The organism is Streptomyces sp. NPDC014727 (assembly GCF_043083485.1).
Classification (GTDB): domain Bacteria; phylum Actinomycetota; class Actinomycetes; order Streptomycetales; family Streptomycetaceae; genus Streptomyces.
Genome location: NZ_JBIBYR010000012.1, coordinates 228,504 through 269,031, shown reverse-complemented (window position 1 = coordinate 269,031; position 40,528 = coordinate 228,504). Strand labels below are relative to the sequence as shown.

Below are 40,528 nucleotides of genomic sequence, written 5' to 3'. Positions count from 1 at the left end.
CCATCGAAGGCGGCATCACGGCGGTCAGTTGACACAGACTCAAACTCTGTACATCAGCCCGTACATGCCTCTGCACTACAGCCCGTACGCCGACAACCGCTGCCTACCGCTCCGACCGGCACGTAGTGGCACGGTCGGTCACAGATTCAGGACCAGGCGGCAGAGAGGTCCTCGGGGGTGAGGGTGTGGACGCCGTCGGCGGTGCACCCGCTGCGGGTGACGGCGAGCAAGCGGGTGCTGTCGTCGGCGCCGGGAAGCTGGGAGCGGTGAGTGATGAGGCGGGCGAGGTCGCGGTTGTCGAACGGCTTCTTCTCCAGCCACTTGACCGAACCCACGAGAGTGATTTTCTTGGCGATGGGGGAGCGGTCGGCGCCGACGATGTCGATTTCCGGGTCGTTGGTGCGGGTCCAGTAGCCGTGTGTACGGGTGGTCGCCAGAGTGCTTCCTTGAGGATGTCGACCTCGCACTCTTCGCGGCTGGCGGGGTCGGTCACGATCAGGCGTGCGGACAGCGGGTCTGTCTCCAGGGCTTCTACGTGCCATCCGCGCTGCTCCAGTCCGGTGCGCACGACGGTCGCGATGTCCTCCATGGGATCTGGGTTCTCGGTTGCGACATCAAGGTCCTGGCTGAGCCGGTCGACCAGGCCGTGGGCCTGGACCGCGTAGCCGCCGGTGAGCGCGAGAGGGTAGGCGCCGCCTACGGCGAGCACGTCTGCAAGCAAGCGGTGGTGCAGGCCCGTGAGGTTCACGCAGCGTTCCGGGCACTGTCGGCCAGCTCGCCGAAGGCGCTCTCCCAGACCTCGCGGACATCCCGGCTGACCAGTGTGCGCAGTATGGGCCACAGGCCGACGAGAAGGTCCTGGTCGAGGTACTGGACCAGGTCGTCGTGCCGGCCCTCGGCCAGGACGATGCGGTAGTAGCTCATCCGTAGCCGGGGCCGGTCGAGGTCGAACGTGGTCAACCCCGACCAGGCAAGGTGGAGCGGCAGGTGTACCGGGCCGTGCTTGGGACCGGCAAGCTCGGAGAGCGCTGCGGGCAGGCGCCGGACGAACTTGGCACGACGGAGGTCGGAGAGGCGAGGCTGTGATGCCATGCATCGATTATCCAGGAAGAGCCGACGATGAGCCGCTCGGACCGCAGACATCACTCCTGCGAGCAGGACACCGGCCCGCTGCCCCGCCGACGGGGCCGATGACGCCGCTGCCCGCAGTGCCTATTTCGGGAGATCGGCGGTGCAACTCGGCCCCAGCACCAACGTGATGCCCACCCCCAGATCGCCCGCGGCGATCGAGAGTGTCTGGCCACTGGACTGGCTGTGGAGGAGGCGTCGATGCCGGCCGACCGGATCCGGCACCTCTGACATGCTCTCTATCGAGTTCTGCCGACTGTTCGCTGCGCGCGGTGGGGGCTGAGTCTTACAACTTTCTGGAGGGGGAGAGTGTGTCGAAAGCCGACCTTGTGGCGCTCGTCTTCGTTGCCTGAACAACGTCAATATGGGCCCTGACCATGACGGCAACGTCGCAGCGCCGAGGTAAAAGGACATTCTTGGAGCGGCTCTGCTGGGCTCGTGCGCGGGTGCGTGCACGTCGTCGTCGCGCTCACTTGGTGCGTCAGATCCGCGGCAGCTCCCTGGCGACACGTCCCGACTATCCAACGCTGGACTACTTGGAGCGCGAAGACGTCCTCTACCAGGTGTCGAGGAGGGCACTCGGCATAAAGGTGATCGTCCCTGTCTTGACATCTTTCTCAACGGGGCTGGTTCTTGCAGCAACCATTGAAAGCACCCGCCTGGCACGCCTGGCGCGACGCCCTCGCTGTCGGGGCCCTCATGACGCCCATTCTGATCACTGGCGTGATTGCTTCACTTGTCCGAACCAAGGTATGCAACGGTGGACAACCGAGGCTGTGACAGCCACGGTGCGTAGGGCCTATGAGGCACTTCTCAAGCCTCTGGAAGTGAAGGGGAAGGTTCCTCTGACAGCATCGCCCTTCAACTCCCCGCATGTCGCGGCAGTCCAAGCGTTGGAGGACTTCGCCGTTGCGCTGGAGAGATACGCCCTGCAACGTGCGCTTCCCGACGGCCGCAACCCCATGCCCCAGGTCGTGGCTCGATTTTCAGCAGCCGCTGTCCTCGTGCGCGAGCTTCGGGACGGGGTTGAACTTGATCGCATCGACGGTGCGAAGCTCTGCTCGGAGTCGAGAGAATCCTGAAAGTCCTCGCCAGCGGTCAGCTGCAAGATCTCGCGCCCGGTGACGCATCCGGCGACGAGTTGTTGCATGGCCACCGGGAGCGCAGAGCGTGGCGACAGCAGGTGTTGCGAGGATCTGCGTTCACCCTCTGTCTCGCCGGCATCGTATTTGCCCTGGCCTCATCAGCCGTCGGCGTCGCCCTGGCTACGGCCGCCGCTGTGGCTGTTATGGCTATTTGGGACAAGATTCTTCGCCTCTCCGCTGGCTCGGACGTGAATAGGTCAGCCAGCAGCTGACTGGCACTTTCAGACGGCCCTTGACTCAAAGGAGAGTCCTATCAAACCTGAAAAGAGACATGCTGCGGTGTGGGATGACCTCGTTGCCCGGAGTCTATGAGGCGGGCAGCAAATAGGGCCCCCGGTCAATGGCCGGGAGCCCTTTCAAAGAGCGGGTGACGAGAATCGAACTCGCGCTCTGAGCTTGGGAATCAACCGGCACTTGATGGCTCGCAAGGCTGCTGAACTGCGAGAACGTTCACTGAAGGTACTGTTCTGGCCGCCTTGGCGGATCCCTTGTTGACCGCTGTTCACCGCCGCTACTGGCACGTTGTGGCACGCGGCGCTGCCAGGGGGCGGAGGAGGCGAAGCCCCTGCCCAGTACCGCCGTTTCCTGGCCGGCACCCCACGCGCATACATCCAAACCCCGCCTGATTGCGTGAGCGAGCCCCGGACCGGGGCGGTCCGGGGACGCCATAGTTCCCGTAGCCATGTCTCATGCCTTCCAGTCTGCCGGTGTCCGGCGGGCGCGCACCGCCTCAGTCCTCGGTCGGCGGCTTTGCCGATTCGGCGGCGCGGCGGTACTCGGCGTTGATGCGCTGCGCCTCTTCCAACTGGTCTTCCAGGACGACGATGCGACAGGCGGCCTCGATGGACGTGCCCTGGTCGACCAGTTCGCGGGCGCGGGCGGCGATGCGCAGTTGGTAGCGGGAGTAGCGGCGGTGGCCGCCCTCCGAGCGCAGCGGGGTGATCAGACGGGCTTCGCCGATGGCGCGGAGGAAGCCCTGGGTCGTGCCGAGCATCTCGGCGGCCCGGCCCATCGTGTAGGCGGGGTAGTCGTCGTCATCAAGACGGCCGTACGAGTCGTCTGCTGTCACTTGCACCTCTCTTGTGGAACGCGTGGAGGGGCCCTGGCGCCGTACGGCACCAGGGCCCCGAAGGAACTACTACACCACCTGCCGGCCCTGATACTGCACCGGCATTCTGTATCCGCGGTCCCGACCTGGCTGCTGTCGGGAGTGCGGGGATCGCGGTTGCTTGACCGGAGACCACCTCACTATCGATGTCCTGCGGTACCCGAGCCAAAGACTCCAGCTCGGGCGATCCTGATGGCGCGGGCTCCTCCGTTCTTCCCTCGGTGATCAACTACCTACCATGGGGTACTGCGTACTGCTGGTGATGAGACCTGCTCAGCGGCCTGTGACAGCGCCACTCTTCGGTAGCCAGCCCCGTCGCCCGTCCTGCGTCTGCTCTGGCTTGGAACCCCACTGCCGAACTTCCCAGTGCGCGCGTCCGCAGCCGACGCCTTCACCGAGGTACCGCTAGTCACTTCACTGCTGGGTACTGCCTACTGCACTCACGGGTACCGCAACTAGTGACAGCGGTCCCGCTCCGGCGGCCCCTCGCTGCGGGCCACCCGGTCCGGCTGTCAGTCCCGTCGCCGTCCTGCAACAACCCTGGCTTCGAAACTCCACTGCCGCACCGTCCTGCAACTACGTGTACTACCGGCAGTTCGTCTCTGCCAGGCCTTGCTGTCTCTCTGGGTTACGAGAGAAACAATAACCACGCCACCACTCAATGTCTACTCCGACCAACAGAGATTTTCGCGTTTCCCGTGAGGAGGTAATCGACCTCGCGGGAGGCTTCGGCTGGCCCGTCGACCGGCTCGCCAGAGCGACCGCGGTCACCCGCCGGGCCTCTGAGGGGAAGATGGTGACTGCCCGTCTTGCTCGGCAGCACGACCGCTCAAGGGGACGGGACGACTCGTGAATAGGATCGGCTCTCATGTCGAAACCTGACGAGCTGCTCGTTGACGTCGCCACGCTGGTGGAGTCCGGGCACAGCAATCAGATGTCCCTGACCGTGGTCACCGGTGGCGCTGTCATCACCGGCCGACTGGCGCCCGAAGCCGTGTGGAGGCAACGGGTGTCGGAGGTCCTGTCGGACTCGTCCCGTCTGGGCGAGTTCTCCGCCATGTTCACCGCTACCACGCGGGGGGATGGGCCGCCCGCGTATCTGCACTTCCACATGGCGAGGATCCTTCAGGGCACGGTGGGGATCCCGGAGACCGGTGGGATGTACCGCGTCTCGATCGCGGATGTCAGCGCCTGGACCATGGGCGACTTCAGCTACTCCGATCACTGACGTCGCGCCGCGTAGAGAAACTCACCGGTACGCGGGAGGGCCCTACCGGCGTGTGCCGGTCGGGCCCTCTCGACTGTTCGGGTGTCAGCTCGCGCTTCCCATCGGCCAGACAGTCAGGCGGCCAGACAGTCGGACGGGCAGGCGGTCAGACGGCCACCGGGGTGCCGAGCATCGCGGAGGCGTGCTGGAGCGGGCTGAGGGCGCGGGTGGGCGCGGCGGTCTGGGGGAGGCTGCGGCAGGTGAAGCCGAGCTTGGTCATGGCCCGGAGGACTTCGTCGGCGCTGAAGTCGCGGCGATCCTGGCGGGTGATGACCTCGCCGACCTGCTTGACGGGGTAGGCGCGGCGGCCGATGGTCACGGACTCGCCGACGACCTCCTCGGGCTTGATGCCCTTCATGGAGTCCAGGACGCCGCTCTTGGTCAGTTCGAACGGGAAGCGGGCGATAACACAGCGCACGATGCCTCACAGGGAGAGGAAGGGGATTGTTCCGCGGTGGTGAGACGGTTCAGAGGACCAGGGCCAGGGCGAGGACGCCCGGGGCGCTGTCCTGCTCGTCCACGACGGACTGGGTAGCGAGCCGGCGGTGGTGCGTGGCGTGCTCGGCCATCATGGTGGCGGGCGAGGTGTGCGGCCCGCGGTCGCCGAGGATGTCGCGCAGCTGGAGCCGATCCGAGTAGGCGGGGCCGTCGCGGACGATGGTGAGCTGGGCCCGGGTGACCAGTCCGGTGCACAGGCCGTCGTTGTTGCAGACCCTCAGGTGTCCGGTCCTGGCACTGGCCATGACGGACAGGGCCACCTCGACGGTCATGTCGTCGCAGACCTGTGGCCCGGCCGTGTTCATGGCGTCGAGCGCCGTCCGGGGCACGGGGCCGGTGTTCGCCGGGTGGGGCTGTATCTGGACCGGTGTCACAACGTGCCTCCTGCAGAGATGGGTCAGCTTCCGGATCGCGCGGTGCTCAGGCCGCCGCGTCGAAGGCGGACTGTCGCCCGCTAACGCGCCGGGCAGCCGCGGCCGGGCTGCGTCGACCGCGGGAGGCCGTGCCGCGCTTGCGCCGCTCGGGTGCCGGCGCGGTGATCGTCACGGGGATGCCGGAGGGGGTCCGGGCGCCGGTGATCCGGCTGAGTGCTTCCTCGCCGGAGCGGACCTGGGTGGTCCGGGGCACGATGCCGGCGGCCGCCATGAGGCGCGTCATGTCGCGGCGCTGGTTGTTGGTGACCAGGGTGACGACACTGCCGGACTCGCCGGCCCGCGCGGTACGGCCGCCGCGGTGGAGGTAGTCCTTGTGGTCGGTCGGCGGGTCCACGTTCACGACGAGGTCGAGGTGGTCGACGTGAATGCCGCGCGCCGCGACGTTCGTCGCGACCAGGACGGTGACGTGCCCTGTCTTGAACTGGGCGAGGGTGCGGGGACGACTTTGGTGCCGCCCCGCAGCGCATTCGCCTGCCGGCCGATCGGCATCCCGCCGACGACAGTGGTCAGGCGCAGCTTCACAGCGCGGGCGTAAGGGGTGAGGGCATCGGTGACCTGCTGAGCGAGTTCCCGGGTGGGAACCAGAACCAGGGCCAGCGGCTGACGGGGCTCGGCGCGCTGCCCGGCGGTGCGGGCCAGCAGGGCCAGGCCGAAGGCGAGAGTCTTGCCGGAGCCGGTCCGGCCGCGGCCCAGGACGTCACGGCCCGCCAGAGAGTTCGGCAGCGTCGCACCCTGGATCGGAAACGGCGTGGCCACGCCCTGCGCGGTGAGCGCGGCCAGCAGGCTCCTCGGCATGTCGAGGTCGCTGAACACCTCGACTGCGGGCAGCGCCGGAGTCATCGTCTCGGGCAGGGCGAACTCTCCCTGCATCGCGGCGGGCCGCCGGCCACCCGAACGGTTCGGACCTGCCGAACGGCTCGGGGTGGACGAACCGAAGCGACTGCCCCGAATCGAACCAGCAGTGGAGTCGTACCCGTGGCCGCCGTTGCGGCGGGCACGGGAGGAACGGCTGTTCGTGCGTGTGGGGTTCATACAGAACCTTCCTTGATACGGCACGTATCAAGGAATTCCGCAGCGAAAGAGCAGCGCGGGGAATCACAGGAACGGACCGAATGGAATGCGAACGTGGCCCACGGGAAATCCGTGTCGACGTAAGCGAAAATGGGGGATGGCGTGCGCAAACGAATCCAGTGCATGGCCGGGCGCGACTCCGAGGATGCTTGCGTCCCTCAATAGTGTGTTCCCGTAGATGGAACCGCTACGGAAATGCGTGCAGTTGGGGCCCGCACCCCGAGGGATGCGGGCCCCAGCTACGAAATGTGCGCCGGCGTCAGGCGGAAACGATGTTCTCGGCCGTCGGGCCCTTCTGGCCCTGCGCGATGTCGAAGGCGACCTTCTGACCTTCCTGCAGTTCGCGGAAGCCCTGGGCGGCGATGTTCGAGAAGTGGGCAAACACGTCAGCGCCGCCACCGTCCTGCTCGATGAAGCCGAAACCCTTTTCCGCGTTGAACCACTTCACGGTGCCAGTAGCCATGTCATATCTCCTTTGGGCAGTACACCGGAATCCGTACTGTACGGATTCCGTGTCGCCGCGATGATGCCCTGCCCGGAAAATGACCGGAAATACAAAGCGCTTCCCTGCGGCATCGAGGCCGACCAGAGGCGCTTGAAGTTTTTGGGTACCAAAACTGCAACCGAGTCCGACAGTAGCACGCCGTGGAGGATTGTGTGCGTCAAATATTTCCCCGTGTGTGCTGCGGCAGAAACTCTCCCAGTAAGGGCCGTTAAATTCTGAGGCCGCCGACACAGGTATTCATTTACCTCGAGTGCAGCGTTTTTCGAAAGCAAGGAGGCCAATCGGCTGCGACGTCTGCAGTGCATCGGGACCTGCGTCTGCGGGCCGGGGCCCCCGGGGCGCCCTCCCGACAGCTCGCAGGAGACCCTGTGGCCGCGAGCCCGCCGACCTCCTCCGGTCAACCGCCCTTCTGGGAAGGCGAGTTCGTGTGGCGAGCGCAGTGGACAAGCGCCGTCGCCCCGCCCCCCGGACGGCGGGCCGTGGTGCTCTGGCTCGACTTCTGTGACGTAGGCGCGCCGAGTGACGCATCCCCTCCTGGGACGAGTCCACAGCGTCGACAAGCAAAAGTGGCGTCCGGAGGTTCAACGGTTCCGGCGGTGACGGCTGCCTTCGTCCATCGGGCCGAGGGCGGCTTGGCGAACGGCGGATGGGCTGCGGGGGCTTCGGCTCCGTAGCGGAGGTGACTGTCGGCTCAACCTGGGACAGGCCGGTGTTGGCCCGTCGCGTGTGGCGGTAGGCGCCGGTAGCCACCGTCGCCATGGTCGCCGCGTACAGGCGAGCGCGCGGAGGGCACGGAGAGGCTGAAGAGGCCTAGATAACAAAGAAGCCCCGGGCTGTTGGCCTGGGGCTTTTTCATGGAGCGGGTGACGAGAATCGAACTCGCGCTCTGAGCTTGGGAATCAACGGTGCTTGGGCTGTTGAAGAGGCTCTGACCTGGGCTTTCCCGTCGGGCGGGGTGTATGGCTACGGACTCTGGGAACCGCACTTGGCCGCTCTTGTCCGCTCTGCTGGGCACGGATGGGGCACGAGGCCGACAGTGCAGACGGGAGCCTGCAAGGGTGAGTGCTCCGGGCGGGCGGCCTGTGGGTCAGAGAGGATGACGCGGACCTGGTTGCCGCAGGGCTTGGTCATGTCGTCGCAGTCGGAGGTCAGGAGGGCGACCGGTTTCGGCTGGCGCAGAGCGACCTCGGCGACCGTGGCGTCGACGGCGTACTTGTGCCCGTGCAGCCCGGTTACCCGATCCGCTCGGCCTGGCGCTCGCCCGGCGACCCGTGCCCGCTGCCGGACCCGGGTGCCATCGTCGTGGCACCGGCGACGTTCAACACGATCAACAAGTGGGCGACCGGAATCTCGGACACCCTGGAGCTGGGCATCCTGCGCGAGTCGAACGGCTTCGGCATCCCCACCGCCGCCCTGCCTTACGTGAACGCGGCCCGGGCGGCCCATCCCACGTACGGCGAAAGCCTCTGCAGCCTGCGGGACACGAGCATCCCGCTCGGCTCCCACGAGCTCCACCGCCCCAAGGACGACGGTGCGCCGGACCGTTTCCGGTGGGAGGAAGCGCTGGACTTGCTGACACTCAAACTGTCCGCGCGGGGGTGATGAGGGGCCGCGGGCGGGCATGCCGCCCCATCGGGGTTCAGGCACGGGGAAGGTTTCGGTCGCAGACCGGGGGCGACGTGTCGGGCGTCGGCCTGACCTGTCGGGAGTGCACAGGCCCGCCCGTAAGCCGGGGCACGGCGCTGATTCAGTGGAAGAGGGCGCGGGCGGCCGTTCGGAAAGCCTCTCTCGTCATGGGCGCAAGAGCGGAGAAGTCGACCAGTCCGCCGTCGCGCAAGGCCGGGTCATGAGGGATGCGCACCACGGTCTGTACGCGATTGCCGAGCCGGCTCTCCGCCTCGGTGAGACCGGACTGCGTATCGGCTGTTCCTGCCAGGTCGGACAGGACGAGGACTGCCTCGGACACGAGCCGTGCGTGTCCGTGCTGGTCGAGCCACGTCAGCTCGGCTGCGGTATCCGCCACCTGCCCAGGGTCTCCGGAGCAGGCGACCACGAGCCGGTCGACGTCACCGAAGGTCCCGCGCAGGGATGGCCCGGGCGGCGCGAAACCACCTGCGAAGTCGATCACGAGGGTGCCCAGCCTGCGCATGCGGGAAAGGATGTCCCGGTGTTGCTGAGTTGGGGGCGGTGGTTGTCCGGCCGGAGCGTACTGGTGCACGAAGTCCGCGCCGTTGGAGTCCTTGAGCGTCACCCAGCCCCCTGTGGGCGAGAGGACCAAGTCGTCGGGGGAGATGGTCGCCGATACCCGGCGGCCGGGGAAAACCTGCCGGTACGCGGCAGTTTCGTCGGCCACCATGCGGTATCCGAGTACGTGCGCCGCGGGATTAAACGGCAGCATCAGTACGGGGGGACGCCGGGAAGCGGGTTTGCCCTCGGCGACAGCGGAGGCGAGCTGCACGGAGACGGTTGATCGTCCGCAACCGGTTCCCCCGCCGAACACCAGGGCGAGACGGCCCTGGCGGCCCGTTCTGCTGTCGATCGGCCGGATGACCGTCCCCTCGCCCGCCTTCCTGCGGCGGAGGAGACTGCGGCGAGAGACCTGCTCGGGGCGGCCCGGCAACCGGAACCACTTCGTGAGCTGCCGCCCACGCCGTCCGGGTTCATGGACATCCATGTCCTGGTCGTCCGTGGAGAGCTCGCTCCCCGGAATGACGGGGACCTCGGCTCCGAGCGGCAGCGCCGCCAGGAGCAGGAGGTGCGGATCCGGCTCGGCTCTGGAGGACAGGTCGAGACGGGCGTCATCGATGAGGGCCCTTGTGCTCGGTGGGAGCCAGCAGGAGAACGGCTGCAGGAACGCGTCCCGAGGGACGCGATCACGGAAGGCGGCCAGCATGGACTCCGCCGACATCGCTCTGTCATGCGTCGGCAGCGTCAGGAACGGGCGCAGGACAGAGGCCAGGGACGGATCCGAGATCTTGTCGGCGAGCTCGTGACCTACCGCCTGTGCATCGTCGTCCCTGGCCAGCAGGGGGGAGAAGTGGCTCCCGCCCACCGGGTGCCAGTCCGTACGAGCCCCGAGAAGTCCGAGCAGAGCGGCGAGCGCGCGCACGTCCGCACCCGTCCGGCCGGGTGCGGGGGCGGCACCAGGGTCGGCGATCCGGGAGCGGTGCCAGCCGACGAGCAGCGGTCCGTCGAGCGTGAGCAGCACGCGGTCCGCCGACAGATGGCCGTGCACGACTCCCGCATGGTGACTGTGGTCGAGGGCCGAGGCGAGCCGCTGGCCGAGTACCAGGATCAGGTCCGTGCCGAAGCTCTCGTAGACCCGAAGCCCCTGGGCCAGGACGCGCAGCGTCGGTGCGCCCTGCCCCAACCGGGTGAGCGCGCCGGTGGCGGCGGCCCAGGGGTTCCTGGCGCCCAGGTCGGCGTCGAGGAGCGAGGGGAGGCAGGGGTGATCGAACCGGGCGAGGGCGAGGGCTTCCCGGCGGATTATGGACGCGCCTCGCGTCGAGCTCGCACGGATCACAGCGGTGTGCCCGCCCTTGGCTCCGGCGTAGAGGGAGGGCCCGCCCGGTTGTTTGGCCTGCCAGGTGAGCCGGTATCCGCCGAGGGACTCGCCGTCAAGGGCGGACCAGGTGGTGTTCGTCTGCGAGTAACCCACCATCGGGAACTGGGGGTAGATGCTCCCTGGGGGGCTGAGCCGGATCTCCCGTGGCAGCGTGGGCTGTTCCGCCCACTCCTGTGCCGACAGTCCGCTCAGCCCGAGACGGTCCTGGAGCGCGGGGCTCAGCCAGGCGAAGGCGGTGCTGTCGTCGGCCAGCCGGCTCGTCCCGTCGGGGCGGCCCAGCCAGGCGGGGAAGTCCGGTGAACGGCCCACCAGTTCGGCGATGTGCTCGGATACCCGACGGGTGGAGGCGAGCACTTCGGTGGTGGGGACGGCGTCCAGAAGGATGTCCCGGGACCGGCTGGTGAACGCGAAGACGCGCTGCTGGGGCAGGACCGTGGCGGCAGGTGATCCGTGCTCGGCCTCTGCCGGACGGAGCATGCCGCTCAGAAACACCTCGGCCAGATGGGCCGTCGTGACCGGGCGTGGAAGGGAATGAACCACCAGACGCATCACCGGGATCGTCAGCGGTGACACCGCTGCCAGGTGGGCTGCCAGGCGGTAGGCCTCGGGGGAGACGGTGCGGCGGAATCGCTGCACCTGCGCGTCGGGTCGGACGCGGGGAGTCAGCCCCTCCGTGCGCGAGGAGGCCCCGGCCCCGGGCGGACGCTGTCGCTCCGCCGCGTCGGCATCCCACAGGGCGAGCACACTGCTGGAGCCTCCGGACGCGGTGACCGTGGCCCACTCGGCGAATGCCTGGGGCGACGGCGTCAGGACCGGGACGGGCATCATGGCGAACGGGGCGAGCGCCTCAGGCAGCACGGGGTCACGCACCCGCCACGTCGTGTTGGCGGCCCCTGGGCCCGGTGACTGTACCGACCAGCGCCGGGTGGGCAGTCCGGAACCTCGCCACATACGGGGCGGAAGCGTATGGAGCACCGCGGTGGGGCCGTATGCGGCCCAGCGCGACAGTACGCCTCGCATGGCACCGGTGCGCCATCCGGGCCCGGCCCCGTCGGAGATCACCAGGGTCATGGTCCGGCCCGACGGGTCGGTGAGGACCTCGGCGGACATGGTCGGCGCGTCGGGGACGAAGGGCCGGGAGCTCAGCCTGGGCGTCCGGCCGGGCCTCAGCCGCAGTCCGTAGGTGCGGATCTGGCGGAAGGCGCCGAGCTGCGCGAGCAGCGAGTTGAGCTCCGAACAGAGCTGCTGCCACAGGAGCATCGAGACACCGTCGTCGACGACCACGGTGAGGTCCAGCCAGCGGTCACGGGCGGGACGCGTCACCACGTCGAGGAGTCCCGAGTCGGCGATCTGCGTGGCGGTCTCGGCTTCGTCCAGCTTCTCGGCCGACGGATGCGGGCGGTACTGCTTCAGCGGCCGCAGCGCGCGTGCCGTCCGTAACGGGAGGGCGAGTGCGTGCGGATGAGGAATGCGTACGGGCAGCGCGGGGCTCCGGTCCTCCTCGGGCCGCTCGTTCTCCGCCGCCGTCCCGGGGTCCGGGGCATCGGATCCGCCGTCGGAGTCCTGGTCCCCCGTGATGCCGTCGTCCCGGCCGGTGCCTTCGCTCCCGCTGGTCGGGAGCGCTTCCGTGGGCGGAGCATCGGCGGCGTGAAGTTCGGCTCGCGGAGGATCGGCCTCCGGCGTGTCCGTGGGACCGGCCGTCTCCTTCGTCTGCGGCCACGCGGTCACCGGCGGGGCGCCGGGTTCCTGGGCAGCGCCGGGCGGACGGGCGTCCCCGCCCAGGAGACCGGCGGCCAGCGCCAGAGGCGCGTCGGCAGGCATCCGCTCGGCCAGCCACAGGCAGTCGACCAGCTCCTCGGCCGTGACGTCGAAACCGACGTCCCGCAGCAGGGAGAGCAGGCGGTCGGGCATGCCTACAGAGCACCCCCCAGCCTGTGCAGCACCGCTTCCAGCAGCCCTTCGGCGTCCAGATCGACCCCGCCCAGCCGCAGGAACGCAGCGTTCAGCAGCTGGTCCGTGGCCAGCTCGCCAGGTGCCCGTCTGGCGAGGAACGCCCGCACCAGGTCGTCCACCTGGGGCAGCGCGTCCGCGCCCAGATGGGCCGCCACGATTGCGCGCAGCCGTTCCTCGTCAGGATCCGGCAGGTCCAGCCGTAGGCAGCGGCGCAGGAAGGCGGGAGGGAACTCCCTCTCGCCGTTGCTCGTGATGACCACGACCGGGAACTCCTGGCAGCGCACCACACCCCTGTGGACGGTCACGGTGTCGCCACCCCGCGCACTGTGGACCTCGATGTCGTCCTCGCCGGGCGGCAGCCGGGAGAGTTCGGGGATCTCGAACTCGCCCTCCTCGAAGACCGTCAGAAGGTCGTTGGGCAGGTCGACGTCCCCCTTGTCGAGCTCGTCCACGAGCAGCACGCGGGGAAGCCCGTTCGCCACCAGCGCCGTGCCCAGCGGTCCGAGCCTGATGAAGTATCCGATGCCGGGGGCATTGCCGTCCCCCTTTTGCAGGAGGTTCGTCTCACGCAGCCTGCCCACCGCGTCGTAGTTGTACAGCGCCTCGGCGAGTGTGGACCGGCTGTTCACCGGCCACCGCAGTACGGGCCCCAGGGAGAGCTCATGGGCCACCGCATGGGCCAGCGACGACTTGCCGGTGCCCGGATGGCCGGTGACCAGCAGCGGCCTGCGCAGGTGAAGGGCGGCGTTGACGATGTCCCGCTGGGTGGGCCCGATCAGATACGGGCGCGGGTCGCTGGGGGCGGTCATCTCGCCGGACCCGGCATTGTGCCGTTCTCCGAACCGCCGCCATGGCGGCGCCGGAGGCAGCGTCACCTGGCGCGGCGGTCCTTCTCCGCGGAACAGCCGCCAGTTGCCGGGGTCCTGCGACGGAGTGCGCTCTGTTGCCGTCATGAGGTCGCGTCCTCCCAGGACGGGTCGCTCCAGTAGGGCTCGGGCGGGGTGCGGGACGCGTCGTCCCACACGAGTACGGGGGCGACCGCTTCCTCCCCGGAGCTCCCCAGCGTCCGGGCGCGGTGCGCCCGGACACGTTCGGGCAGGCTCCGGGGGTGGCCGTTGAGCATGAGTGCGGTGAGCTGGTCGATCCGGCGTGGTGAGTCGTTGCGGTCCCACAACACGACGGGTATGCCATGCGCCAGGCAGACGACCTGAAGCCTGGGGCGGTGCTCAGGCGCGCAGCCGATGGCGAGCCGGCCCGTCTGCTGGTCCTGGTGCAGGAGCTTGTACACGTGCTCCGGCTCACTGTGCTCCGGCATGAGCCGGGTGAACGCTCCTGAGGGGAAACCCACGGACCTCGTCTCCCAGGCCCTGAGCCTCTTGAGCGACTGCGTGCGCAGTTCTGGACACCGTACGACGACGGCGTACTCCACGCCGAGGACGGACGGGAAGCCGCTGTCCACGTCGCCGTCGTCCCAGCGGTCCACCGGGAGATCGAGGTCCTCCGGCTCGACCACGAACTCGACCAGAGGGGACCTGCGCACCCGTACCGCGGCGGGGACCTCCCGCAGGAGGATGTCCTGGACCAACCGGGCCACGTCCTGGGGGCCGCGCGGCTCGTCGTCCGCCAACACCTGCCGCAGGACACCGTCCTGTCCGGTGCCGGGGTCGTACCAGACAGCGCAGAGGTGACCGCCTGACGGGGACCTTGCGAGCTGCACGGTCAGACGCGGTTCGGCGGGTGTCGTACGGGCTCTTCTGACTTGGGCCCAGTCCTCCGCGTCGGTGCGCCGGGACAACAGGACCGACTCGTGCACGCCGATCCTCTCCGCCACAGCCGCGACCCACTCACGCAGCTCACCCCGTTGTCCGGGGGCCGTCAGGGCGGCGACGTACTCCACCGCCGTGAGCAGGGCGGGCACGCGGTGCGGGGTGTCGGTGGACCCACTGTCACCCCAGTAGCTCTCCAAGGCGAGTACGAGAGACCGCACGGCGTCGTCCGGTTCGCCGCGGAGCGTTTCGAGCGGCTCGTCCCAGAAGGTGGTGTTGACCAGTGCGTCGCGCGCCGCCTCTTCGAGGAGCTGGCCGGGCTCCCCGTCCAGAAGGGCCAGCAGGGAGGCGAGCTCCAGCGGTGTGAGGATGCCCGGGACCAGCGCACCGCGGCACAGCGAGAGCAGCTTCAGTGCTGTCTCACGCAGTGCGCTGGGTAGTTCGTCCGTGAGGACGGCGGCGGCGCGGGGCTGGGTCAGCACGAGCTCCACCAGTGCGGCAACCGACGCGTCGGCCCTGGAGCCGCCCGGCAGCTCGAGTGCCGAGAGGACCCGGCGCGTGTGGCGCAGGCGCTGGTCCTCGTCCGGCAGGAGGTTCAGGACCACCGTGTGGAGTTTGTGCCACAGGACCGGGGCGACCGCACCGGGCGGCCTTCCGGCGCCGCCGTGCGCCGGACCGACACGGATCTCCAGCGTGCTCAGGAACCGTTCGACGGCCTGCCACGGGGTGACGATGGCCCGGCGCAGTACGTTCTCGCCGCGGAAGGGACCGTCCGGCGGTGACATCACACCCAGCACGAGCCCGACCGACGCCTGTTCCTTTTCGCACCACAGGGGGCCTCCGCTATAGCCGGGACCGATCGCGGCACCACGCGGCGCACCGTCCACGAAACCGTGGTCGTGCTGCACCGAGCCGACGCTGCTGTCCGCGTAGGTGAACGACGAGCCGTCGCCGTACCATGCACGGACCTCCTGGCCACGGTCCATGTACTGCCAGGGTGCGGCGGCAGCGGGAGCCGCAGGCTCCGCCGCCAGCTCCAGTACGGCCAGATCGCCGCCCCAGAGAGGCTCGCCCGGAACCACGGGAATGTCGGGAGCCCCCGCGCGGTGCGCGGCTTTCCACGCCACGAGCCGTGCGGAGAGCGCGGGTCCATCAGGCACGCAGGGGAAGCGCACCCGCAGGAAGGCGTTCTCCGGGGCCCGCCGTGCGAACATGGCGCGGCCCAGCGCCTCGTTGACCACATGGGCGCATGTCAGCAGCCGCCGCTGGCCCATGTAGACGCCGCTTCCCACGACGCGGGCCGTGCCAGAGCTGAGGACCGATACGAGGGACAGCCGTGCGGCGTCGCGATCGGACGCGTCACGGTAGCCCCGTCCGCGCATCTCAGCGGTCCGTGGCGGTCTGCTGCCCCAGGTGCCAGTTCGCGGTGACGGTCAGCGTCGCCTCACCCGCCACGCCCACGACCCCCAGCTTGAGGTCGTTCCCGATCCTGACCCCGAAGCTGACCGAGATCTCGTCGGGCGAATCGGGCACGGAGGCCGCGGTGTCACGGATCTGCTGGAGGAGGGGGACCAGGGGGGACAGAACCCCCCGCAACGCGGTTCCGGCGACGGCTCCCAGCCGCGATCCCCTGGCCACCGGTACGGACGTGCCGAAGCCAGGCGCTGAGGTCTCGGCAGGGGCGGCCGCCGGGAAGACCTGAAGCGCCAGCGATGAACCGTCTTCGAACTCGAACTCCATGAATTCTGACACGGAGCAATCTTCACCCAACTGCCCAATGGTTAGGTGCGATCCGGCAAAAAAGATCCGCTGGGTCCGCATGGATCCGGGTCGGCTGGTGCTAAGTCTCGTACGGCGTATTCGAACTGGGTGTAGTGCAGGCCATCCAAGTGCTCTGCCGAGTATCGGAGCCCCTGCGCTCGGACGGCATCCCGGCGGGCCTTCTCCCTCTGCAGGTGCACACCGACGGCGCCCGTACCCGCTGCCGCGATGACCGGAAGCGCGAAGACCCACGGGTGTTCGGCCACCCAGGACGCCACCGACGCGATGAGGCTGGACGCCACCGCACCGACCAGGCCGATCATCAACAGAAACTGAAGACCGGAGCCCTTCTGCTTACGGGGTCGACTGCTCCGGCGACGCCGGACCGGACGTCGGCTCATCGTCCACTCCTCGGGCCGGGAAAGACGATCGGATACGAGACAGTTGGCGTTGGCCGCGCGGCAGGCTTGTCCCACCACCCCGGCCACGACCGCTCCCAGGATGGCAGTCTCCCGGCGGGCGCCGGCTGGGAGACGGGTAGGCCTCCTCACCACGGTTCCGTCCGACTTCACGTACTGCTCGATCACAGGCACGGCCGTGTCCCCCATCCAGTTCAGTCATGCCTCCCTGCACAACGGCCCCATGAAAACACTCACCACTGACAACACGTCACGCCATGATGGCCGTGCGTGATCATTTCGCGCCACTGTCGGGCCGCCCGGGCGGTAGGTCTACAGGTGGGCCCGACCTGTCCTTGGCGGATGCGAACTCGTCGCCCCACACTCGCGTGTGGCGCGGATCACCTGGGGCGCGTCTCGTGGTGCGGGGTGGGGGTGCGACGAGCCGACCCATGTAGTGCGTCGCGCGCCCTCTGGGCTGCGTATTCGCGCAAGATGGGGCACGCGGAGGGCACGCCGTCCGGCAAGAGGTCTAGACAACAAAGAAGCCCCGGGCCGCTGGCCTGGGGCTTTCATGTGGAGCGGGTGACGAGAATCGAACTCGCGCTCTGAGCTTGGGAAGCTCATGTTCTACCATTAAACTACACCCGCGTAACGCACCGATCGATCCGCTGCGTATCGTCACACACTGTACCCCATGCCAGGTCCCCGGCGTTCGAGCCGTGGGGCCCTTTTGCTGTGGGGGAGGGTGGATGCGGTTGCTGTGGGCGGGAGTTGGGGGCGTAGCGTGGGTGGTCGGAGTGCCGCCTGGAGTGGCGTCCTGTTCATCCCCTAATGTGGCTTTCTCGTCCAAGGCTTGTTGGGGAAGGGACTTGATGGACTCCATGGAGCGCACCGTCGTCCGCTGTGCCGAAGGGCACGTTTTCGCTACCGCTTCGTTCCCGATGCAGCAGCTCGGGTCCGGGCGGATCGGTCCCGGGCGGCTCATTCGCTGTCCTCGTTGCGCGCGGTTGCGGCATGCCGTGCCTGTGGTGTTCGAGGAGCGGTAGCGGCGGTGTCGGGCGCGCGGGGCGGTCCCGGATTGGGGCGGGCCCGCGCGTTCTGCGTATCCTCGGGGCGTGCTTCTCTCAGACAAGGACATCCGGGCCGAGATCGACGCCGGACGTGTTCGCATTGATCCGTTCGACGCATCGATGGTGCAGCCCTCCAGCATCGATGTGCGGCTCGACCGCTATTTCCGGGTGTTCGAGAACCACCGCTATCCGCATATCGACCCAGCCGTCGAGCAGGCCGATCTGACGCGCATGGTCGAGCCGGACGGGGACGAGGCGTTCATTCTGCATCCCGGTGAGTTCGTGCTCGCTTCGACGTACGAGGTCATTTCGCTTCCCGACGATCTTGCGTCGCGGCTGGAGGGGAAGAGTTCGCTGGGCCGGCTCGGTCTGGTGACGCATTCGACCGCCGGGTTCATCGACCCGGGTTTCTCCGGTCACGTGACCCTGGAGCTGTCGAATCTCGCGACGCTGCCCATAAAGCTGTGGCCGGGGATGAAGATCGGGCAGCTGTGCATGTTCCGGCTGAGCTCGCCCTCGGAGTTCCCGTACGGCTCCGAGCGGTACGGATCGCGTTATCAGGGCCAGCGCGGGCCGACCGCGTCGCGGTCGTTCATGAACTTCCACCGGACGCAGGTGTGATGCCCGATGAGTGCTGAGGTGCGGGAGAATCTGACGTACGACGGCTTCGGTCATGCCGTGCGTGAGCTGGCGCAGACCGTGGCCGACGACGGGTTCGAGCCCGATGTCGTGCTGAGCATCGCGCGGGGCGGGGTGTTCGTCGCGGGCGGGCTCGCCTATGCCCTGGACTGCAAGAACATTCATCTGGTGAATGTGGAGTTCTACACCGGCGTGGGCACCACCCTGGAAATGCCGGTCATGCTGGCGCCCGTGCCGAACGTCATCGACTTCTCGGACAAGAAAGTCCTGATCGCCGACGATGTCGCCGACACCGGGAAGACGCTGAAGCTGGTGCGCGATTTCTGTATCGATCATGTTGCGGAGGTGCGCAGCGCGGTCATCTACGAGAAGTCGCATTCGCTCGTGAAGTGCGAGTACGTGTGGAAGAAGACTGATCGCTGGATCAATTTCCCGTGGAGCGTGGAGAAGCCCGTCGTACGACGCAGCGGGCAGGTTCTCGACGCCTGACACGCGCAACTCCGCGCGTGCGTGTTGCCCGATGGACCCTGGCCCGACGGTCCGGGTACGTGTCGGTCGTAAGGACGGATGGACGGACTGAAAACCCCCGGCGCTGGTGCGCCGGGGGTTTTCTTCTTGTCCGGGTTCTGTTTGTCCGGGTTCTGTCTGTCCGCGGACGGGATCGTTTTCCCGCGGGCGGGACCGTCAGATCGTGCCCAGCTTGATGATCGACAGCAGTGCGATCAGCTGGATCGCGGAGGCGCCCAGCGCCTTCGGCCACGGCAGGTCGTGCGATTTGCTCACCATCGAGGTGAAGAGCGCGGCCGAGGCCAGCCAGGTGATCCAGCCGAGGATCTGGACCAGGGAGTTCTCGCCCCCGAGGAAGAGGGCGAATATCAGGCGGGGCGCGTCCGTGATCGACATGATCAGCATGGAGAGGCCCACGGTCGGCTGCCAGGAGCCGTCGCCCCCGAGCTGGCGGGCGAGGGTGTGCGTGACCGCGCCGAGGACCAGACCGCCGATGACGAAGCCGATGCCCGTGATGACGACGTAGGGGACCGCGGTGGAGATCGTCGCGTGGATCGCGTCGTCCCTGGCCTGGTCGAAGCCGAAGAGGGCGAGCAGGCCATACAGGAACGTGACGATGAGCGCCGGGCCCCAGACCGGGTAGTCGCGCATCTGCCAGAACGTCGGTCCCGGGCGCAGCACGATGCCGCTGAGCAGGTCCTTCCATGGCAGCCGCGGACCTGCGGGCTGGGCGGGTGCCTGGCCGGCGCGGTAGGTGTTGGCGTCGCCGTACGGGTCCTCGCCGATGCTGAACGCCTGGGTGTGGCCGGGGGAATTGGCGTACGGGTCGCCCTGCTGGGGGGACCCGTGGGGGTGGTGGGGCTGTTGGTACGGGTCGCCGAAGTACTCCGGCTCCCCGTGGCCGCCGGCGTCGTAGCCGTTGCCGTTCCCGTAGCCGCCGTTGTGGCCGCCGTGGCGCCCACCGTTGTTGTGCGGGGGCGCGGCGCCGTTGCCCCCCGTCGGCGGCCAGGGCTGCTGCCCGTACGGCGGTGGTGCCTGTGTGCCGTACGGCTGCTGCCGCGGTTGCTGTTGCCCTTGCTGCGGGGTGCGGTTGTCCCGGCCGCGTCCGATCCTGAATCCAGCCACGTCATCGAACGTACCTGGTCCGCGCGGGTGCGGTGAGAGGGCCTGGGGAACCTGTCCGCCATTGCGGCCGAGCTGTGACATCCCCTAGGGGATGCGCAGGGGGATGCCTAGGGGGGAAGCAGAAGCGGCCGGTCCTGCCCCCGAGGCAGGTCCGGCCGCTTCTGTCGCACGACAGCCCGAGCTACTTCACCGGCTCCGGCTCCGGTGCGTCCGCCGACTCCGTCTCGCCGGCCGGGTCGGCCGGAGTCTTCACGGAGTCCAGCAGCAGCTGCGACACGTCGACCACCTGGACCGACTCCTTCGCCTTGCCGTCGTTCTTCTTGCCGTTGACCGAGTCGGTCAGCATGACCAGGCAGAACGGGCAGGCGGTGGAGACGATGTCGGGGTTCAGGGACAGGGCCTCGTCGACGCGCTCGTTGTTGATGCGCTTGCCGATCCGCTCCTCCATCCACATCCGGGCACCACCGGCACCGCAGCAGAAGCCGCGCTCCTTGTGGCGGTGCATCTCCTCGTTCCTGAGGCCCGGGACCTTCGCGATGATCTCGCGCGGCGGGGTGTAGATCTTGTTGTGACGGCCCAGGTAGCAGGGGTCGTGGTACGTGATCAGGCCCTCGACCGGGGTCACCGGGGTCAGCCTGCCCTCGTCGATGAGGTGCTGGAGCAGCTGGGTGTGGTGGATGACCTCGTACTCGCCGCCGAGCTGCGGGTACTCGTTGGCGATCGTGTTGAAGCAGTGCGGGCAGGTCGCGACGATCTTCTTCGCGGCCTTCGCCTTCTTCGTCGAGTCGTCCTCGTCGTCCTCGCCGAACGCCATGTTCAGCATGGCCACGTTCTCCTGGCCGAGCTGCTGGAACAGCGGCTCGTTGCCCAGGCGGCGGGCCGAGTCACCGGTGCACTTCTCGTCGCCGCCCATGATCGCGAACTTGACGCCCGCGATGTGGAGGAGCTCCGCGAAGGCCTTCGTGGTCTTCTTGGCCCGGTCTTCGAGCGCGCCCGCGCAGCCGACCCAGTACAGGTAGTCGATCTCGGACAGGTCCTCGACGTCCTTGCCGACGATCGGGACCTCGAAGTCGACCTCCTTGGTCCACTCGACGCGCTGCTTCTTGGCCAGCCCCCAGGGGTTGCCCTTCTTCTCCAGGTTCTTGAGCATGGTGCCCGCCTCGGACGGGAACGCGGACTCGATCATCACCTGGTAGCGGCGCATGTCGACGATGTGGTCGATGTGCTCGATGTCGACCGGGCACTGCTCCACACAGGCACCGCAGGTGGTGCAGGACCACAGCACGTCCGGGTCGATGACGCCGTTCTCCTCGACCGTGCCGATCAGCGGGCGCTCGGCCTCCGCCAGGGCCGCGGCCGGTACGTCCTTCAGCTGCTCCTCGGACGCCTTCTCGTTGCCCTCCATGTCCTTGCCGCCGCCGGCCAGCAGATACGGGGCCTTGGCGTGCGCGTGGTCGCGCAGCGACATGATCAGGAGCTTCGGGGAGAGCGGCTTGCCCGTGTTCCAGGCCGGGCACTGCGACTGGCAGCGACCGCACTCCGTGCACGTGGAGAAGTCGAGGATGCCCTTCCAGGAGAACTGCTCGACCTGGGAGACACCGAAGACGTCGTCCTCGCCCGGGTCCTCGAAGTCGATCTCCTTGCCGCCGGAGGTCATGGGCTGGAGCGCGCCGAGCGCGACCGCGCCGTCCGCGTTCCGCTTGAACCAGATGTTCGGGAAGCCGAGGAAGCGGTGCCAGGCGACACCCATGTTGGTGTTCAGCGAGACCGTGATCATCCAGATCAGCGAGACGCCGATCTTGATCATCGCGACGAAGTAGATGAGGTTCTGCAGCGTGCCGAGCGCGAGGCCCTTGAAGGCGAGGACCAGCGGGTACGAGATGAAGTACGCGGCCTCGTAGCTCCCGACGTGGTGGATCGCGCCCTCGAGGCCGCGCAGGGTCAGGATCGCCAGGCCGATGACGAGGATGACGTACTCGACGAAGTACGCCTGCCACGCCTTGGAACCCGTGAAGCGGGACTTGCGGCCGGCCCGGGAGGGCAGGTTCAGCAGCCGGATGGCGATCAGCACGAGGATGCCGACCGTCGTCATCAGGCCGATGAACTCGGTGTACATCTCGAACGGCAGCCAGTTGCCGATGATCGGCAGGACCCAGTCGGCCTTGAAGAGCTGCCCGTACGCCTGGAGCAGCGTCGGCGGCAGCGTCAGGAAGCCGATGGCGACGAACCAGTGCGCGAAGCCGACGATCCCCCACCGGTTCATCCGGGTGTGGCCGAGGAACTCCTTGACCAGGGTGATCGTGCGCTGCTTCGGGTTGTCGGTGCGGCTGCCTGCCGGGACCGGCTGTCCGAGCGTGACGAACCGGTAGATCTGCGCGACGGCTCGGGCGATGAGCGCAACGCCGACCACAGTCAGCACCAGCGACACGATGATCGCGGCGAGTTGCATTTGGGGGCTCCTCGGGCCTGCGAGGGTGGGATCCAGCGTTTGCGAACACTGGGACTACTAAGCAGTAACTTAATCAGTCTGTGCTGACACTATCCACTTATTCCGCCGCGCTGTAGCCGGACCGGCGGTGATCTGTGTCGCTCAGGTGTGCCTTGCCGCGTCGGGTGAGTCCGCGGACCGCCCGGTGCAGCGGAGTGTGCACGGCTCTCGCCAGGATGGCGAGGTCGAGTCCTACCCAGTGGTGCTCGGCGTAGTGCTGGTCGAGCAGGGCGGGTTCGTCCCACGGCATGCCGGAGCGGGAGCGTACCTGCGCCAGGCCGGTGAGGCCCGGTCTCAGTTCCTGCCGCCAGTCTCTCGCGTCGGGGACGGTGGTGGTTCCCGGGGGCTCCGTGGTGGCGGTGGCTGCGGGTCCGTAGGGGGCGGCGGAGCCGGCGGCCTTGGGGGGTCCGGCCGTCCTGGCTCGGGCCTCGTCCGGCGTCAGGGGTTCCGGGCCGACCAGGGACAGCTCTCCCCTTACGACGTGCGGCAGCCGGGAGAGCAGGTCCAGCCGCAGCCGGCGGGTGCGCAGCGAGCGCAGTACGAAGAGGTGACCGCCCAGGCCGATCCGGGGTGAGCGGGTCAGTACCCCGCCGGAGGGGCGTTGTGCGGCGAGGGCGAGGGCGCCCGCGGCGAGCAGGGGGGCGGCGAGGGTCAGCAGGATCGAGCCGAGGGTCAGATCCAGTACGCGCTTGGCCGACGGCCATTCCTGCTGTCGCACGCGCATGCGGGCCGACGAGAGGGTCGACAGGAGGCCCGCCGGGAGAGCCGGCGCGCCCGCCGGGGTGCGGGCGGTCGCGTGGGCCCGCAGGTACGCCGAGATGCGGCCCGGCCCGCGGTCGGACAGGCGGCCCGGCAGGCGTGCCGCGGCGCGCGCCGGCACGCGGTCCGTGGAACGGTCCATCGGCCGGCCCTGTCTCTGTCTCTGCATCGTTCGCACCTGCCTGGGGTGGCGTGGATCGAGTGCCGGTTTTGTGTGACTCACGGCAATTTGTGACAGAACGATCCCATGACGCAATGATGGGGGCGGGTTGCCCGGCCCGTGAGGGAGCCGGTGTCGTCCGAGATCATCCGCCGCGCGTCAGGTGCATGCACGATAGTTGAGTCGACCTGACTCAAGTCTGTTGACACTGGGACGGGCGTCATGCATCCTTGAGTCAGTTCCACTCAAGTAGTCAAGCTGGAGGAATTGAAATGGCACGTGCGGTCGGCATCGACCTGGGCACGACTAACTCCGTCGTCAGCGTTCTCGAAGGCGGCGAGCCCACCGTCATCACCAACGCAGAGGGCGCCAGGACCACGCCGTCCGTCGTCGCCTTCGCGAAGAACGGCGAGGTGCTGGTCGGCGAGGTCGCCAAGCGCCAGGCAGTGACCAACGTCGACAGGACCATCCGCTCCGTCAAGCGCCACATGGGCACTGACTGGAAGATCGACCTGGACGGCAAGAGCTTCAACCCGCAGCAGATGAGCGCCTTCATCCTGCAGAAGCTGAAGCGGGACGCGGAGTCCTACCTGGGCGAGAAGGTGACTGACGCGGTCATCACCGTCCCCGCGTACTTCAACGACTCCGAGCGTCAGGCGACGAAGGAGGCCGGCGAGATCGCGGGCCTGAACGTCCTGCGCATCGTCAACGAGCCGACCGCCGCCGCGCTGGCGTACGGGCTCGACAAGGACGACCAGACGATCCTCGTCTTCGACCTCGGTGGCGGCACCTTCGACGTGTCGCTGCTGGAGATCGGCGACGGCGTCGTCGAGGTCAAGGCCACCAACGGTGACAACCACCTCGGTGGTGACGACTGGGACCAGCGCGTCGTGGACTACCTGGTGAAGCAGTTCGCCAACGGCCACGGCGTGGACCTGTCCAAGGACAAGATGGCTCTCCAGCGTCTGCGCGAGGCCGCGGAGAAGGCGAAGATCGAGCTCTCGTCCTCGACCGAGACCACGATCAACCTGCCCTACATCACGGCGTCCGCCGAGGGCCCGCTGCACCTGGACGAGAAGCTCACGCGCTCGCAGTTCCAGCAGCTGACCGCCGACCTGCTGGAGCGGTGCAAGACCCCGTTCCACAACGTGGTCAAGGACGCGGGCATCCAGCTCTCCGAGATCGACCACGTCGTGCTCGTCGGTGGCTCCACCCGCATGCCGGCCGTCGCCGAGCTCGTCAAGGAGCTGACCGGTGGCCAGGAGGCCAACAAGGGTGTGAACCCGGACGAGGTCGTCGCCATCGGCGCCTCGCTCCAGGCCGGTGTCCTCAAGGGCGAGGTCAAGGACGTCCTGCTGCTCGACGTCACCCCGCTGTCCCTCGGTATCGAGACCAAGGGCGGCATCATGACGAAGCTCATCGAGCGCAACACCACGATCCCGACCAAGCGCTCCGAGATCTTCACGACGGCCGAGGACAACCAGCCGTCCGTGCAGATCCAGGTCTACCAGGGCGAGCGCGAGATCGCGGCGTACAACAAGAAGCTCGGGATGTTCGAGCTGACCGGCCTGCCGCCCGCCCCGCGCGGTGTCCCGCAGATCGAGGTCGCGTTCGACATCGACGCGAACGGCATCATGCACGTCGCCGCCAAGGACCTCGGCACCGGCAAGGAGCAGAAGATGACCGTCACCGGCGGCTCCTCGCTGCCGAAGGACGAGGTCAACCGGATGCGTGAAGAGGCCGAGAAGTACGCCGAGGAGGACCACGCCCGCCGCGAGGCCGCCGAGTCGCGCAACCAGGGCGAGCAGCTCGTCTACCAGACGGAGAAGTTCCTCAAGGACAACGAGGACAAGGTCCCCGGTGACGTGAAGACGGAGGTGGAGACCGCGCTCACCGAGCTGAAGGAGAAGCTCAAGGGCGACGACACCGCCGAGATCCGCACGGCCACCGAGAAGGTCGCGGCCGTCTCCCAGAAGCTGGGCCAGGCGATGTACGCCAACGCCCAGGCCGAGGGCGGCCCGCAGGGCGACCAGCAGCCGGGTGCCCAGCAGGCCAAGGCCGACGACGATGTCGTCGACGCCGAGATCGTGGACGACGAGAAGGACGCGAAGGGCGGTGCGGTGTGACCGAGGAGACTCCGGGTTTCGAGGAGAAGCCCGACGTCCCCTCCGGCGCCACCCCCGGCGGAGCCGAGCCGAAGGACGCCGCTTCTTCTCCGGAGGAGGAGGCGTCCCCGGCCGAGGACGCAGCACAGACAGTCGGCCTGACGGCCCAGCTGGACCAGGTCCGCACCGCGCTCAGCGAGCGCACGGGCGACCTCCAGCGGCTCCAGGCCGAGTACCAGAACTACCGCCGCCGCGTCGAGCGGGACCGGGCCACGGTCAAGGAGATCGCCGTAGCGGGTCTCCTGTCCGAGCTCCTGCCCGTGCTCGACGACGTCGGCCGGGCCCGCGATCACGGCGAGCTCGTGGGCGGGTTCAAGTCGGTGGCCGAATCACTGGAGACGGTCGTCGCCAAGCTGGGCCTGCAGCAGTTCGGCAAGGAGGGCGAGCCCTTCGACCCGACGATCCACGAGGCCCTGATGCACTCGTACGCGCCGGATGTCACCGAGACGACCTGCGTGGCGATCCTGCAGCCGGGGTATCGGATCGGCGAACGCACCATCCGCCCCGCGCGGGTGGCGGTGGCCGAACCCCAGCCGGGTGCGGCAGCCAAGGAAGAGAAGGCAACCGACGAGGAGAGCGGTGGCACCGAGGAGGTCTGACATCCCGTCTGACCACCTCGCGGCCCACCGCCCGGCCATGCGACCGCCCACCGGGCCGGTCGCATGGCCGATCGTCCGGAAGGAGGGACGTCGATGAGCACGAAGGACTTCGTCGAGAAGGACTACTACAAGGTCCTCGGCGTCCCCAAGGACGCCACCGACGCCGAGATCAAGAAGGCGTACCGGAAGCTCGCCCGCGAGTTCCACCCGGACGCCAACAAGGGCGACGACAAGGCGGAGGAGCGCTTCAAGGAGATCTCCGAGGCGAACGACATCCTTGGCGACACCAAGAAGCGCAAGGAGTACGACGAGGCGCGCGCCCTCTTCGGCAACGGCGGCTTCAGGGCCGGACCCGGGGGCGCCGGCGGCAACTTCAACTTCGACCTGGGCGACCTCTTCGGAGGGACCCAGGGCGGGGGCTCGGGAGGCGGCGCCGGTGGCTTCGGCGGCGGCGGTCTGGGCGATGTCTTCGGCGGCCTGTTCAACCGGGGCGGCACGGGGACGCGGGTGCAGCCGCGCCGCGGCCAGGACATCGAGTCCGAGGTGACGCTCAGCTTCACCGAGGCGGTCGACGGGGCCACGGTCCCGTTGCGGATGTCCAGCCAGGCGCCCTGCAAGGCGTGCTCCGGCACCGGTGACAAGAACGGCACCCCCAGGGTCTGCCCGACCTGTCTCGGTACCGGCCAGGTGTCGCGCGGCACCGGTGGCGGATTCTCGCTCACCGATCCCTGTGTGGACTGCAAGGGCCGGGGCCTCATCGCCCAGGACCCCTGCGACGTCTGCAAGGGCAGCGGACGGGCGAAGTCCTCCCGGACCATGCAGGTCAGGATTCCGGCGGGCGTCTCGGACGGCCAGCGGATCCGGCTGCGCGGAAAGGGCGGTCCGGGCGAGCGCGGTGGACCGGCCGGCGATCTGTACGTCGTGGTCCACGTCGACGCCCACCCGGTCTTCGGCCGCAAGGGCGACAACCTCACGGTCACCGTGCCCGTCGACTTCACGGAGGCGGCGCTCGGCGGCGAGGTGAAGGTGCCCACGCTCGGCGGTCCGCCGGTCACTCTGAAACTGCCGGCCGGCACCCCCAACGGGCGCACGATGCGCGCCCGCGGCAAGGGCGCCGTACGCAAGGACGGCACCAGGGGCGACCTGCTGGTCACCGTCGAGGTGACGGTGCCCAGGGACCTCAACACCGAGGCCAGGGACGCACTGGAGGCCTACCGCAAGGCGACCGCGGGCCACGACCCGCGGGCAGAGCTGTTCCAGGCGGCGAAGGGAGCTTGAGGTGGACGGCCGACGACGCAATCCGTACGAACTGACCGATGAATCACCGGTGTACGTGATCTCGATCGCGGCCCAGCTCTCGGGCCTCCATCCGCAGACACTGCGCCAGTACGACCGTCTCGGTCTGGTCTCGCCCGACCGCACGGCCGGGCGTGGCAGGCGCTACTCGGCCCGCGACATCGAGCTGTTGCGCACCGTGCAGCAGCTGTCGCAGGACGAGGGCATCAACCTCGCCGGCATCAAGCGCATCATCGAACTGGAGAACCAGGTCGCGGCCCTCCAGCAGCGCGTCGCCGAACTCTCGGCGGCCGTGGACGGGGCGGCGGTGGCCATGCAGCAGCGCGAGGCCCAGGTGCACGCCTCGTACCGCCGCGACCTGGTGCCGTATCAGGACGTGCAGCAGACCAGCGCGTTGGTGGTCTGGCGGCCGAAGCGGCCGAAGGACTGAGCGGGTCGACGCACCCGCACGACGGACGAGGCCCGCCACCCGGTGGAGAACGGGGTGGCGGGCCTCGTCCGTGTCCGCGGGCGGCCGCACACCACGTACGTGGTCCTGGACCGGGGACACGATGTCCGTCCGTCGGCGTGAACGGCCGCTGCGGCCGGGAACGGCCATCGGACCGGTGTTCCGTGGTTCCCTCCCGGTGGTGCCCGCCCGTCAGGGGGTCACGTCCGTGCGCCGGGGGCGTGGCCGGTCTCCCCCCCCGTGCCGGTCACGACTGCCCCCGAATCACGCAAGGCGTCAGAGTGCGTCGCGATCGGTACCCTGGTCCAGGATTCCCGACTGCGCGATGAGGTAACCGAGTTGGGCGCGGCTGCCGCTGCCGAGTGCGGCATTCAGTTTGGCGATGTGCGCGCGGCAGGTGCGTACGTTCATCCCGAGGCGACGGGCGATGGAGTCGTCGACGTTTCCCTCGACGAGGAGCTGGGCGATGGAGCGCTGGACTCCGCTGATGCCCTTGGGCGCCTGTTCGTACTTGATCTCTTCGAGGAGTGGCTGCGCGCGGCTCCACAACTGCTCGAAAACCTTCACCAGATACTCGACCAGCCCGGGGTGGCGCAGTTCCAGGGCGACTTGGCGGTCGTCCTGAGCCGGGATGAAGGCGACCGTCCGGTCGAAGACGATGAGGCGCTCTATGAGTTCTTCGAGGGTCCGGATCTCGACCTTGCCTTCGGCCAGACGTTCCGCGTAGGCAAGGGTTCCAGGGCTGTGCCGGGCCGTGTGCTGGTAGAGCGTGCGGATGCTGACACCGCGGTCCACGACCGAGAGGCCTCGTTCCAGGGCCTCGCTGAGGCGGTCCTCGCTGCGCCCGCCCCCGGGTTGGACGGTGAGGACTTCGGTGCGGCACTCGGCAGTGGCGAGATCCAGTGCCGCGTTGATGCGGTTGACCCCCTCCAGCACCGTGATGGCGTGGGTCGTCGTCGGGTCCTGGGCGCTGATGTCCATGAACGGTTCGAAGGCTTCGGCCAGTTCGACGGAGTGCCGTCGGCGTTCCTGGATCTCGCGCTCTATGGGATGAAGGCGCTGCGCCAGGGCGGCGGACGGCGGGACCGGACGGAGCCAGTCGGAGTCGTCGGGGTCCGGGTGCAGGAGAGTGAAGTCCATCAGGCAGGGCGCGGAATCCACTTCGCTGCGAGCGATGCGACCGGAGCGGAGTGCGCTGGCGTAGAGATGTTTTCCGGCGTCGCACAGTTCGGTGATCGCATGAGGATGTGCCTGTTTTGTGTCTCTTGTGGTCATACCTTCACCCCCCAGGTTCCTGAACATGCAAGAACATGATGCATTGACTCGGTGGTGTTGGCGCGCCCAGGTGAGACATCGTCTTAGGTGCGGGGGAGAAGAATCCACAAGTGAGGACGAAGCTGACTATGTATAAGCGAGTGCTTCGCTCGGTGCTTGCCGCCTCGTTCGTCGCGGCTTTGGGCCTTGGAGCAGTGGGTGCCGGCGACATTGCGTGGAACGCCGAGGCGGCAGCCGTGCCGGGTGACATCGCGTGGAGCGTCGAGGCGGCGCCCGCGCCGGGTGACATCGCCTGGGGCACACCGGCCTCCGTGCCGGGTGACATCGCCTGGGGCACACCGGCCTCCGCGCCGGACGACATTGCCTGGATCGCCCCGGGCGACATCGCGTGGAACGTCGAGGCAGCGGCCGCGCCCGGTGACATCGCCTGGTCCGAACCGACTCAATCGGGCGCATGACCATCCCGCCGGACGACCGAACCTTCCGGCGCGAGATGGCCACGGCCTACCGATCAGGCTGGCATTTCATCGATCTCGTCACGGCCGTCCCCCGCCGTGGCGACTCGCTGATGGTCACTCTGTTCGGCGACCCCATCGTTGTCGCACGTGAAGAAGACGACGAAGTACGTGCCTACCGGTGCCTCCGCAAGCCGCGGGGAGCCCCGCAGCCCGTCCGCTGCGCGATCCGGTACGACATGATCTTCGTCAACCTCGACCGGCGGGACCACCAGCTGTTCGAGCCAGAGACTATCTCCGCCACCCCCCGCAGTGCCTGAGCGATCCCCCGTCGTTACACGTCGCTCAGTCACTCCCCCACACAACGGCGCCATCGTGACCTGAACACGGTGGCGCCGTTGTGCTGCCCGGAGTCCTGTGCTGCCAGGGGTTTTCGCGGTCCCCCTCACGCCCTGCCGAGCGCCCGGTCCAGGGCGATCTCCATGACGACGCGGTCCGGGTTGGGCGACGGCGTGCGCCCGTAGCGTTCCGCGTAGCGGCGTACCGCGTCGGCGACCACCTCCGGCTCCGTGCGGACCGTCGCACGGCCCTCCAGCGTCGCCCAGCGGCGCCGGTCGACCTGGCAGACCGCGACCCGGGCGCCGTCCGGACCCGCCGCCAGGACGTTGGCGACCTTCCGCCTGCCCTTGCTGGTGATGATCCGGGCCAGCCCGGCCTCGGGGTCGTACGTCACGCCCACCGGCGCCACGTGCGGCGTGCCGTCGGGACGGAGCGTGGTCAGGGTGCACAGGTGGTGCTCGCGCCAGAACGCGAGGTACTCGGGATCGGGGTTCGTCACGTCGACTGCCATGGGGACAGCGTAGGCAGCGCGGGCCGGCCCCGCGGTGGCGCGGCCCCGATCCGGCCGGTTGACTCGGGGCGGAAGCGGAAGCGGAAGCGAAAGCGGAAGCGGAAGCGGACTGCGGAGGGCCGAGGGCAGGGCAGCGGCAGGCGGGAACAGGGGCGTCGGACAGGTGTGAAGTGAGGTTGAGTGGAATAGACTCAACTTTGTACACGTTGACCTAGTCAGTGTTGTGGAGAGACCGGTCATCGCAAGGAGGAGAAAGCGCACGTGGACGCCGAGCTGACCAACAAGAGCCGTGACGCCATCAACGCGGCCACCAACAGGGCCGTGAAGGACGGGCACCCCGATCTGACCCCTGGGCATCTGCTTCTCGCGCTGCTCGCGGGCGAGGACAACGAGAACATCATCGATCTGCTCGCCTCCGTCGAGGCCGACCAGCTCGTCGTACGCAGCGAGACCGAGCGGCTGCTGGGTGCGCAGCCCAGTGTCACCGGGTCGACGGTCGCCCCGCCGCAGCCCAACCGCGAGCTGCTCGCCGTCATCGCGGACGCCGCGCAGCGCGCGAAGGAGCTCGGCGACGACTACATCTCCACCGAGCACCTGCTGATCGGCATCGCCGCCGTGGGCGGCCGGGCCGGTGAGATCCTGAGTGATCAGGGGGCCAGTGCGAAGAGGCTGCTGGACGCGTTCGAGAAGAACAGGGGAGGGCGCCGGGTGACCACACCCGACCCGGAGGGCCAGTACAAGGCCCTGGAGAAATTCGGTACGGACTTCACGGCGGCCGCGCGCGAGGGCAAGCTCGACCCGGTCGTCGGACGCGACCAGGAGATCCGCCGCGTCGTCCAGGTCCTGTCCCGCCGCACCAAGAACAACCCCGTGCTCATCGGTGAGCCCGGCGTCGGCAAGACGGCCGTCGTGGAAGGGCTCGCCCAGCGCATCGTCAAGGGCGACGTCCCCGAGTCCCTGCGCAACAAGCGCCTCGTCTCGCTCGACCTCGGCGCGATGGTCGCGGGCGCGAAGTACCGCGGCGAGTTCGAGGAACGGCTCAAGACCGTCCTCTCCGAGATCAAGGAGAGCGACGGGCAGATCATCACCTTCATCGACGAGCTGCACACGGTCGTCGGCGCGGGCGCCGGGGGCGACTCCGCCATGGACGCCGGCAACATGCTCAAGCCGATGCTGGCCCGCGGCGAGCTCCGCATGGTCGGCGCGACGACGCTCGACGAGTACCGCGAGCGGATCGAGAAGGACCCCGCCCTGGAGCGCCGCTTCCAGCAGGTGCTGGTGGCGGAGCCGAGCGTCGAGGACACCATCGCGATCCTGCGCGGTCTCAAGGGCCGTTACGAGGCCCACCACAAGGTCTCCATCGCGGACTCCGCCCTGGTGGCCGCGGCGACCCTGTCCGACCGCTACATCACCTCCCGCTTCCTCCCCGACAAGGCCATCGACCTGGTCGACGAGGCGGCGTCCCGGCTGCGCATGGAGATCGACTCCTCGCCCGTCGAGATCGACGAGCTCCAGCGCGCCGTCGACCGCCTCCACATGGAGGAGCTGGCCCTCAAGAACGAGACCGACCCCGGCTCCAGGCAGCGCCTGGAGAAGCTCCGCCGCGACCTCGCCGACAAGGAGGAGGAGCTGCGCGGCCTCACCGCGCGCTGGGAGAAGGAGAAGCAGGGCCTCAACCGCGTCGGTGAGCTGAAGGAGCGCCTCGACGAGCTGCACGGCCAGGCCGAACGCGCCCAGCGCGACGGCGACTTCGACACCGCCTCCAAGCTGCTGTACGGGGAGATCCCCGGCCTGGAGCGGGAGCTGGCGGAGGCGTCCGAGGCCGAGCAGGAGGCCGCCAAGGACACGATGGTGAAGGAGGAGGTCGGCCCGGACGACATCGCCGATGTCGTCGGCTCCTGGACCGGCATCCCGGCCGGCCGTCTGCTGGAGGGCGAGACCCAGAAGCTGCTCCGCATGGAGGACGAGCTGGGCAAGCGCCTCATCGGGCAGACCGAGGCCGTGCGTGCGGTGTCGGACGCGGTGCGCCGGACCCGCGCCGGAATCGCCGACCCCGACCGGCCCACCGGATCGTTCCTCTTCCTCGGCCCGACCGGTGTCGGCAAGACGGAGCTCGCGAAGGCGCTCGCCGACTTCCTGTTCGACGACGAGCGGGCCATGGTCCGCATCGACATGAGCGAGTACGGCGAGAAGCACAGCGTGGCGCGGCTCGTCGGTGCTCCGCCCGGATACGTCGGCTACGAGGAGGGCGGCCAGCTCACGGAGGCGGTCCGCCGCCGCCCGTACAGCGTGGTGCTGCTGGACGAGGTCGAGAAGGCGCACCCCGAGGTCTTCGACATCCTGCTCCAGGTCCTGGACGACGGCCGGCTCACCGACGGACAGGGCCGGACGGTCGACTTCCGCAACACCATCCTGGTCCTGACCTCCAACCTCGGCAGCCAGTTCCTGATGGATCCCCTGACCGAGCCCGAGGTGAAGAAGGAGCAGGTCCTGGAGGTCGTACGGGCCTCGTTCAAGCCGGAGTTCCTCAACCGGCTCGACGACCTGGTGGTCTTCTCCGCGCTGTCCGGCGACGAGCTCTCGCACATCGCGAAGCTCCAGATCGACCGGCTCGCCGGGCGCCTGGCCGAACGCCGGCTCACCCTCGACGTCACCCCGGCCGCCCTGGCCTGGCTGGCCGAGGAGGGCAATGACCCGGCGTACGGTGCCCGGCCGCTGCGCCGGCTCATCCAGACGTCGATCGGCGACCGGCTCGCGAAGGAGATCCTCGCGGGCGAGGTCAAGGACGGGGACACCGTCCGGGTGGACCGGGTCGGCGACGGCCTGCTCGTCGGGCCCGCGACTTCGGGGAAGACCTTGTAGGCGGCGCACGGCCTGTTCGATGTCGTGTCCCCAGCCGGAAGACCGCGCGTCCCGGCTGGGGACTCTTCGTCCGCCCCGCAGCGCGATCGACGAAGAATTGCGGTGATTTCGGGAGAACGGAATACCGGACGCCGCGTCATCGGTGATCCAGTGTTCAACATCGATATTGAGCCAAACGTTTCGCTTCGCGTCGGGGGGTGGGATCGCGTTGCCCTGCTCCGCCCCGGCCCGTGCCGCCCGCCTCTGACAAGGGGCGTCCGCTCGGGCACCCGAAGCGCCCGCCCAGGGGTGTGCGAGTAATCAGGACACCTCGGGTGGCCCGTCGTGACCTGCCCGCAAGGAGGATTAGAGGCCGAATTCGGCAGCCGGTAGCGTGCCCGCATGAACGAGCAGATAGGCGATGAGATAAAACCGGGGCCCAAAAACCCCAGATCTGACAATCTCTTTCACCTTGGCGAATTCCGTACCCTTTGGGCTGCTTATGCTCAGTCGATCCTGGGTGACCAGTTGGCACGCGTGGCCCTGTCATTGCTCGTGTTCGAACGCACCGACTCGCCAGGATGGACCGCGGCGACGTATGCGCTGACCACCTTGCCCGCTCTGCTGTCCGGGGTGCTCCTGTCCGGCCTGGCGGACCGATTCCCCCGGCGTACGGTCATGATCGGATGCGACCTGGTGCGGATGGTGCTGGTCGGGCTGATGGCCCTGCCCGGGACGCCGTTGCCGCTGCTGGCCGGGCTGCTGGTGCTGGCGCAACTGGCCGAGGCACCCTTCGGCGCTGCGCAGGGCGCACTGCTGCCGACCGTGCTCGGCGAGCAGAGGTACGAACGTGGCCAGCGGGTCATGCAGATCACTCACCAGGTCGGACAGCTGGTCGGCTTCGCCGGTGGAGGTGTGCTGGCCGCGTGGCTGGGCAGTCACCTCTCGCTGGGCGTGAACGCGGTGACGTTCCTTCTCTCGGCGATCCTGGTCAGGTTCGGCGTGAAGGCCCGCCCCGCGGCGAGTGCCGACGACAAGAAGACGCGGCTCGGCGCCCAGGTCGGCGATGCGGCCGTGCTGATCTGGTCGGACCGCAGGCTGCGGTCGCTGCTCGCGCTGGGGTGGCTGGCGGGGTTCGTCGTCCTGCCGGAAGGGCTGGCCGCCCCCTTCGCGGACGAGGCCGGCGGCGGCGCCTCCTCGGTGGGACTCCTGCTTGCCGCGCATCCGGCGGGAATGGTGTTGGGGGCAGCGCTTCTGGGGCGGGCCCAGGTCGGGGACGAGCGGCGGCGCCGCCTGCTCGGGCCGTTGGCGATCGGCGCGAATCTTCCGCTGCTCGTCTACTGGCTCGGCCCCGGCGTAGGCGTGGCCGTACTCCTGTTGCTGGTGTCGGGGGTGTGCTCCGCCTATCAGATCACCGCCGGGGCCACCTTCGTGCTCCTCACCCCGGCCGGCCGGCGTGGCCAGGCGCTGGGGCTCGCAAGGTCGGGGCTCATCGCCATGCAGGGGATCGGTGTCGCCCTGGGGGGCCTGGCAGCGGAGCTGTCCGGGTCGTCGGCGAACACCATCGGCGCGTCCGGACTCCTCGGAGTGCTGTGCGCGATCCCGGTCGCCGTTGCCTGGTCACGGGTGCGGGAAGCAGATGCGGGGACGATTCCCCGGAGGGCGTAGACCCCCTGGCGGCGAAACGCGGCTAGGGTCGTCGGCAGGAAACCACGTGCGATCCACAGGAGTACCCAGCGATGTCTATCGATCCGTCCTCGATTCCGAATTTCGGGGGCCAGCCCGAACCGCAGGCGGCAGGACCCGAGGGCCCCGTTGTCCCTGACCAGGACCTCGTCAAGCAGCTCCTCGAACAGATGGAGCTGAAGTACGTCGTCGACGACGAGGGCGACCTCGCGGCGCCGTGGGAGGACTTCCGCACGTACTTCATGTTCCGCGGTGAGGACGAGCAGCAGGTCTTCTCCGTCCGTACGTTCTACGACCGCCCGCACGCCGCGGACCAGCGCCCGGTCCTCCTCGACGCGATCGACGACTGGAACCGCCGCACCCTGTGGCCCAAGGTCTACACGCACACCCACGAGCCCGAGGAGGGATCCGAGGAGACCGAGGTCTCGGTCCGTCTGATCGGTGAGGCGCAGATGCTCATCGGTACGGGCGTCAGCCTGGAGCACTTCGTCTCGTCGACGGTCAGCTGGGTCCGCGCCTCGATCGAGTTCGACAAGTGGCTGCAGGAGCGTCTGGGCCTGACGCCCGCCGAGGAGAGGACGGACGGCGACGAGCCGGCCGCTCCGGACGCCTGAGTCCCGTACGGCAGCGACACCCCGGCCCGGGGCGGCGGTCTCCACGACCGCCGCCCCGGGCCGGTCCGCGTTCCGCCGGCAGGCGCAGCGGCCCACCACTTTCGTCACTGTTCCGCAACAGGCATGAACCGCCCCGCGGGGTGCCCCGTACAGCCCGGTGTGCGCGGCTCAGCGACCGCGGCGACCCGAGACGAGAGAAGGAACCGACATGGCCGGCGGCAACATCAAGATCAGCCCGGAAGAGATGCGGGAGGCGTCGGTCTGGCTGCAGAACCAGAAGGACCTGATGCAGCAGAGCCTCCACGAGGCCAACACCAAGATGGACGAGATGGTCGAGGCGGCCTACGCGACGCCGGGTTCCGAGAGCAAGTTCCGTCCGTTCTGGGAGGAGTACAAGAACGGCACCGAAAAGGCGATCGAGGGCCTGCAGGGCGTCAGCGAGTTCATCAAGCAGGTCGCCGACGCGTTCGTCGACACCGACGACCAGACGTCCGGCTCCATCGGCTGACGTGCCCTCGTGCCCGGTCCCGCCCTTCTGCGGCGGGACCGGGCGGCGTCGGCCGGAGAGGAGGAACCGATGACCCGCATCAGCGTCCCCCTTGAGGACCTGAACGAGACGGTCAAGTCACTTGAGGACATCGGAGAGCGGATCAACAACACCGCGCGGCTCAGCGACGTCGGATCGAAGGACGATGTGGGCGATTCGAAGCTCGCGGACTCCCTCGCCGACTTCGACCACGCATGGGGCAAGGGCCACGAGAAGGTGCAGGACAACGTGAAGGTCTTCTCCGAGAACACGAAGAAGATCTCCGATGCCTTCACACAGACGGACGACGAGACCGTCAAGGTGCTCGACGACTCCAAGAAGACCTGACGAGAGCCTGCCGGCAGAAGGGACATGCGTCATGACGCATCCGGTCACGGACCGGGCTACGGGGGCGCCCGCGCACTACAAGCTGCGCTACCCCGGCTCCTGGTGGCATCTGGACCTCGACCCGAGCACCCGGGACGCGTCCATCCGCCGCCGTATCGAGCACCAGGCGAAGGGGGTTCCGCAGCTCTCCCGCGAGCGGCTCGACGGCCTGATCCGCGACACCCGCCGGACCGCCCGCGAGGCCTACGCCCGGGGGGCGCTCCAGGCGGCGGGGATGGTCAGGTTCCCGGGCGGGGACGCGATGCTCAGCGCCACGTCCGTCGTGCTGCGGATGCCCGTGCCGGAGGACCAGTCGGCGGATCTGGCCGAGGTGCTGTTCGGGGCGAGCATGCAGGCCGGGGACCCGCAGAGCAGCGGGTACCCGCCGCGCGAGGTGGATCTGCTGGAGCTTCCGGGCGTCGGACCGGTCGGGCGAATCGCCTCGATCGAGGACATCGACTACAAGGGCACGCCGGTGCGTACGGCGCTGCTGCACACGCTGTTCCCGATCCCGAACCGCCGGGAATACCTGCTGGTCTCCAGCTCCACGCCCAACGTGGAGCTCAAGGACCAGTTCTTCGAGGTGTTCGACGCCATCGCGGGGACGCTGCGCTTCGTGGAAGTCAAGAACAAGGGCACGGCTGTGCCGGCCGCACAGAGCCCGCAGGGCACGGACGAGAACGGAAAGTGAGGGCGCGGCAATGGCGCGGCCAGCGGTGTCCGACTGGGAGACGGTCTTCGGGTTCTCGGACGACCCGACGCCGGGCGATGCGGAGATGCTCGCGAAGCTCGCGGGCCAGTACCGGTCCGTCGCCGACGACGCGGACCAGGCGCTCCCCATCGTCAGCGGCCTGAAGAACAGCCAGCTCGGCGAGGGCAAGGCCATGGACAAACTCCGGCACAAGCTCGGAGACCTGGCCAATCAGGTGGAGAAGCTGCACAGTTCGTACGACAAGGCGGCCCGCGCGCTGGACACGTACGCCGACCAGCTGGGGGACCATCAGCGCAAGGCCGACAACGCCCTGGTCGAGGGACGGGACGCCAAGGAGCGGCTGCAGCGGGCCACCGATGCCGCCGCCGCGGCGGGGTCCGTGATCAGCGGCCTGGACGCGGCGGACCCGCCCCCGCCGGACGACGAGGCGGCCCGGCGCAGTGCGCGGCAGGCCATGGAGAACGCCCGGCACGACCAGTCCGCGGCGCAGGGGGACGTCGACAGCGCCCAGCGGGATCTCGACGCCGCCCGCATGCTCGCCGAGGACGCGCGGGAGCTGCGCGAGACGGACGCCTCGACGGCCGCCCGCGCCCTGGACGAGGCGACGAGCGAGGCGGTCCCGGGCAAGAGCCTGTGGGAGAAGATCAAGGACATCTTCAAGAAGGTGCTCGGCTTCATCAGCGCCGCCCTGGGCATCATCGCCATGCTCATCCCCGGATTGCAGGGCCTGGGGCTCATCCTGACGATCGCCAGTCTGGTCACCGCTGCCATCCCCTTCATCATGAATATCGTCGACAGTATTCAGTCGGGTGAGTGGGATGTGCTCGACATGGTCCTCAGCGGCCTGGGGCTGGTGCTCGGCGGCGTCGGCCTGATCAAGATCGCCAATCTGGGCGGGATCGCGAACACTCTCAAAACCGTCACGAGCGACCTCAAGGCGATCCAGATCAACATCAAGAGCGTGATCCCCACCATCAAGTCGTTCACCGGGTTCAAGAACCCGGGCGACCTGGTCGCGAACCTGCTGAAGAACATGCCCGGTGGCGTGCTGAAGACACCGGACATCCTGAAGCAGCTGCCGGGCCTCACCAACATCTGGACGAAGACGGCGGGGTGGATCGATCAGAGCTCGAACCTCATCGGACTGGCCGGCCTCGCCTGGGCGATCAACGGCGCCGTCCCCAACGGGACGACGAGCACGATCAAGCACGACCCCAGCTACGTGGAGGGATCGACCTGATCCGGCCGCGTCCGGTCATGCGTGAGGGCTCCCGCCCCGGCCGTCGCCGGGGCGGGAGCCCTCTGCCGTGGGACCTCAGAGCCGGTGTCGGAATCCCCGCACAGGCGCTCAGCTCCCGGCCGGCGGAAGCACCGTCTCCGGGACCTGGACGGTGCGCAGCACGCCGTCGCCCAGGTGCAGGATCGCCCGCCCCGGGCGGGTCGCGCCCAGGCGGCTGCGGGGCACCTTGACGCCGATCAGTTCGCCGTCGCTCATGTTCTGCGGCTTCAGCAGCAGACCGCACCGGTTGCGGCGGGCCTCGGTGTGCCAGCCGGAGAAGCCGGAGGAGAGCCGGTCGGTCTGCCCGGAGATCACCAGGCCCCGGCCGTTCTCGGCACCGGACTTGGCGATCTGGGTGAGGACGGGCTCGGCCTTCGTCTTCAGCAACAGGTCGGCGTCGTCCAGGATCACCACGGCCCCCTCCGGCGAGGACGCCAGCGCCTCCTCCAGCGCGGTGGGGTCGATGTCGGACTCGTCGAAGACCGCGAGCACCCCGGGCCGTCCGGCGAGTTGGCGCAGCTGCGACCTGGCGGGCGCGCCGACGACGATCGGCGTCCCGGTCGACAGCAGCGACAGTGCCAGCGTCGCCAGGACGGTGCTGCGGCCGGAGCGGGCGGGCCCGGCGACGAGGAAGGTCGACGTAATGGCGAAGTCCGGCCCGGACGCGGTGAGTTCGTCGCCGCCGACACCGGACAGGGCCCACCGTGCGGACGGCAGCGGCTGCGGCACGTACCGGACCGCCTCCTCCCAGGTGAGCCGGTCGGGCAGGATGTCGACGCGGAACGGCCGGGTGGAGTCCGGCAGCCGGGCCGCCCGCTCGCGGCAGGACTTGGCGATCTGCTGGAGCGCCACGGCCTGCGCCTGGCCTTCCGGGTTGTCCGTGAGGAGCGCGATCTGCACCTCCGCCTTGTCGGCGGCACGGAACGCGCGGCCCGGCGGGATCTCGTCCGGCACGTTGCGCTGGGTGATGCCGATCATCCCGTACTCGGACTTCTCGTTCAGCTTCAGCACGAGCTTGTCCTCGGTGGAGCCGTTGACCCGGCTGGAGAACAGCGCCCGGTCACCGGTCATCACCAGGTGGATGCCGACGCTCGCGCCGTCCCGGAGCAGGGTCAGCACGGAGCTCAGCAGGTTCCCGGAGTCGTACTCGCCGAGCTGCTTGTCGAAGACCTCCCACCGGTCGATGAACAGCACGATGTGCGGCGGCCGTTCGGCCTCCGGCAGGCCGCGGCGGAGCTCCGGCAGGTCGGCGCTGCCGCGGGCGGCGAGCATCTCCTGACGCTGAGTCAGCTCCCCGGATAGCCGGGCGAGCAGCCGGGCCACGCGGTCGGGCTGGGAGCGCTGGGTGATGGCCCCGCAGTGCGGCAGCCCCTCGATGGGCAGCAGCGCGCCGTTGCCGCAGTCGATGCCGTACATGTGCAGCCGGTCCGGGGAATGGGCGGAGGCCAGGGTGCCGGCGATGGTGCGCAGTGTCTGCGACCTGCCCTGCCGGGGCGAGCCGATGATGTGCAGGTGCCCGAGCGTCGCCGGGTCGATCACCAGGGGCAGCCGGGCCTGTTGCGCGGGCAGGTCCACCACGCCGTACGCGACGGGCGCGAGGTCGTAGTCCGAGGGCGGGGGGGCCGGCAGTTCGCCGGTGACCAGTACCTCGGGCAGCGGCGGGAGCCAGGGGCTGTGCTGCGCGGGGATGCCCATCTCCCGGTCCGCTTCGCGGATCGCCGTGACGAGCCCGGTGAGGTCGGTCTCCACCTCGGCGGGTACGGCCGCGCCGCGGGGCCGCGCTGGGAGCGGCTCGCCGAGCCGTTCCCAGCCGACCGTCACCGCCCAGGGGGCCGGCAGCGAGGTCGCCGCGGCACCGGGCCGACGGCCGCCGACCCGTCCGGACTGGAACGGCACGAGGGAGTTCTGGCCCAGGCGCACATAGGCGCGACCGGGGGTGCCCTGCGAGATCCCGGCGGCCTCGGGGGAGTTGAGGACGTCCGTGCTCTCACCGGCGTCCGTCACCCGCAGCGCGATGCGCAGGTTGGTGTTGGCGCGGATCTCCG

The 40,528-nt window shown here is 68.8% G+C and carries 33 protein-coding genes, 1 tRNA gene and 4 pseudogenes (1 of these 38 running past the window's edge); 18 read left to right on the top strand and 20 right to left on the bottom strand.

Translation table 11 applies throughout. The features are described 5' to 3' along the window. Window positions 1–146 precede the first annotated feature (146 nt). From ACF1B9_RS21105 to ACF1B9_RS21095, 3 genes and pseudogenes are all read right to left on the bottom strand, one after another. Window positions 147–467, bottom strand: a complete 321-nt coding sequence (locus tag ACF1B9_RS21105; RefSeq protein ID WP_391746738.1) for a hypothetical protein — start codon at window positions 465–467, stop codon at window positions 147–149. Then, window positions 404–748: pseudogene (locus ACF1B9_RS21100) on the bottom strand (nucleotidyl transferase AbiEii/AbiGii toxin family protein); the annotation flags it as partial. The gene ACF1B9_RS21105 and the pseudogene ACF1B9_RS21100, both read right to left, overlap by 64 nt. After that, on the bottom strand, window positions 745–1,092 hold the full coding sequence (locus ACF1B9_RS21095) for a transcriptional regulator (protein ID WP_391746737.1): 348 nt from the start codon (window positions 1,090–1,092) through the stop codon (window positions 745–747). The gene ACF1B9_RS21095 and the pseudogene ACF1B9_RS21100, both read right to left, overlap by 4 nt. A gap of 812 nt (window positions 1,093–1,904) precedes the next feature. On the opposite strand from ACF1B9_RS21095, the gene ACF1B9_RS21090 reads away from it, so the two are divergent. Next, window positions 1,905–2,210, top strand: coding sequence for a hypothetical protein (locus ACF1B9_RS21090; protein WP_391746736.1), 306 nt, complete (start codon window positions 1,905–1,907; stop codon window positions 2,208–2,210). A gap of 793 nt (window positions 2,211–3,003) precedes the next feature. On the opposite strand, the gene ACF1B9_RS21085 is transcribed toward ACF1B9_RS21090, so the two are convergent. Next, entirely contained in the window at window positions 3,004–3,342 is a 339-nt protein-coding gene (locus ACF1B9_RS21085) for a MerR family transcriptional regulator (protein ID WP_391746735.1), read from the bottom strand. Window positions 3,343–4,249: 907 nt separating this feature from the next. Between ACF1B9_RS21085 and ACF1B9_RS21080 the strand changes: the two genes are divergently transcribed. Further along, window positions 4,250–4,609, top strand: a complete 360-nt coding sequence (locus tag ACF1B9_RS21080; protein ID WP_391746734.1) for a hypothetical protein — start codon at window positions 4,250–4,252, stop codon at window positions 4,607–4,609. 145 nt (window positions 4,610–4,754) lie between these two features. On the opposite strand, the gene ACF1B9_RS21075 is transcribed toward ACF1B9_RS21080, so the two are convergent. The 5 genes and pseudogenes from ACF1B9_RS21075 to ACF1B9_RS21055 all read right to left on the bottom strand — a co-directional run. Beyond that, window positions 4,755–5,066: an SCO5918 family protein gene (locus ACF1B9_RS21075; protein ID WP_391746733.1), complete on the bottom strand. Its 312-nt coding sequence runs from the start codon at window positions 5,064–5,066 to the stop codon at window positions 4,755–4,757. A gap of 49 nt (window positions 5,067–5,115) precedes the next feature. Beyond that, a complete protein-coding gene (locus ACF1B9_RS21070; RefSeq protein WP_391746732.1) occupies window positions 5,116–5,520 on the bottom strand; it encodes a hypothetical protein in 405 nt (134 codons plus the stop codon). A 46-nt stretch (window positions 5,521–5,566) separates the two neighbouring features. Further along, window positions 5,567–6,612, bottom strand: a pseudogene (locus ACF1B9_RS21065) (DEAD/DEAH box helicase). Between the two features lie 298 nt (window positions 6,613–6,910). Beyond that, window positions 6,911–7,114, bottom strand: coding sequence for a cold-shock protein (locus ACF1B9_RS21060; protein ID WP_361454548.1), 204 nt, complete (start codon window positions 7,112–7,114; stop codon window positions 6,911–6,913). A gap of 1,137 nt (window positions 7,115–8,251) precedes the next feature. After that, a pseudogene (locus ACF1B9_RS21055) lies at window positions 8,252–8,389 on the bottom strand (DNA-binding protein); the annotation flags it as partial. On the opposite strand from ACF1B9_RS21055, the pseudogene ACF1B9_RS21050 reads away from it, so the two are divergent. After that, window positions 8,381–8,758: pseudogene (locus tag ACF1B9_RS21050) on the top strand (flavoprotein); the annotation flags it as partial. The pseudogenes ACF1B9_RS21055 and ACF1B9_RS21050 sit on opposite strands and share 9 nt — an antisense overlap. 145 nt (window positions 8,759–8,903) lie before the next feature. On the opposite strand, the gene ACF1B9_RS21045 reads toward ACF1B9_RS21050, so the two are convergent. The 5 genes from ACF1B9_RS21045 to ACF1B9_RS21025 form a co-directional block, all read right to left on the bottom strand. Beyond that, window positions 8,904–12,632, bottom strand: coding sequence for an SAV_2336 N-terminal domain-related protein (locus tag ACF1B9_RS21045; protein WP_391746731.1), 3,729 nt, complete (start codon window positions 12,630–12,632; stop codon window positions 8,904–8,906). Between the two features lie 2 nt (window positions 12,633–12,634). Beyond that, window positions 12,635–13,627, bottom strand: coding sequence for an AAA family ATPase (locus ACF1B9_RS21040; protein WP_391746730.1), 993 nt, complete (start codon window positions 13,625–13,627; stop codon window positions 12,635–12,637). Beyond that, on the bottom strand, window positions 13,624–15,822 hold the full coding sequence (locus tag ACF1B9_RS21035; protein WP_391746729.1) for a trypsin-like peptidase domain-containing protein: 2,199 nt from the start codon (window positions 15,820–15,822) through the stop codon (window positions 13,624–13,626). Before ACF1B9_RS21035 ends, ACF1B9_RS21040 begins: the two co-directional genes overlap by 4 nt. A 1-nt stretch (window position 15,823) precedes the next feature. Next, entirely contained in the window at window positions 15,824–16,192 is a 369-nt protein-coding gene (locus ACF1B9_RS21030) for a CU044_2847 family protein (RefSeq protein ID WP_391746728.1), read from the bottom strand. Between the two features lie 984 nt (window positions 16,193–17,176). Next, window positions 17,177–17,250: transfer RNA gene (locus ACF1B9_RS21025), tRNA-Gly, on the bottom strand. A gap of 467 nt (window positions 17,251–17,717) precedes the next feature. Here ACF1B9_RS21025 and dcd point away from each other — a divergent pair. Continuing rightward, window positions 17,718–18,293 carry a dCTP deaminase gene (dcd, locus tag ACF1B9_RS21020; RefSeq protein WP_072487843.1) on the top strand — a complete coding sequence of 192 codons (576 nt, stop codon included), beginning with the start codon at window positions 17,718–17,720 and terminating at the stop codon, window positions 18,291–18,293. Between the two features lie 6 nt (window positions 18,294–18,299). Then, window positions 18,300–18,800 (top strand): phosphoribosyltransferase, encoded by a 501-nt coding sequence (locus tag ACF1B9_RS21015; protein ID WP_391746727.1) that lies wholly within the window; start codon window positions 18,300–18,302, stop codon window positions 18,798–18,800. Between the two features lie 195 nt (window positions 18,801–18,995). Here ACF1B9_RS21015 and ACF1B9_RS21010 read toward each other — a convergent pair whose 3' ends face one another. The 3 genes from ACF1B9_RS21010 to ACF1B9_RS21000 all read right to left on the bottom strand — a co-directional run bounded on the left by ACF1B9_RS21010 (window position 18,996) and on the right by ACF1B9_RS21000 (window position 23,155). After that, window positions 18,996–19,943, bottom strand: coding sequence for a Yip1 family protein (locus tag ACF1B9_RS21010; RefSeq protein WP_391746726.1), 948 nt, complete (start codon window positions 19,941–19,943; stop codon window positions 18,996–18,998). 181 nt (window positions 19,944–20,124) lie between these two features. Beyond that, entirely contained in the window at window positions 20,125–22,392 is a 2,268-nt protein-coding gene (locus ACF1B9_RS21005; protein WP_391746725.1) for a (Fe-S)-binding protein, read from the bottom strand. 97 nt (window positions 22,393–22,489) lie between these two features. Then, a complete protein-coding gene (locus ACF1B9_RS21000) occupies window positions 22,490–23,155 on the bottom strand; it encodes a sugar transferase (RefSeq protein ID WP_391746739.1) in 666 nt (221 codons plus the stop codon). Window positions 23,156–23,622: 467 nt separating this feature from the next. Between ACF1B9_RS21000 and dnaK the strand changes: the two genes are divergently transcribed. The 4 genes from dnaK to ACF1B9_RS20980 all read left to right on the top strand — a co-directional run bounded on the left by dnaK (window position 23,623) and on the right by ACF1B9_RS20980 (window position 27,840). Further along, window positions 23,623–25,476: a molecular chaperone DnaK gene (gene dnaK, locus ACF1B9_RS20995; protein WP_376277769.1), complete on the top strand. Its 1,854-nt coding sequence runs from the start codon at window positions 23,623–23,625 to the stop codon at window positions 25,474–25,476. Further along, complete coding sequence (gene grpE, locus ACF1B9_RS20990; protein ID WP_391746724.1) at window positions 25,473–26,114, top strand: nucleotide exchange factor GrpE; 642 nt, start codon at window positions 25,473–25,475, stop codon at window positions 26,112–26,114. Before dnaK ends, grpE begins: the two co-directional genes overlap by 4 nt. A 93-nt stretch (window positions 26,115–26,207) precedes the next feature. Further along, entirely contained in the window at window positions 26,208–27,392 is a 1,185-nt protein-coding gene (gene dnaJ, locus ACF1B9_RS20985; RefSeq protein WP_391746723.1) for a molecular chaperone DnaJ, read from the top strand. Between the two features lies 1 nt (window position 27,393). Then, the gene (locus ACF1B9_RS20980; protein WP_093899393.1) at window positions 27,394–27,840 is read left to right on the top strand and encodes a heat shock protein transcriptional repressor HspR; all 447 of its coding nucleotides are present in this window, start codon (window positions 27,394–27,396) and stop codon (window positions 27,838–27,840) included. 294 nt (window positions 27,841–28,134) lie between these two features. Here ACF1B9_RS20980 and ACF1B9_RS20975 read toward each other — a convergent pair whose 3' ends face one another. Further along, window positions 28,135–29,160, bottom strand: a complete 1,026-nt coding sequence (locus tag ACF1B9_RS20975) for a helix-turn-helix transcriptional regulator (protein ID WP_391746722.1) — start codon at window positions 29,158–29,160, stop codon at window positions 28,135–28,137. 83 nt (window positions 29,161–29,243) lie between these two features. Between ACF1B9_RS20975 and ACF1B9_RS20970 the strand changes: the two genes are divergently transcribed. Then, window positions 29,244–29,591, top strand: a complete 348-nt coding sequence (locus ACF1B9_RS20970; RefSeq protein ID WP_376222428.1) for a 5'-nucleotidase — start codon at window positions 29,244–29,246, stop codon at window positions 29,589–29,591. After that, a complete protein-coding gene (locus tag ACF1B9_RS20965; protein WP_391746721.1) occupies window positions 29,588–29,908 on the top strand; it encodes a (2Fe-2S)-binding protein in 321 nt (106 codons plus the stop codon). Before ACF1B9_RS20970 ends, ACF1B9_RS20965 begins: the two co-directional genes overlap by 4 nt. 125 nt (window positions 29,909–30,033) lie before the next feature. Here the strand turns inward: ACF1B9_RS20965 and ACF1B9_RS20960 are convergent, their stop codons facing one another. Beyond that, window positions 30,034–30,438: a TIGR03618 family F420-dependent PPOX class oxidoreductase gene (locus tag ACF1B9_RS20960; RefSeq protein ID WP_351071588.1), complete on the bottom strand. Its 405-nt coding sequence runs from the start codon at window positions 30,436–30,438 to the stop codon at window positions 30,034–30,036. A 261-nt stretch (window positions 30,439–30,699) separates the two neighbouring features. On the opposite strand from ACF1B9_RS20960, the gene clpB reads away from it, so the two are divergent. From clpB to ACF1B9_RS20925, 7 genes are all read left to right on the top strand, one after another. Further along, a complete protein-coding gene (clpB, locus tag ACF1B9_RS20955) occupies window positions 30,700–33,300 on the top strand; it encodes an ATP-dependent chaperone ClpB (RefSeq protein ID WP_391746720.1) in 2,601 nt (866 codons plus the stop codon). A gap of 381 nt (window positions 33,301–33,681) precedes the next feature. Then, on the top strand, window positions 33,682–34,947 hold the full coding sequence (locus ACF1B9_RS20950) for an MFS transporter (protein ID WP_391746719.1): 1,266 nt from the start codon (window positions 33,682–33,684) through the stop codon (window positions 34,945–34,947). 71 nt (window positions 34,948–35,018) lie between these two features. Beyond that, complete coding sequence (locus ACF1B9_RS20945; protein ID WP_391746718.1) at window positions 35,019–35,579, top strand: YbjN domain-containing protein; 561 nt, start codon at window positions 35,019–35,021, stop codon at window positions 35,577–35,579. Between the two features lie 208 nt (window positions 35,580–35,787). Further along, window positions 35,788–36,087, top strand: a complete 300-nt coding sequence (locus ACF1B9_RS20940; RefSeq protein ID WP_391744469.1) for a WXG100 family type VII secretion target — start codon at window positions 35,788–35,790, stop codon at window positions 36,085–36,087. A 69-nt stretch (window positions 36,088–36,156) separates the two neighbouring features. Next, window positions 36,157–36,453 carry a hypothetical protein gene (locus ACF1B9_RS20935; RefSeq protein ID WP_391744470.1) on the top strand — a complete coding sequence of 99 codons (297 nt, stop codon included), beginning with the start codon at window positions 36,157–36,159 and terminating at the stop codon, window positions 36,451–36,453. A 31-nt stretch (window positions 36,454–36,484) separates the two neighbouring features. Continuing rightward, window positions 36,485–37,183: a hypothetical protein gene (locus ACF1B9_RS20930; RefSeq protein WP_391744472.1), complete on the top strand. Its 699-nt coding sequence runs from the start codon at window positions 36,485–36,487 to the stop codon at window positions 37,181–37,183. Between the two features lie 10 nt (window positions 37,184–37,193). After that, window positions 37,194–38,444 (top strand): hypothetical protein, encoded by a 1,251-nt coding sequence (locus ACF1B9_RS20925; RefSeq protein ID WP_391744474.1) that lies wholly within the window; start codon window positions 37,194–37,196, stop codon window positions 38,442–38,444. 108 nt (window positions 38,445–38,552) lie between these two features. Here the strand turns inward: ACF1B9_RS20925 and ACF1B9_RS20920 are convergent, their stop codons facing one another. Then, window positions 38,553–40,528 carry the end of an FtsK/SpoIIIE domain-containing protein gene (locus ACF1B9_RS20920; protein ID WP_391744624.1) on the bottom strand. Its footprint extends 2,407 nt past the window's final position, so the window shows 1,976 of its 4,383 coding nt (coding positions 2,408–4,383); its start codon lies off the right edge, out of view; it ends in the stop codon at window positions 38,553–38,555.

Bases quoted from the DNA above. Each gene is read 5' to 3' on its own strand.
- ACF1B9_RS20940 (WP_391744469.1), top strand. From the start codon at position 35,788: ATGGCCGGCGGCAACATCAAGATCAGCCCGGAAGAGATGCGGGAGGCG.
- ACF1B9_RS21040 (WP_391746730.1), bottom strand. From the start codon at position 13,627: ATGACGGCAACAGAGCGCACTCCGTCGCAGGACCCCGGCAACTGGCGG.
- ACF1B9_RS21000 (WP_391746739.1), bottom strand. From the start codon at position 23,155: ATGCGCGTGCGACAGCAGGAATGGCCGTCGGCCAAGCGCGTACTGGAT.
- ACF1B9_RS20935 (WP_391744470.1), top strand. From the start codon at position 36,157: ATGACCCGCATCAGCGTCCCCCTTGAGGACCTGAACGAGACGGTCAAG.
- ACF1B9_RS20925 (WP_391744474.1), top strand. From the start codon at position 37,194: ATGGCGCGGCCAGCGGTGTCCGACTGGGAGACGGTCTTCGGGTTCTCG.
- ACF1B9_RS21060 (WP_361454548.1), bottom strand. From the start codon at position 7,114: ATGGCTACTGGCACCGTGAAGTGGTTCAACGCGGAAAAGGGTTTCGGC.
- ACF1B9_RS20930 (WP_391744472.1), top strand. From the start codon at position 36,485: ATGACGCATCCGGTCACGGACCGGGCTACGGGGGCGCCCGCGCACTAC.
- ACF1B9_RS21045 (WP_391746731.1), bottom strand. From the start codon at position 12,632: ATGCCCGACCGCCTGCTCTCCCTGCTGCGGGACGTCGGTTTCGACGTC.
- ACF1B9_RS20950 (WP_391746719.1), top strand. From the start codon at position 33,682: ATGAACGAGCAGATAGGCGATGAGATAAAACCGGGGCCCAAAAACCCC.
- ACF1B9_RS21035 (WP_391746729.1), bottom strand. From the start codon at position 15,822: ATGCGCGGACGGGGCTACCGTGACGCGTCCGATCGCGACGCCGCACGG.
- ACF1B9_RS21080 (WP_391746734.1), top strand. From the start codon at position 4,250: ATGTCGAAACCTGACGAGCTGCTCGTTGACGTCGCCACGCTGGTGGAG.
- ACF1B9_RS21095 (WP_391746737.1), bottom strand. From the start codon at position 1,092: ATGGCATCACAGCCTCGCCTCTCCGACCTCCGTCGTGCCAAGTTCGTC.
- ACF1B9_RS21005 (WP_391746725.1), bottom strand. From the start codon at position 22,392: ATGCAACTCGCCGCGATCATCGTGTCGCTGGTGCTGACTGTGGTCGGC.
- ACF1B9_RS20960 (WP_351071588.1), bottom strand. From the start codon at position 30,438: ATGGCAGTCGACGTGACGAACCCCGATCCCGAGTACCTCGCGTTCTGG.
- ACF1B9_RS21015 (WP_391746727.1), top strand. From the start codon at position 18,300: ATGAGTGCTGAGGTGCGGGAGAATCTGACGTACGACGGCTTCGGTCAT.
- ACF1B9_RS20965 (WP_391746721.1), top strand. From the start codon at position 29,588: ATGACCATCCCGCCGGACGACCGAACCTTCCGGCGCGAGATGGCCACG.
- ACF1B9_RS20975 (WP_391746722.1), bottom strand. From the start codon at position 29,160: ATGTTCAGGAACCTGGGGGGTGAAGGTATGACCACAAGAGACACAAAA.
- dnaJ (WP_391746723.1), top strand. From the start codon at position 26,208: ATGAGCACGAAGGACTTCGTCGAGAAGGACTACTACAAGGTCCTCGGC.
- ACF1B9_RS20945 (WP_391746718.1), top strand. From the start codon at position 35,019: ATGTCTATCGATCCGTCCTCGATTCCGAATTTCGGGGGCCAGCCCGAA.
- dnaK (WP_376277769.1), top strand. From the start codon at position 23,623: ATGGCACGTGCGGTCGGCATCGACCTGGGCACGACTAACTCCGTCGTC.